53 protein-coding genes, 1 tRNA gene and 1 riboswitch (1 of these 55 only partly in view) are annotated in these 57,024 nt (G+C 67.3%); of the genes, 17 read left to right on the plus strand and 37 right to left on the minus strand.

Annotated elements, in window-relative coordinates; translation table 11 throughout:
* Positions 1–23: 23 nt before the first annotated feature.
* The 21 genes from ABD974_RS09685 to aspS all read right to left on the minus strand — a co-directional run bounded on the left by ABD974_RS09685 (position 24) and on the right by aspS (position 18,484).
* On the minus strand, positions 24–1,349 hold the full coding sequence (locus tag ABD974_RS09685) for an RHS repeat domain-containing protein (RefSeq protein ID WP_345303117.1): 1,326 nt from the start codon (positions 1,347–1,349) through the stop codon (positions 24–26).
* Between the two features lie 45 nt (positions 1,350–1,394).
* Positions 1,395–1,470, minus strand: a tRNA-Lys gene (locus tag ABD974_RS09690).
* 96 nt (positions 1,471–1,566) lie between these two features.
* Positions 1,567–2,256 carry a 7-cyano-7-deazaguanine synthase QueC gene (queC, locus tag ABD974_RS09695; RefSeq protein WP_345303118.1) on the minus strand — a complete coding sequence of 230 codons (690 nt, stop codon included), beginning with the start codon at positions 2,254–2,256 and terminating at the stop codon, positions 1,567–1,569.
* Positions 2,257–2,308: 52 nt separating this feature from the next.
* Positions 2,309–2,989 carry a 7-carboxy-7-deazaguanine synthase QueE gene (queE, locus tag ABD974_RS09700; protein WP_345303119.1) on the minus strand — a complete coding sequence of 227 codons (681 nt, stop codon included), beginning with the start codon at positions 2,987–2,989 and terminating at the stop codon, positions 2,309–2,311.
* A gap of 102 nt (positions 2,990–3,091) precedes the next feature.
* Entirely contained in the window at positions 3,092–3,859 is a 768-nt protein-coding gene (gene ybgF / locus ABD974_RS09705) for a tol-pal system protein YbgF (protein ID WP_345303492.1), read from the minus strand.
* Between the two features lie 191 nt (positions 3,860–4,050).
* Entirely contained in the window at positions 4,051–4,596 is a 546-nt protein-coding gene (gene pal / locus ABD974_RS09710) for a peptidoglycan-associated lipoprotein Pal (RefSeq protein ID WP_345303120.1), read from the minus strand.
* Positions 4,597–4,680: 84 nt separating this feature from the next.
* Entirely contained in the window at positions 4,681–6,021 is a 1,341-nt protein-coding gene (gene tolB, locus ABD974_RS09715) for a Tol-Pal system beta propeller repeat protein TolB (protein WP_345303121.1), read from the minus strand.
* Positions 6,022–6,105: 84 nt separating this feature from the next.
* Entirely contained in the window at positions 6,106–7,038 is a 933-nt protein-coding gene (gene tolA, locus ABD974_RS09720; RefSeq protein WP_345303122.1) for a cell envelope integrity protein TolA, read from the minus strand.
* Positions 7,039–7,479, minus strand: a complete 441-nt coding sequence (gene tolR / locus ABD974_RS09725) for a protein TolR (RefSeq protein WP_345303123.1) — start codon at positions 7,477–7,479, stop codon at positions 7,039–7,041.
* Positions 7,480–7,565: 86 nt separating this feature from the next.
* On the minus strand, positions 7,566–8,339 hold the full coding sequence (gene tolQ / locus ABD974_RS09730; protein ID WP_345303124.1) for a protein TolQ: 774 nt from the start codon (positions 8,337–8,339) through the stop codon (positions 7,566–7,568).
* A gap of 6 nt (positions 8,340–8,345) precedes the next feature.
* Positions 8,346–8,810 carry a tol-pal system-associated acyl-CoA thioesterase gene (ybgC, locus tag ABD974_RS09735; protein WP_345303125.1) on the minus strand — a complete coding sequence of 155 codons (465 nt, stop codon included), beginning with the start codon at positions 8,808–8,810 and terminating at the stop codon, positions 8,346–8,348.
* On the minus strand, positions 8,800–9,840 hold the full coding sequence (ruvB, locus tag ABD974_RS09740) for a Holliday junction branch migration DNA helicase RuvB (RefSeq protein WP_345303126.1): 1,041 nt from the start codon (positions 9,838–9,840) through the stop codon (positions 8,800–8,802). The genes ybgC and ruvB overlap by 11 nt, the downstream gene beginning before the upstream one ends.
* A 110-nt stretch (positions 9,841–9,950) precedes the next feature.
* Positions 9,951–11,879, minus strand: a complete 1,929-nt coding sequence (locus ABD974_RS09745) for a potassium transporter Kup (RefSeq protein WP_345303127.1) — start codon at positions 11,877–11,879, stop codon at positions 9,951–9,953.
* Positions 11,880–11,925: 46 nt separating this feature from the next.
* Positions 11,926–12,513 (minus strand): Holliday junction branch migration protein RuvA, encoded by a 588-nt coding sequence (gene ruvA, locus ABD974_RS09750; protein ID WP_345303493.1) that lies wholly within the window; start codon positions 12,511–12,513, stop codon positions 11,926–11,928.
* A gap of 209 nt (positions 12,514–12,722) precedes the next feature.
* Entirely contained in the window at positions 12,723–13,310 is a 588-nt protein-coding gene (locus ABD974_RS09755; protein WP_345303128.1) for an LURP-one-related/scramblase family protein, read from the minus strand.
* Positions 13,311–13,353: 43 nt separating this feature from the next.
* Positions 13,354–13,896 (minus strand): crossover junction endodeoxyribonuclease RuvC, encoded by a 543-nt coding sequence (gene ruvC / locus ABD974_RS09760; protein WP_345303129.1) that lies wholly within the window; start codon positions 13,894–13,896, stop codon positions 13,354–13,356.
* Between the two features lie 23 nt (positions 13,897–13,919).
* Positions 13,920–14,651: a YebC/PmpR family DNA-binding transcriptional regulator gene (locus ABD974_RS09765; RefSeq protein WP_345303130.1), complete on the minus strand. Its 732-nt coding sequence runs from the start codon at positions 14,649–14,651 to the stop codon at positions 13,920–13,922.
* Positions 14,652–14,731: 80 nt separating this feature from the next.
* The gene (locus ABD974_RS09770; RefSeq protein WP_345303131.1) at positions 14,732–15,391 is read right to left on the minus strand and encodes an esterase/lipase family protein; all 660 of its coding nucleotides are present in this window, start codon (positions 15,389–15,391) and stop codon (positions 14,732–14,734) included.
* 80 nt (positions 15,392–15,471) lie between these two features.
* Positions 15,472–16,053 carry an SGNH/GDSL hydrolase family protein gene (locus ABD974_RS09775; RefSeq protein ID WP_345303132.1) on the minus strand — a complete coding sequence of 194 codons (582 nt, stop codon included), beginning with the start codon at positions 16,051–16,053 and terminating at the stop codon, positions 15,472–15,474.
* A gap of 24 nt (positions 16,054–16,077) precedes the next feature.
* Positions 16,078–16,608 carry a GNAT family N-acetyltransferase gene (locus tag ABD974_RS09780; RefSeq protein ID WP_345303133.1) on the minus strand — a complete coding sequence of 177 codons (531 nt, stop codon included), beginning with the start codon at positions 16,606–16,608 and terminating at the stop codon, positions 16,078–16,080.
* A 109-nt stretch (positions 16,609–16,717) separates the two neighbouring features.
* Complete coding sequence (gene aspS, locus ABD974_RS09785) at positions 16,718–18,484, minus strand: aspartate--tRNA ligase (RefSeq protein ID WP_345303134.1); 1,767 nt, start codon at positions 18,482–18,484, stop codon at positions 16,718–16,720.
* A 143-nt stretch (positions 18,485–18,627) separates the two neighbouring features.
* On the opposite strand from aspS, the gene ABD974_RS09790 reads away from it, so the two are divergent.
* A complete protein-coding gene (locus ABD974_RS09790) occupies positions 18,628–19,809 on the plus strand; it encodes a DUF3011 domain-containing protein (RefSeq protein WP_345303135.1) in 1,182 nt (393 codons plus the stop codon).
* A 40-nt stretch (positions 19,810–19,849) separates the two neighbouring features.
* Entirely contained in the window at positions 19,850–20,512 is a 663-nt protein-coding gene (locus ABD974_RS09795; protein WP_345303136.1) for a DUF3011 domain-containing protein, read from the plus strand.
* 152 nt (positions 20,513–20,664) lie between these two features.
* On the opposite strand, the gene ABD974_RS09800 is transcribed toward ABD974_RS09795, so the two are convergent.
* On the minus strand, positions 20,665–21,333 hold the full coding sequence (locus ABD974_RS09800) for a hypothetical protein (protein ID WP_345303137.1): 669 nt from the start codon (positions 21,331–21,333) through the stop codon (positions 20,665–20,667).
* A 40-nt stretch (positions 21,334–21,373) separates the two neighbouring features.
* Positions 21,374–21,691 (minus strand): FmdB family zinc ribbon protein, encoded by a 318-nt coding sequence (locus ABD974_RS09805; protein ID WP_345303138.1) that lies wholly within the window; start codon positions 21,689–21,691, stop codon positions 21,374–21,376.
* Positions 21,692–21,948: 257 nt separating this feature from the next.
* Between ABD974_RS09805 and ABD974_RS09810 the strand changes: the two genes are divergently transcribed.
* From ABD974_RS09810 to ABD974_RS09820, 3 genes are all read left to right on the plus strand, one after another.
* Positions 21,949–24,264: a glycogen debranching protein gene (locus ABD974_RS09810; protein WP_345303139.1), complete on the plus strand. Its 2,316-nt coding sequence runs from the start codon at positions 21,949–21,951 to the stop codon at positions 24,262–24,264.
* A gap of 88 nt (positions 24,265–24,352) precedes the next feature.
* Complete coding sequence (locus ABD974_RS09815) at positions 24,353–24,646, plus strand: hypothetical protein (protein WP_345303140.1); 294 nt, start codon at positions 24,353–24,355, stop codon at positions 24,644–24,646.
* Positions 24,647–24,871: 225 nt separating this feature from the next.
* A complete protein-coding gene (locus ABD974_RS09820) occupies positions 24,872–25,444 on the plus strand; it encodes a hemerythrin domain-containing protein (RefSeq protein ID WP_345303141.1) in 573 nt (190 codons plus the stop codon).
* Between the two features lie 16 nt (positions 25,445–25,460).
* On the opposite strand, the gene ABD974_RS09825 is transcribed toward ABD974_RS09820, so the two are convergent.
* Entirely contained in the window at positions 25,461–27,338 is a 1,878-nt protein-coding gene (locus ABD974_RS09825) for an ABC-F family ATP-binding cassette domain-containing protein (protein WP_345303142.1), read from the minus strand.
* A gap of 184 nt (positions 27,339–27,522) precedes the next feature.
* Here ABD974_RS09825 and ABD974_RS09830 point away from each other — a divergent pair, with 184 nt between their 5' ends.
* Positions 27,523–29,952 carry a TonB-dependent receptor plug domain-containing protein gene (locus tag ABD974_RS09830; RefSeq protein ID WP_345303143.1) on the plus strand — a complete coding sequence of 810 codons (2,430 nt, stop codon included), beginning with the start codon at positions 27,523–27,525 and terminating at the stop codon, positions 29,950–29,952.
* A 155-nt stretch (positions 29,953–30,107) separates the two neighbouring features.
* Positions 30,108–31,754: a cation:proton antiporter domain-containing protein gene (locus ABD974_RS09835; protein ID WP_345303144.1), complete on the plus strand. Its 1,647-nt coding sequence runs from the start codon at positions 30,108–30,110 to the stop codon at positions 31,752–31,754.
* A 23-nt stretch (positions 31,755–31,777) separates the two neighbouring features.
* Here ABD974_RS09835 and ABD974_RS09840 read toward each other — a convergent pair whose 3' ends face one another.
* A complete protein-coding gene (locus ABD974_RS09840; protein ID WP_345303145.1) occupies positions 31,778–32,212 on the minus strand; it encodes a hypothetical protein in 435 nt (144 codons plus the stop codon).
* 138 nt (positions 32,213–32,350) lie between these two features.
* Here ABD974_RS09840 and ABD974_RS09845 point away from each other — a divergent pair, with 138 nt between their 5' ends.
* Entirely contained in the window at positions 32,351–33,013 is a 663-nt protein-coding gene (locus ABD974_RS09845) for a YceH family protein (protein ID WP_345303146.1), read from the plus strand.
* Between the two features lie 16 nt (positions 33,014–33,029).
* On the opposite strand, the gene clpB is transcribed toward ABD974_RS09845, so the two are convergent.
* The 6 genes from clpB to rluD form a co-directional block, all read right to left on the minus strand.
* Positions 33,030–35,615, minus strand: a complete 2,586-nt coding sequence (gene clpB, locus ABD974_RS09850; protein ID WP_345303147.1) for an ATP-dependent chaperone ClpB — start codon at positions 35,613–35,615, stop codon at positions 33,030–33,032.
* A gap of 129 nt (positions 35,616–35,744) precedes the next feature.
* Positions 35,745–36,710, minus strand: a complete 966-nt coding sequence (locus ABD974_RS09855; RefSeq protein ID WP_345303148.1) for a tetratricopeptide repeat protein — start codon at positions 36,708–36,710, stop codon at positions 35,745–35,747.
* A 129-nt stretch (positions 36,711–36,839) separates the two neighbouring features.
* Positions 36,840–37,262, minus strand: a complete 423-nt coding sequence (locus ABD974_RS09860) for a thiol-disulfide oxidoreductase DCC family protein (protein WP_345303149.1) — start codon at positions 37,260–37,262, stop codon at positions 36,840–36,842.
* A complete protein-coding gene (locus tag ABD974_RS09865) occupies positions 37,259–37,792 on the minus strand; it encodes a DUF4166 domain-containing protein (protein WP_345303150.1) in 534 nt (177 codons plus the stop codon). The genes ABD974_RS09860 and ABD974_RS09865 overlap by 4 nt, the downstream gene beginning before the upstream one ends.
* A complete protein-coding gene (gene pgeF / locus ABD974_RS09870) occupies positions 37,789–38,547 on the minus strand; it encodes a peptidoglycan editing factor PgeF (RefSeq protein ID WP_345303151.1) in 759 nt (252 codons plus the stop codon). The genes ABD974_RS09865 and pgeF overlap by 4 nt, the downstream gene beginning before the upstream one ends.
* Positions 38,544–39,542 (minus strand): 23S rRNA pseudouridine(1911/1915/1917) synthase RluD, encoded by a 999-nt coding sequence (gene rluD / locus ABD974_RS09875; RefSeq protein ID WP_345303152.1) that lies wholly within the window; start codon positions 39,540–39,542, stop codon positions 38,544–38,546. Before rluD ends, pgeF begins: the two co-directional genes overlap by 4 nt.
* Before the next feature lie 99 nt (positions 39,543–39,641).
* Between rluD and ABD974_RS09880 the strand changes: the two genes are divergently transcribed.
* Together ABD974_RS09880 and ABD974_RS09885 are read left to right on the plus strand one after the other, a co-directional pair.
* Positions 39,642–40,532 carry an outer membrane protein assembly factor BamD gene (locus ABD974_RS09880; protein ID WP_345303153.1) on the plus strand — a complete coding sequence of 297 codons (891 nt, stop codon included), beginning with the start codon at positions 39,642–39,644 and terminating at the stop codon, positions 40,530–40,532.
* Positions 40,533–40,624: 92 nt separating this feature from the next.
* Positions 40,625–41,113 (plus strand): hypothetical protein, encoded by a 489-nt coding sequence (locus tag ABD974_RS09885; protein WP_345303154.1) that lies wholly within the window; start codon positions 40,625–40,627, stop codon positions 41,111–41,113.
* Here ABD974_RS09885 and ABD974_RS09890 read toward each other — a convergent pair.
* From ABD974_RS09890 to sucC, 6 genes are all read right to left on the minus strand, one after another.
* A complete protein-coding gene (locus ABD974_RS09890) occupies positions 41,091–42,725 on the minus strand; it encodes an NAD+ synthase (RefSeq protein WP_345303155.1) in 1,635 nt (544 codons plus the stop codon). The two genes, ABD974_RS09885 and ABD974_RS09890, sit on opposite strands and share 23 nt — an antisense overlap.
* Positions 42,725–43,162 carry an endonuclease domain-containing protein gene (locus ABD974_RS09895; protein WP_345303156.1) on the minus strand — a complete coding sequence of 146 codons (438 nt, stop codon included), beginning with the start codon at positions 43,160–43,162 and terminating at the stop codon, positions 42,725–42,727. Before ABD974_RS09895 ends, ABD974_RS09890 begins: the two co-directional genes overlap by 1 nt.
* Positions 43,163–43,409: 247 nt before the next feature.
* Positions 43,410–44,417: a ribonucleotide-diphosphate reductase subunit beta gene (locus tag ABD974_RS09900; RefSeq protein WP_345303157.1), complete on the minus strand. Its 1,008-nt coding sequence runs from the start codon at positions 44,415–44,417 to the stop codon at positions 43,410–43,412.
* A 114-nt stretch (positions 44,418–44,531) separates the two neighbouring features.
* Complete coding sequence (locus tag ABD974_RS09905) at positions 44,532–46,982, minus strand: ribonucleoside-diphosphate reductase subunit alpha (protein ID WP_345303158.1); 2,451 nt, start codon at positions 46,980–46,982, stop codon at positions 44,532–44,534.
* A gap of 252 nt (positions 46,983–47,234) precedes the next feature.
* Positions 47,235–47,474: riboswitch (cobalamin riboswitch) on the minus strand.
* Between the two features lie 124 nt (positions 47,475–47,598).
* Positions 47,599–48,474: a succinate--CoA ligase subunit alpha gene (gene sucD / locus ABD974_RS09910; RefSeq protein WP_345303159.1), complete on the minus strand. Its 876-nt coding sequence runs from the start codon at positions 48,472–48,474 to the stop codon at positions 47,599–47,601.
* Between the two features lie 132 nt (positions 48,475–48,606).
* Positions 48,607–49,773, minus strand: a complete 1,167-nt coding sequence (gene sucC / locus ABD974_RS09915; RefSeq protein ID WP_345303160.1) for an ADP-forming succinate--CoA ligase subunit beta — start codon at positions 49,771–49,773, stop codon at positions 48,607–48,609.
* 207 nt (positions 49,774–49,980) lie between these two features.
* Between sucC and ABD974_RS09920 the strand changes: the two genes are divergently transcribed.
* The 7 genes from ABD974_RS09920 to pilB form a co-directional block, all read left to right on the plus strand.
* Complete coding sequence (locus tag ABD974_RS09920; RefSeq protein ID WP_345303161.1) at positions 49,981–51,582, plus strand: sensor histidine kinase; 1,602 nt, start codon at positions 49,981–49,983, stop codon at positions 51,580–51,582.
* An 85-nt stretch (positions 51,583–51,667) separates the two neighbouring features.
* Positions 51,668–53,101: a sigma-54-dependent transcriptional regulator gene (locus ABD974_RS09925; RefSeq protein ID WP_345303162.1), complete on the plus strand. Its 1,434-nt coding sequence runs from the start codon at positions 51,668–51,670 to the stop codon at positions 53,099–53,101.
* A 126-nt stretch (positions 53,102–53,227) separates the two neighbouring features.
* Entirely contained in the window at positions 53,228–54,013 is a 786-nt protein-coding gene (tfpZ, locus tag ABD974_RS09930) for a TfpX/TfpZ family type IV pilin accessory protein (protein WP_345303163.1), read from the plus strand.
* Between the two features lie 289 nt (positions 54,014–54,302).
* On the plus strand, positions 54,303–54,725 hold the full coding sequence (locus ABD974_RS09935; RefSeq protein WP_345303164.1) for a pilin: 423 nt from the start codon (positions 54,303–54,305) through the stop codon (positions 54,723–54,725).
* A gap of 143 nt (positions 54,726–54,868) precedes the next feature.
* A complete protein-coding gene (locus ABD974_RS09940; RefSeq protein ID WP_425562679.1) occupies positions 54,869–55,303 on the plus strand; it encodes a pilin in 435 nt (144 codons plus the stop codon).
* Between the two features lie 215 nt (positions 55,304–55,518).
* Positions 55,519–55,941 (plus strand): pilin, encoded by a 423-nt coding sequence (locus tag ABD974_RS09945; RefSeq protein ID WP_345303166.1) that lies wholly within the window; start codon positions 55,519–55,521, stop codon positions 55,939–55,941.
* A 258-nt stretch (positions 55,942–56,199) separates the two neighbouring features.
* A protein-coding gene (pilB, locus tag ABD974_RS09950; protein WP_425562671.1) for a type IV-A pilus assembly ATPase PilB crosses the window boundary here: on the plus strand, positions 56,200–57,024 show its start. It continues 936 nt past the right edge of the window; 825 of the gene's 1,761 nt are visible here — the first part of the coding sequence; the start codon lies at positions 56,200–56,202; its stop codon lies off the right edge, out of view.

The raw sequence follows: 57,024 nt of genomic DNA on the forward strand, positions 1-57,024 counted from the left end.
GGGGAGCTCCTTCGGTGGGAACTCTACTTCCAAATGGATCGAATTAACGAGGACGCTTCACCATTCCCTCCGGCACTGGTTTTCCTTGGCCCTGTTGGCGCCGGCTTGAATTCCTCATCGCCACGTTCCGGCGAAACTTCAACTGTGCTGTTACAGTTCCCGGTCGGACAAACGCTGCGATACCCCGTCGGATCCGTCCCCGACAGCGGGTTGTTGAGGATGTAACTGTAAGGATTCAGGCTCTGCGAGTTCAATGGGAACTGGATGAACGGGTCCACGCCCATGAACCTTCCCAGATGGTAGTCGTACGCACGACCGTTCATGTGGATCAGCTCGAGCTGGTTCAGGTGCTCGTGCTGGGTGAAGCCCTTCGGCGTCACCGCGGTGCTGGCGATCTTCGCCGGGGTCAGGTCGTTCCAGCTGCCGTCTCTTGGCTTGCCGAACGCGTCGTAGCCGCGCGTTTCGGTCACCGTGCCGCTGCTGTTCGCCACCGCGTCCACGCTGCCGAGGCGGTCCTTCAGCAGGTACTCGACCGTTCTCGTCGCGCCGTTCCTGCTGATGACCGCGTAGTCGCCCACGTACACCTTCGTCTCACCGGTGTCGGTGCGGTGTTCGTAACCCGGCAGATAGACTCTCGATCCGTCCGCGCCCCAGCTTCGCGTGCGCTGGCCGTCGCTGCCGTAACGGAACCAGTCGGTCTGCGCGCCGCGCGTCGCCCTGGTCGGCAGGTTCTGGTGGTCGTACGCGATCGACAGACCCGCGTTGTCGCCGGTCAGGTTGCCGTTCGCGTCGTAGCAGTAGGTGCGCGTTCCGCCTGCGGCCAGTTGTACCGACTTCACCGCGTTCGCGCCGCCGCCGCAGCTGCCGCCGCTGTAGACGTACGCGTTCGCCGTGTCGCTGCTGAAGTCGCTCTTCTTCGTCAGGTTGCCCACCGCATCGAAGCCGTAGCTCACCGTCCCGCTGGCCGCGCCGCTGCGGATCGATTGCACCAACCGGTGCAGTTGATCGTAGCTGTAGTCCTCGCGGCTCTGCCCGGCATTCAGCGTCTGCCGCGTCAGGTTGCCGAACACCGCACCGAGAAACGGCTCATCCGCGACGAGATTCAACGCGGCGGCGAGCACGACGCAAGCACGCCTGCGGCAGACGCGAACGTAGCGGCGCCGTGTTCTCCCGATGCGAAATGGTGGGCCGTGAAGGGCGAAGCGGCGCGCCTGGGAGGCATCGCCTTGCGCGAGGGCAGGCAATCCTTCGCTTGTCGATGCCTGCCGTAGCAGGAAGTGGTGGGCCGTGAAGGATTCGAACCGCGCCAGGACGCGCTCGTCCTGCGACGACATCAAGGCCGTCGCCACGGCTGACGCCAGCGAATGACCGGTGCGTTGAAACCTTGGGAAAAGTGGTGGGCCGTGAAGGATTCGAACCTTCGACCAAAAGATTAAAAGTCTTCTGCTCTACCGACTGAGCTAACGGCCCGCGAAACCGGCCTGACGGCCGCCCGACGTTGCGCCGGGGCGCGCATTTTAGCCGAAACCGCCCCGAATGGGTCGATCCGGCGGAATCGTCGGGGTGTCAGGCCGGGACGTAGCGCGTCGGATCGGCCACCCCGGCATGGGCGAAGCCCTCGGCGCGGAGGCGGCAGGCGTCGCAGTGGCCACAGGCGCGGCCGTCGGCGTCGGCCTGATAGCAGGAGACGGTCTGGGCGAAATCGACGCCCAGGCGCAGGCCTTCGCGGACGATGTCGGCCTTGGTCATCCGCATCAGCGGGGCATGGATGCGGAACCCTGCGCCTTCGACGCCGGCCTTGGTGGCCAGGTTGGCCAGGGCTTCGAAGCCGGCGATGAACTCGGGCCGGCAGTCGGGATAGCCGGAATAGTCGACCGCGTTCACGCCGCAGAACAGGTCGGTGGCGCCCAGCACTTCGGCCCAGCCCAGCGCGACCGACAGCATGATGGTGTTGCGCGCCGGGACGTAGGTGACCGGAATATCGGCGCCGATCACATGACCGTCGGTGTCGACCGGGACCTGGATGGCCTCGTCGGTCAGTGCGGAGCCGCCGAGGCTGCGCAGGTCGACATGCACGGTCTTGTGCACGGCGGCGCCCAGCGCGGTTGCGACGCGCGCGGCGGCATCGAGCTCGGAAGTATGGCGCTGGCCGTAGCGCACGCTGAGCGCATGCGGCGCGAAGCCCTGTTCGCGGGCGATGGCCAGCACGACGGCGGAATCCATGCCTCCGGAGACGAGAACGACGGCGGGTTTCATGCGTTGCGATTCCTCAACTGACTTGTGCCTCAACAGTACTCGGCCGGCGCGCTCAGCGGCCCGGCTCGTCGTTCCACAGGATCTTGTGCAACTGCATCTGGAACTTCACCGGCAGGCGGTCCTGCACGATCCAGTCGGCAAGCGCGCGCGCGGACAGTTCGCTCTTGCTCGGCGAGAACAGCACGTCGCAGCGTTCGTGCAGGCGGTGCTCGGCGACGACGGCACGCGACCATTCGTAATCTTCGCGGTTGCAGATCACGAACTTCACCTGATCGTGCGCGGTCAGCAGCGGCAGATTCTCCCAGCGATTGCGCGCGACCTCGGCCGAACCGGGCGTCTTGATGTCGAGCACGCGCGAAACGCGCGGATCGACCTCTGCGATATCGATCGCACCCGAGGTTTCCAGCGAAACGACATGACCGGCATCGCAGAGCCGGCGCAGCAGGTCGAGGCAACGCTTCTGCGACAGCGGCTCGCCGCCGGTGACGCACACGTGACACACGCCGTGACCCGCGACCTCGGCCAGCAGATCGTCGATGGTCCGCCATTCGCCGCCGAAGAACGAATAGGTGGTGTCGCAGTATTGGCAGCGCAACGGGCAGCCGGTGAGGCGCACGAAGACCGTGGGCCAACCGGCGTCGCGCGCTTCGCCCTGCAGCGACAGGAAGACTTCGGTGATCTTCAGGCGATCCGCCATCGCGGCGGTCGCCGCGGCAGCGGGGTCGGCGTTCATCCGGGCATTTTAGCGGGTGACCGCACCGGTGGAGCGGCCTTGAGGTCGCTGGGCTTTTTCCGGACAAGCAGCGGCTTCAAGGCCGCTCTGCCGGGCGCGCGCTTACCGGACCCGCGACAGCTGGATCGCGCGGAGGCGATCGTCGGCGGTGCGCGCGGCCTCGGTGCCGGGATAGCGGGCGACGACCCGCGACAGCGTGGCTTCGGCGGCGTCGAGCTGGCGCAGGCCGTACTGGCACAGCCCCACCTTCAGCAGCGCGCCGGCGGCCTTGTCGTGGGTCGGATACTGGTTCAGCAGCGCCTGGAACTGCTCCAGCGCCAATGCGTAATTCTGGGTGACGTAATAACTCTCGCCGAGCCAATACATCGCGTTGGGCGCGAACACGCCGCTGGGATAACTGTCGAGAAAGGTCTGGAACGCACGCGCGGATTCGGCGTAGCGGCCCGCCTTCAGGGCATCGAAGGCGGCGCTGTAGGCGCCACGTTCGTCCATGCCCTTGCCGAGCGTGGACGCATCGCCGTAGACGCGCGGGGAGGCCTCCTGCACGGCCGGCGCGGCGGCGCCTGTCGGGGCGGGGATCGTGGCGTTTGGAGAGGCGGTCGGTGTGGCCGGCATCGACGGCAAGGATGGGGCCGACACCGACTGTGCGGCCGCCTTTTCCAGACGGTTGAGGCGATCGTCGAAATCGAGGGCCTGGTTGCGCCCGCTCTGCTTCTCCAGCTCGAGCTGCTGCTGAAGCTCTTCTATCTGCGCGCGCAGCGCCTGCACTTCGGTCTTCAGTTCGCCGACCTGATTGAGCAGATCGAGATTGCCCGAACGCATCGCGGTGAGCTGCTGCTCGAGCGCGGTGAGACGATCGGCGGTGCTCATGCGCTGCGCCGACGCCGGTGCGGCGAACGCGAGCGCCAAGATGAGGCAGGCGGAGAACGGCAAACGTCTGATGTGCACGACGGACGACCTGTTGCGGAGGGTGTTGCGATGGCCGCGGACCCGCGCGACGGCAGGTCCGTGGTGGACGGTTGAGCGGCGGGACGTCGCGGACGACGCCCCGCCCGCGGGCGTCACTTCGCGGTGTAGACGATCTCGACGCGACGGTTGCGGCCCCAGCAATCTTCATTGGAGTCGGTGCAGGTCGGACGCTCTTCGCCGTAGCTGACGACGGTGATCTGGCTGCCATCGCCACCGTTGGCCTGCACGGACGACGACACCGCATTGCCGCGGCGCTCGCCGAGGCCGAGGTTGTACTCGCGGCTGCCGCGCTCGTCGGCGTTGCCTTCCAGGGTCATGCGCGCGCTGGGACGATCGCGCAGATATTTGGCATGGCAGGCGACGATGTTCTGGAACTCGGGCTTCAGCGCGTCCTGGTCCAGATCGAAATAGACCACGCGCTGGCGCAGGCAGGCGTCGGTATCGAGATCGCCGGGGCCGTAGAGACCGCTGCCCATCGACGGGCCTGCGTTGTTGCCGATGCCGGACGACGTGGTGGACCCCGGATTGGAGGTGGTCGGGGTGGCGTCGGTGTTCGGATCTTCCTTCACTTTCTTGGAGCAGGCTGCGGCAGTCACGCAGAGGATCGCGGTGAGCAGCACTCGGGAGGTCGTGTTCATGGTGGTCCTCGTCTTTGTCGCAGGTGGAGTCGGGGGAACGAACGGAGCGGATCGATCAGCGGAAACGATCGGTGGAAACCGGGCTCAACGCGGCAGGCGATAGGGGCCCCATGCGGGCTCGCGCACATCGCCATTGGCCAGCACCAGACGCTGGCGCACACGGGCGTCGGCGGAGACCGCGTAGAGCACGCCACGACCACCTTCGCGGGCCGCGTAGAGCACCATGCTCGCGTTCGGCGCGAAACTCGGGGATTCGTCCAGCGAACCCGGCGAGAGCATGGACCAGCGCGGCGAACCGAGGCTGCGGTCGAGCATCGCGATACGGTACACGCTGCCGCTGCCCTGCGCCACGGCCACTTTCTTGCCGTCGGCGGACACCGTCGGCTTGGCGTTGTAACTGCCCTGGAAGGTGACGCGGCTGGCCGAACCGCCGCCCGCGGGCACCTGGTAGATCTGCGGGCGACCGCCGCGATCGGACGTGAAATACAGGCTGCTGCCGTCCGCGCTCCAGGTCGGTTCGGTGTCGATGCCGAACTGGTTGGTGATCTGGGTCAGCGCGCGACTGCCGAGATCCATCACGTAGATTTCGGGATTGCCGCTCTTCGACAGCGACATCGCCAGCCTGCGCCCGTCGGGCGAGAAGCTCGGCGCGCCGTTGATGCCCTTGAAGCTTGACACGGTTTCGCGCGCACCGGTGGCGATGTCCTGGATCACGATCGAGGAATTGCCGCGCTCGAAGCTGACATATGCGAGCTTGCGGCCGTCCGGACTCCAGGCCGGCGACAGCAACGGCTTGTCCGAACGCACGATGGTTTGCGGGCTGTAGCCGTCGGCGTCGGCGATCATCAGCGCGTACTGCGCGCCCTTGCCCACGCCGGTCTGCACGATGTAGGCGATGCGGGTCCAGAACGCACCGCGCACGCCGGTGATCTTTTCGTAGATGGCATCGGCGATCTGGTGGGCGACATCGCGCATCGCGTTGGTGCGCGCGGTGAGCGCGAAGGCGAGCAACCGATTCTTGGCGATGTCGAAGAGTTCGTATTCGACGCGATAGCCGCCGTCGCCGGCATCGATCACGCGGCCGACGACGACGTAGTTCTGTTTGGTCTGCTGGAAATAACCGAAATCGATCTCGCTGCCGCGGGTCGGGCGCTGGGCGCCGAGGTCGGCCGGCGGCATCGGCCGGAACTGGCCCGAACGCGCGAGATCGGCGCGGATGACGTCGGCGATATCGGTCTGGGGCGCGGCGCCCGCACCCTGATAGGGCATCGGGACCACCGCGATCGGCAGGGCCGAAGCGTTGCCGCCGACGATGTCGATCTCCAGTCCGCGCTGCTGGGCGAAGGCGACCAGCGGCAGCAACAGGAGCGACAGGACGAGACTCTGGAACAGGCGCTGCGGCGAGGGGAACGGCAGTCGGGTCATCAGCGGTCCGGGCAACTCACGGGAGCCGACAGCTTGGCCGCGAAAGCGGTCAGAAAGATGAACGAACCCGGACTCGCGGGCCGCTCAATTCTCCTGCGGCACGAAATTCAGGATGATCTCGCGCTCGAACACGGTTTCGAACCCCTCGTAGGGCAGCGGCTGGGCCTTCAGCACCGCCGCCTCGACGGAGCGGCGGCCGGCTTCGTCGTAGGGACAGGACGGGTCGGCCTGGGCGTTGAGCACGCGGCCGCCGGCGCTCTGGCGGATCACGACCTTGCAGCGTTGGCCGAGCGGCACGTTGTCGGGACGGATGAAGTTCGGCAGGATCGCGGCCTGCAACGCGGCGGCATAGCGCGCCCTGAGATTCGGGTCCGCACCGCGATTGCCCGGCGGCGGCGAAGCCGCAGCGGCGTTCGCCGAAGCCCGGCGCGCGCGCTCGTCGGCCAACTGGCGCAAACGCTCTTCGGCCAGGGCGGCCTCGCGCTGGGCCTGCTCGCGCTGCCGACGGATGTCCGCCAGCTGCTGATCGCGCTGCCGCTGCATCTCGCTCTGCCGCTGCTCGGCCTGTTCCTGGCGTCGACGCGCATCGGTGAGATCGACCTGCGCCTGGCGCCGGCGCGCTTCCTGCTCGCGCTGCGCGGCCGCTTCGGCGGCGGCATCGGGCTTCACTTCCTGCTGATCGACCGTGTCCGGATCGGGCAACTGCTCCTGCGGCCGCAACTGCTGCTCCGGCGGCGTTTCCTCCAGCGGTTCCGGCAACGGTTCTTCCTCGGGCAACGGCGGCTCCGGCGGCGGGGGCTCGGGCGTTTCGAGCGGCTCGGGCGGGCGCCGCAGCGCGCTGCGCATGCCGGCCGACAATGCGTTCGGATCGATCACGTCGGCCACGATCGGTTCGCCCGCCGCCACCGACGGCGGCGGCTGCCAGAGCGTGGCCACCAGCAGCAACAGCAGCGGCACCAGATGCACCAGCAGCGCAAGCAGGGACGCCTGCACGATGTCGACGCGGTTTTCGCGCATCTAGCGGCGTTCCTCCGGCAGGCTGACCAGGCTCACCTTGTCGATGCCGGCATCCTTGATCAGATCGATGCCGGACATCACCGTCTGGTAGCTGGCGTCGCGCGCACCGTTGACCAGCACGGTCGTTTCGCCGTTGCGGCTGCGCACGGCGCGCAGCTCGGCGACCATGTCGGCAGCGGTCATCTCGCGGTTCTTGCCACGCTGCAGCATCAGCGCATAGCGACCATCGGCGTAGATGCTGACGATGATCGGATCCTTCGGCGCCTCGAGCGATTTCGCGCGAGACTGCGGCAGCTTGATGTCGGTGCCCAGATTCATCAGCGGCGCGGTGACCATGAAGATGATCAACAGCACCAGCATCACGTCGATGTAGGGCACGACGTTGATCTCGGCCTTCAGTTTGCGCTTGCGGATGCGGCGACCGGCGGCGGTATGGGCCATGCGGACTTACCTCGGTGATGCGATGCGGGCAACGCGCGGGCGCGGCCCATGGATGCCTTGCGAACGCAAGATACGCTCGCGCGGGGTCAGGCCTCGTCGATGTGCGCCTGGCGCTGCAGGATCGACGAGAATTCTTCGGTGAAGGTGTCGTAGCGGACCGCGAGGCGTTCGACCCGGGTGGCGAAGCGGTTGTAGGCCCAGACCGCGGGAATCGCGGCGAACAGACCCATCGCGGTCGCGAGCAGCGCTTCGGAAATGTGCGGGCCGATCACGCCCATCGTCATTTCCTTGGCGTCGGCAAGGTCGTAGAACGCGAACATGATGCCCCAGACGGTGCCGAACAGGCCGACGTAGGGACTGATCGAGCCGACGTTGGCGAGGAATTCGAGATTGTGTTCGAGGCTGTCCAGCTCGCGCGACGCGGTGGCGCGCATGGAGCGCTGCGCGCCTTCGAGCTGCGAGCGTGCGTCCATGCCGCGGCGCTGGCGCACGCGGTTGAACTCGCGCAGGCCGCTCTCGAAAATCGCTTCCAGTCCGCCGATCTGCTGCTTGCGCGCGCTGGCCTCGGCGAAGAGGCGGCCGAGATCGCCGCCGGCCCAGAACCGCTCTTCGAAGCCGTCGGCTTCGCGCTGCGCGCGGTCGAGCTGGCTTTTCTTGCGGAAGATGATCAGCCAGGACATCAACGAGGCGATCAACAGCAGCGCCATCACCGACAGCACCGGCCAGGTCGCCTCGCTCAGCATCTTGTAGAGCATGCCGAGCGTGCTCTTCTGGGCGACGGCCGCGGCGGGCAGATCGAGCACTTCGGCCGGAAGCGGTTCCGCGGCCGCGGCCAGCAGGGTCATCGCAAGATCGATCATCCAACATCACTCCACGTTCGATTCGTCGTGCCGACGCTCGGCAGGCGTCGACTGCAATTGTTTCAACATCGGATACAGCGTCGGCGGGATCGCCTTGGGCTTGAAGTCGCCAGCGGCCAGCGCCGCGACCCGCACTTCGGCATCCAGCAGGCGCACGCCGTCGCGTTCGATGGTCTGCGCGATGACGAGACTGGCCCGTCGGCACTCGCGCAGGACCACGCCGACCTGCAGCGCGTCGTCCAGTCGCGCCGGCAGGCGGAAGTCGAGCGTCATCGCGCGCACCGCGAACACCAGATCGTGTTCGATGCGCAGAAGTTCCTGTCCGTATCCGTGGGCCCGCAACCATTCGGTGCGGGCGCGTTCGAGAAAGGCCAGATACTGCGCGTGGTAGACGACACCGCCTGCGTCGGTATCTTCCCAATAGACCCGTGTCGGCCAGCTGAACCCTTCGGTTCGGATCTCAGGCGCCATCGACACCCTCCACGAACAGGTCGCGGGCCGCGGTCCGGGGCTTCAGGCCCAGGTGCAGATAGGCCTTGCGGGTCGCCATGCGGCCGCGCGCGGTGCGCACGAGGAAGCCCTGCTGGATGAGATAGGGTTCGATCACGTCTTCGAGCGTGCCCCGCTCTTCCGACAGCGCCGCCGCCATCGATTCGACGCCGACGGGGCCGCCGTCGAAATTCTCGATGATGAGATTGAGCAGCCGCCGGTCCAGCTCGTCGAAACCTTCCGGATCGACCTTCAGCATCTTCATCGCGGCGTCGGCGACCTCGCGGTCGATGTGGCCCTCGGCGCGCACCTGGGCGAAGTCGCGGACCCGGCGCAGCAGGCGGTTGGCGATGCGCGGCGTACCGCGCGAACGGCGCGCGATCTCCCCGGCGCCCTCGGCCTCGCAGGCGATGCCGAGGATCTGCGCCGAACGGCGCACGATCCGGGTGAGCTCCTCGGCGCTGTAGAACTCCAGCCGCTGGACGATGCCGAAGCGGTCGCGCAGCGGCGCGGTGAGCAGGCCGGCGCGGGTGGTGGCGCCGATCAGCGTGAACGGCGGCAGATCGAGCTTGATCGAACGCGCCGCGGGGCCTTCGCCGATCATGATGTCGATCTGGAAGTCCTCCATCGCCGGATACAGCACTTCCTCGACCACGGGCGAGAGGCGGTGGATCTCGTCGACGAACAGCACGTCGTGCGGCTGCAGATTGGTGAGCAGCGCCGCGAGATCGCCGGCCTTCTCGATCACCGGCCCCGAGGTCACGCGCAGGTTCACGCCGAGTTCGTTGGCGATGACATGGCTGAGGGTGGTCTTGCCCAGTCCGGGCGGACCGAAGATCAGCACGTGGTCGAGGGCCTCGCCGCGACGCTTTGCGGCCTCGATGTAGATCGACATCTGCTCGCGCACCGGCACCTGGCCGAGATATTCGTCCAGCCGCTTCGGGCGGATGCTGGCGTCGGCGATGTCGTCTTCGCGGGTGGCGCCGCTGGCGATGATGCGGTCTGTGGTCATGCGGTCATTATGCCCGCCCTTCCGGTAGAGCGGGCTTCAGCCCGCTGTCGATCCTGCTGAAAGGGTCAGCGGGCTGAAGCCCGCTCTACCGGAATATCGCCCCGGCGGGATCAGATCTGCACCTGCGCGCCCAGTTCCACCAGCCGGTTGCCCGGGATCCGGAAGAAGCCGGTCGCCGAGGCGGCATTGCGATGCATCACCGCGAACAGTTTGTCGCGCCAGACCGGCATGCCGCGATGGGCGCTGGCGACGATGGTTTCGCGGCTGGCGAAATAGGTGGTGTCCATCGGGTCGAAATGGATGCCGCCCTTGTCGCAGCTGCGCATCAGCGCCAGCGGCACGTCGGGGGTTTCCATGAAGCCGAAGCGGATCACGACGCGGTAGAAATCGTTGCCGATGGATTCGATCTTCAGCCGCTTGTCCTTCGGGGCGTACGGCACGTTCAGGGTGTCGACGGTGAGGAAGACGTTGCGCTCGTGCAGCACCTTGTTGTGCTTGAGATTGTGCATCAGCGCATGCGGCACCACGGTCTTGTCGGCGGTGAGGAACACGGCGGTACCGGGCACGCGCACCGGCGGCGCCAGCATCAGCCCGGGCAGGAAGGTCTCGAGCTGGATGCCGTCCTTGCGGATCTCGGCATGCAGCAGCTCGCGGCCGCGGCGCCAGGTGCGCATCATGGTGAACGCGGTGATGCCGATGAACAGCGGCACCCAGGCGCCGACGCCGGTCAGCAGTTTGGCGCCGTTGGCGAACAGGAAGGCGCAGTCGATGAACAGGAACAGGCCGCACAGTGGCAGCACCCAGCGACGCGTGTCCGGCCAGCGGGTGTAGGCGACGATCGCCAGCAGCAGCGTATCGATCAGCATCGTGCCGGTGACCGACAGGCCGTAGGCCGTGGCCAGCGCGGTGGAGCTGCGGAAGCTGAAGACCAGCAGGATGACCGCGCCGAACAGCATCCAGTTGATCGAAGGCACGTAGATCTGGCCGATGGTGTCCTTCGAGGTGTAGCGGATCGCCAGCCGCGGCACGTAACCGAGCTGGATCGCCTGCCGGGTCACCGAGAACGCGCCGGTGATCACCGCCTGCGAGGCGACCGCCGCGGCGATGGTGGCCAGCACCAGCATCGGGATCTGCGCCCAGGCGGGAATCGACATGTAGAACGGGTTGGCCACCGCGGCCGGATTGACCAGCAGCAGCGCGCCCTGGCCGAAGTAATTCAGCACCAGGGCGGGCAACACGAAGCCGAACCAGCCCCAGCGGATGGGCGCCTTGCCGAAGTGGCCGAGGTCGGCGTACAGCGCCTCGCCGCCGGTGACGGTGAGCACCACCGCGCCGAGGATCAGCACCGCGTGCCAATTGTGGGTGGCGAAGAAATGCCAGGCCCAGTAGGGATTCATCGCCTTCAGCACGATCGGATTCTGGACGATGTTCCACAGGCCGAACGCCGCGATCACCACGAACCAGCTGATCATGATCGGACCGAAGGCCTTGCCGACCTTGGCGGTGCCGAAGCGCTGGAACGCGAACAGACCAGTCAGGATGACCACGCTGATCGGCAGCACCCAGTTCTTGAACACCGGCGAGATGACTTCCAGGCCCTCGACCGCGCCGAGCACGGTGATCGGCGGGGTGATCATGCCGTCGCCGAAGAACAGCGCCGCGCCGAAGATGCCGAGGATGCCGACCGTGTAGCTCATGCGCGAGCCCGTCTTCAGGCTGCGCTGCGCCAGCGCTGTCAGGGCCATGATGCCGCCCTCGCCTTCGTTGTCGGCGCGCATGATCACGATCACGTACTTCAGGGTGACCACCAGCAGCAGCGACCAGAACCCGAGCGAGAGCAGGCCCTTCACCGTTTCCGCATCGGGGGTGAGGCCGAAATGCGGATGGAACATTTCCTTGATGGTGTACAGCGGGCTGGTGCCGATGTCGCCGAACACCACGCCGACCGCACCCGCGACCAGCGCGGCCATGCCCGCCTTGCCATGACCGCCGTGCGCGCCATGCGCCGGCGAAGAACCGTTGGAGGAAGCTGTGCTCATCGGAAGAAAGCCGGATGGCCCTCGAAGCGTGGATGTCGGTGGGGGATCAGCGCAGCGCGGACTGCAGCGCCTTGCGGATGATGGTGGCGGCATCGTCGCCGGCAGCGGTGGCGTCGCGCGCCATGCGTGCGGCTTCGGCCGGCTTGTAGCCGAGCTGCTGCAATGCGCTGGTCGCTTCGGACTGCGCATCGGCAGGCATGCCGGCGATCGGCGCGCTGGTCCCGGTCGCGAAATCCGCTGCGCGATCGCGCAGTTCCACGACCATGCGCTCGGCGGTCTTCTTGCCGATGCCGGGAATGCGGGTGAGCGCGGTCACGTCGCCGGTCTGGATCAGCCGCGCGAACTCGTCGACGCTGGCGCCCGACAGCACCGCCAGCGCGATCTTCGCGCCGATGCCGCTGACCTTCTGCACGTCGCGGAACAGGCGGCGTTCGCCATCGCGCAGGAAGCCGTACAGCGACACGCTGTCCTCCTTCTGCGCGTAATGCGTGAACAGCACGATTTCGCGGCCGACCTCAGGCAGGTCGTAGAACGTGCTCATCGGCGCTTCCAGTTCGTAGCCGACGCCGTGCACGTCCACCACGATCCATGGCGGCTGCTTGTGGATGAGCGTGCCCTTCAGGCGGCCGATCACATCAACCTCCCACTCACGGTCGAAAGCGGCAGCCATCCTTGGCGCGACACACAGGCTTCCGGAGCGCCCTGCCCGGCCATCCCTGGCCGGGCGTTCAGCGGCGCGCGAGGCAGTGCCTCGCGAGCGCGCCGCTTCACCCAAGGCGGCTGCTTGTGGATCAGGATGCCTTTCAAACGTCCGATCATGATCGTCTCCGCGTGGCGCCGGGATTACTCTTTCAGCACCATGTCGATGCACATCACCGCGGCCATGATCAGGATGCGGACATCGTCGTCCGCCGGCACCCGATCGCCGATCGACAGCACGTAATTGTCGGCGCTGGTGAACAGTTCCCTGCCCAGCCCGTTCCATTTCTTGCTCACCACCGCGAGCTCCTTCTCGCCGCGGAGGAACTTGAACTCCCAACTGGTCCATTTGCCCTTGAGGACGCAGACCTCGTTGTCGCGCGCGTCGAGAACGCGGAACGCACCACCGATCGAGAACAGCTTCTGCTTGAAGCCGCCGACCAGGCGGCCACTGCCGTCCAGCACTTCGACCTTGGACAGGAACAGCGACACGCCGCGGCGCACCGTGAGCACCCTGCGCCCGTCGGGATCGGTCAACACCACCTCGAACGGGGTCATCCGCTTGTAATCGGTGAACCGGAAAAGCTTGGTGAAAAAGCCCAGATTCGGTTCACGGCATTCGATGAGCTTCGCGCCGCTCGCCGGATCGAACACGTCGTAATTGTTGGCGGCCTTGAAGATGCCGGCGTGTTCTTTGATCAGGAACAGGTTCTGGTTCAGTGCCGCGTGCATGGACGGATACCGTGAAGAGGAAAAGAGAATGATGTCGCGCGGATCAGCGCTTGCCCCAAGCCGCGCGTGTGCCCACGCCCAGCCGGTGCGCGGTCGCGCGCACGTGCGCGTGCGTGATCGCGACCGCCAGGGCATCGGCGGCGTCCGCCTGCAGCTTGCCCTTCAGATTGAGCATGATGCCGACCATGTGCTGGATCTGGGCCTTGTCGGCGCCGCCGGTGCCGACCACCGCCAGCTTGACCTCCTTGGCCGCGTATTCGTGCACCGGCAGGTCGCGCTGGACCGCGGCGCAGATCGCCGCGCCGCGGGCGTGGCCGAGTTTGAGCGCCGAATCGGGGTTGCGGGCCATGAATACCTTTTCAATCGCCACTTCGTCGGGGCGATGGGTCTCGATGATATCGGTCAGCCCTTGGAGCAATCGCTTCAATCGCAGCGGAAAATCCTCGCGCCCGTCGCCGTCGCCGTCGGTCGCCAGCAGGTTCAGCGGCGCATGGAAGACATGGCTGGGGCGCCCCGCGGCGTCGACATCGATGATGCCCACGCCGGTGCGCTGCGAACCGGGATCGATGCCGAGGATGCGTGTCACTGGATTCGCTCGGCCTTCGCGCTTCAGGCGTACGCGTCTTGGCCGAGCTCGGCGTTGGAATACACGTTCTGCACGTCGTCCATGTCCTCCAGCCAGCGCAGCAGTTTGACCACCTGTTGCGCGGTCTCGCCCGACACCGGGCTGTCGTTGTCGGCGCGATAGGTGACCTCGGCGATATCGGCGACCAGGCCCGCGGCATCCATGGCCGCCTTCACCGACGGAAACGCGTCGGGCGCGGTGAGGACGTCGATCGCGCCGTCTTCGGGATACACCACGACATCGTCGGCGCCGGCGTCGATCGCGATGTCGGTAATCTTCTCTTCGTCGGCGCCGGCCGCGAAGGACAGCACGCCGAGCTTCCTGAACATGAAGGACACCGAGCCTTCGGTGCCCATGTTGCCGCCGCATTTGCTGAAAGCATGGCGCACGTCGGCCACGGTACGGACCTTGTTGTCGGTCAGGCAATCGACGATCACCGCGACCCCGCCCGGGGCGTAGCCCTCGTAGCGCACTTCCTCGTATTCGACGCCTTCGAGTTCGCCGGTGGCCTTCTTGATCGCGCGCTCGATGACGTCCTTCGACATGTTCACGCCGAGCGCCTTGTCGACGGCGGTGCGCAGGCGCGGATTGCCGTTGGGATCGCCGCCGCCGGCGCGCGCGGCGACGCCGATCTCGCGGATGATCTTGGTGAAAATCTTGCCGCGCTGCGCGTCGACCGCGTTCTTGCGCGCTTCGATGGAAGGCCCTCTACCCATGGACGTCACGCACCTGTCGGAATGCCAAGCCGCGCATTTTACCCACAATGGGCGGGTGGCACCGCGGATCGGGCGCCGGATCAGCCCGCGAATCGCCCGTGGTGCAGGAAATGCCCGGCCTGACGGGCCGCATCGACGGACATGACCAGACCGCTGTGGCTGGCGGGGACGACGCAGTGGTCGGCCAGGCCCCGCAGGCGGGTCTCGGCCACGGTCACGGTGCCGTCGGAGTCGCCGTCCATCCGGGTGAACCAGCCGCCGACCCCGCGGGCGTGGTTGCCGGCCACCACGCCGACCGCTGCCGGTCCCTGCCAGGGGGCGCAGCCGGTTTCGAGCAGGCCGCGGCTGCGGCCGAGCAGCAGCGAAAGCGGCGGGCGGCCGCCGATCGCCGTCGCCACCCCGCTGCCGCACAGGGGCGAGCCCAGGCAGACCACCCGCCGCACCGGCAGCTCGGGCGCGCGGCGCAGGGCTTCGAGGATGACCAGCCCGCCGAGGCTGTGGCCGACCAGCAGTTCGACCGGATGCCGGCGAAGATGGGCGATCAGGCGGTCGCCGGCCCGTTCGGGATCGCGCAGCACGCTGTCGTAGCCGAACAGCCGGGGCGCGAGCCCCTCGCCGCGCAGGCGCAGGGCGAAGGGCGCCAGCCAGGCCTTGGCGTTCCAGATGCCGTGGACGAGCAGCACGGGCGGCGCCTTGGCGGCGGAAGGCGCATCGCCTGGAAGATCGGAGGTCGTCGGCATGACAGGCGGGCGTCCGGTGGGGCGTTCATCGCGACATGGGCATCGCCGGTCCGGATCGCAAGCCCGGCCAGCCGCTTCCTTCAGCTCGCTGCCGAAATGATCGCGTCGGCGATGCAGGCGCCGATGCGCGCGTTGCCGGCCGGCGTGAAATGGACGCCGTCGGGCAGCAGCAGATCATCGATCGGCGTCTCGCCGCTCGGTGTCCGCAGCAGCTTCGCATGCAGATCGTGGACACGGATGCCGCAGGCGTTCGCGATCTCGATGGAGATGCGGTTGTATTCGAGCAGATCCGCCCGGTATCGCCGCGATGCCTTGGCGGCGTTGTGCCGCACCTCGTCGATGGGCGTGCTGGTGGCCCAGACGATCGTCGCGCCGCCGCGCGTCAGCGCATCGAAGATCGCGCGCAGGTTGTCCGCGTATTCGTGCGCAGAGCACACCGGATGCGACCGCCCGGGGTCGTGACGGATGTCGTGCAGACCGCAGTTGATGTGCAGCACATCGAACGTCCCCGGCGGCAGCCATGCGTCGAGGTGGGCGCGCACGGTGCGCGACGATTCGCAGTTCGCGTCGGGCGCGTACAGCGAGAATCCGGACGGCAGGCGTTCGCGAACGAACGGCTGCGCGTTCATGCGGATGGAGTCGCCGATCAGCGCGACCCTCACGGCCGGGTCTCCATCACGCCGCACTCAGCGCTGCGGCGCATCCGCAGGGCGACGGAAAATGAATTCGTGATCGTTGGTGGCGCCGACCGGGAACAGGTATTCGCCGACTTTCCCGAACCCGTAGCGACCGTAGAACCGCTGCGCACCGAAGTTCTCGCTCCACACGCCCACCCACAGCGTGCGCGGGCCATCGCGCAGCAGCCAGTCCATCGCGCACTGCATCAGCTGCGCACCCCAGCCGCCGTTGTGCGCCCGCTGCAGGATGTAGAGACGCTTGATCTCGCCGTCGCCCTCGCGGACATCGGCATGCGGCAGTCCGCAGGGGCCGACGAGGATATGCCCGATCGCCTCGTCGCCGTCTTCGAGCAGCCACGCCGCATAACGCGGATCCTCCAGCGCCTCGCGCTGGGTCTCGGCGATGTAGCTGGTGCGCAGGAAATACGCGAGATCCTCGGGCGGATACAGGTGCCCGAAGGTCTCGGTGAAATTGCGCCGCGCGATGTCGGCGACGCGCTCGGCGTCGGCGGGGGTGGCGCGGCGGATGGCGTAGGTCATCGCAAACCTCTCGATCTGCGGATGGGTGAAGCGGTCTGATCAGACCGCCCACCAACATCCCGTCAATTCATTTTCACCGGCCGTGGGCACGGCCCGACTGTCGCCGCACTCAAGACGCTGCCTGGGCCGGCCGCACCTGCACATGCACCTCGGCCAGCTGCGCGTCCGGGATCGGCGACGGCGCGCCGGTCATCAGGCACTGCGCGGTGGTGGTCTTCGGGAATGCGATCACGTCGCGGATCGATTCGGTGCCGGCCATCAGCGCGGCGATGCGGTCGATGCCGAAGGCGATGCCGCCGTGCGGCGGCGCGCCGTAGCGCAGCGCGTCGAGCAGGAAGCCGAACTTCAGCTCGGCTTCGTCCTTGCCGATGCCCAGCAATTCGAACACCGCCGACTGCATCGACGAGCGGTGGATGCGGATCGAACCGCCGCCGATCTCGTTGCCGTTGAGCACCATGTCGTAGCCGCGCGACACCGCGGTCTTCGCGTTCGCGCGCAGATCGGCCTCGTCGTCGACCGCTGGCGCGGTGAAGGGATGATGCAGGGCGACGTAGCGCTGCGCTTCATCGTCCCACTCGAACATCGGGAAGTCGGTGACCCACAGCGGCTTCCAGCCGGCGTCGACCAGATCCAGGTCCCTGCCGAGCTTCAGGCGCACGGCGCCCATGAAATCGCTGGCGGTCTTGTACGACGCGGCGCCGAAGAAGATCGCATCGCCGCTCTGCGCGCCCGTGGCCTGCACGATGGCGGCGAGCGTGGCGTCGTCGAGGAACTTGGCGATCGGCGAATTGATGCCGTCGCGGCCCTTCGCGGCGTCGTCGATCTTCATCCAGGCCACGCCCTTGGCGCCGTACTTCGCGGCGTGCGCGCCGAGGTCGTCGATCTGCTTGCGCGACAGCGCCGCGCCGCCCGGTGCGCGCAGCGCGATCACGCGGCCGTCCTCGTGGTTCGCCCAGTCGGTGAACACCTTGAACCCGCAGGTCTTCACCAGATCGGCGATGTCGGTGAACTCCATCGCGATCCGAAGGTCGGGCTTGTCCGAACCGTAGCGGCGCATGGCTTCGGCGTAGGTCATGCGCGGGAATTCGCCCAGCTCCACATCCATCACTTCGCGGAAGACCTCGCGGATCATCGACTCGGTGGCGTCCTGCACGTCGCGCTCGCCCACCCACGCGAATTCCATGTCGAGCTGGGTGAATTCGAGCTGGCGGTCGGCGCGCAGCGCTTCGTCGCGGAAGCAGCGCGCGATCTGGTAGTAACGGTCGAAACCGGCCACCATCAGGATCTGCTTGAACAGCTGCGGCGACTGCGGCAGCGCGTAGAACTCGCCCGGATGCATGCGCGCCGGCACCAGGAAGTCGCGCGCGCCTTCCGGCGTGGCCTTGGTGAGGATCGGGGTTTCGATGTCCTGGAAGCCGCGCGCGTCCAGCCAGCGGCGCAGCGCCTGCACCAGGCGGATGCGGGTGCGCATCATCTGCTGCATCTCGGGGCGGCGCAGATCGAGATAGCGGTATTTCAGGCGCACGTCTTCGCCGGCGTTCTCGTGGGCATGGAACGGCAGCGGCTCGGCCTTGTTCAGCACGTCGATGGCAGTCGGCACGATCTCGACCTTGCCGCTGCGGATCTTGTCGTTGGCGGCATAGCGCGCGCGCACCGTACCGGTGACGCGCACGCAGTCCTCATGGCCGAGTTCGCCGGCGGCCTTGAACAGCTCCGGCTGATCGCTCTCGATGAGTACCTGCACGATGCCCTCGTGGTCGCGCAGATCGACAAAGGCCTGATGGCTCTGGACGCGGGCTTTGTTGACCCAGCCGCACAGGGTCACGGTCTGGCCGATCAGCGCCTCGTCGACGAGGCCGCAGAAGTGGGTACGCATGGGGGAACTCCGGGTGTAGGATTCCGGCGTCTGCCGGAGACCGCGCATTTTAGCGGTTGCGGCGGCCGGGCGCGGCCTGTCGTCGTCACCGCGCCCGATCGTCCGCCCGCGACGCACCGACACCCGCCCCACAGGAGCACCCGATGGAACGCCAGTCCCCCCTGTTGTCGCGAACTTTGCTGTCGCGAGCCCCGTCGTCGCAGGCACGTCCGCGAGGATTCGCCGCCACACTGCTGCTCTTCGCGCTGGGCGGCGGCATCGCGCTGATGCCCGCACTGGGCATGGCGCAGGCGGCGCCGGGCGGCGTGGAAACCAAGGCCTATGCGCCGGAACGGCTGTGGGAACTGCCGGTCGAAGACCAGCGGCGGGTGATCGGTCTCGAATACGGCGAACAGTCCGACGGCCGCACCATCCCCGACGACCAGATGCGCTTCTATCTGGACCAGGTGCGGTTCTCGCGCTGGACCTTCAGCCAGATCCGCACCGATATCGCCCAGTCGCTGGCCGGCAACGGCCTCAGCGACCCCGCCTCCCCGCACACCCTGCGCTGCGAGAGCACCGACGGCCGCCAGAAGACCTGTCGCCCGACCTGGCAGGGCATGTCGAAACTGGTCCGGCAGTTGTCGAACACCGCCTGCATCCAGGGCCAGACCTGGTCGTCCACGCCCGGCCAGATCTGGGTCAGCGGCGGCTGCCGCGCGGAGTTCACCGAGGAAATCGACACCACCGCCGGCGGCATCCGCTGCGAAAGCCAGGAAGGCCGCAGCCAGACCTGCCCGGTGCCGTGGCGCGGCACCGCGAAGCTGATCCGGCAGTTGTCGGGCACCCGCTGCGTCGCCGGCCAGAACTGGTCGAGCGGCAACGGCCAGGTGCGGGTCAGCGGTGGCTGTCGCGGCCTGTTCGTCGCCAGCGGCGACGGCCCCATCGGCAGCGGCGAAATCCGCTGCGAAAGTACCGACGGCAAGTACAAGGAGTGCGGCAGCAATCTGTACGGCACCCCCGAACTGGTCAGCCAGTTGTCGGGCACCAACTGCACCCTCGACCGCAACTTCGGTCTGCGCAACGGCAAGCTGTGGGTGAACCTGGGCTGCCGCGGCATCTTCAGCGTGAAGGATGGCTCCACCGAGGGCTATCGCGTCACCTGCGAGAGCTACAACGGCAAGTACAACGAATGCAAGTGGGACCATACCCGTGGCCCGCCGCGCCTGCTGCAGAAACTGTCGCGCCGCCCCTGTTTCCAGGGGTCGAGCTGGGGCTACAACCGCCGCGGCAACCTGTGGGTGAACACCGGCTGCAGCGCCGTGTTCGCGCCGAACAACCGCTGATCGCCACGCACGCCCGCTCCAGAGAAAAGGATCACCCGCCATGCCCAGCCTCCGCCTGCTCGCCAGCCTGCTTCTCGCCTTCGCCGCCTGCGCCAACGCACCCGCGGCACAGGCGCAACTGTTCGACAAGGACAGCGTCCGCTGCGAAAGCAAGGAGGGCCGACGCGAAACCTGCGACGTGTCCTGGCCCGGCCAAAGCCGGCTGGTCCGGCAGATGTCGGCCACCGACTGCGTGAAGGGCCGCAACTGGGGCGCCACCGCCGGCAAGGTCTGGGTCTCCGGCGGCTGTCGCGGCGAGTTCGGCCCGCAGTACGCGGGCGAAGAGGTCCGCTGCGAAAGCAGCGACGGCCGCTACAAGGCATGCGGCCGCAACCTTTACGGACAGGCCGATCTGATCCGTCAATTGTCGGACACCCCCTGCCGCCAGGGCAGCAGTTGGGGCCTGCGCGACGGCGCGATCTGGGTGGACAAGGGCTGTCGCGGCGTGTTCCGCGTCGGCGACAGCGGCGGCCGCTACAGCACCACCTGCGCCAGCGAGAACGGCCGTCGCCAGAGCTGCGCCTGGGACAAGGCCCGCGGCACGCCGGTGCTGCTGGAAACGCTGTCGAACTCGCCCTGCGTGCAGGGCCGCAGTTGGGGCTACGACAAGAAGCAGGGCCTGTGGGTGGACGAGGGCTGCCGGGCGCGCTTCGGCCTGCGCTGATGGCCTGACCCTTGTACCGGTAGAGCGGCCTTCAGGCCGCTGCTTCAGCGGTAGAGCGGGCTTCAGCCCGCTTTCGTTTGGTTTTATCAAGAGCAGCGGCCTGAAGGCCGCTCTACCGAAGGGGAGCAATACGCCTCAGGGAGCGATACGGCTCAGGGCGTGGTTCCCCACGGCGGCGGCGGCAGCGGCACGACCGGGTTCGCCAGATCGAATTCGACCCGGAACAGACGCCCGTTCGGACGCGACAGTTCATAGACGAAGCGGTCCTGCGACAGTTCGACCGCCCAGGTGTTCGCCACCGAAGCCGGCAGCCCATTGGCCTTGAAGCTGGCGATGGACTCGGCATCGACCGGGAATTCGATGCGGATCAGCCCCTTGTTGGTCAGCCGACCGCCGCTGCTGTCGCCGCCGTACATCGTGACCGCATCGGGGCTGCCGTCTTCGTGGCGGTGGTCGTGCTTCAGCTGCAACCCTGCCGGCACCCGCAGGAACACCCAGGTCCGCGAATGATCCTCGCCGACATGGAACGGGATCCGCACCTCGTCGTCGCCGCAATCGCGCACGTGCATCACCAGAGGCTTGCCGGCGAACGGCGAATCCGGAGTCGCGGGAGTATCCACCAGCACCCGGCCGGCGTAGGCGTTGCCGCAGTGCCGGTTGATCGCGGTCATGAAGGCGTGGGTCAGCAGACTGGTGCTGACCCCGGGCGCCGGCGCGGCGGGTGCGGGCCTCGCGGCCGGGGGCGTGGACGGAGACTGCGCGGGCGACGAGGCGCTGGCCGCAAGCAGGGCGAGAAACAGAACGGAGCGGGAAGTCTTCATCGGGCCACCCTAGCCGCAGACCGAAGCCTGCGGCAAGCGCTCAGCCGGCCGGCTTGGCGTCGCTGGCCGGCTTGGCCGCGGGCGCGGCCTCGGTCTTGGCGGGGGCGCTCGCGGCGGGGGCGGCATCGGCCTTGGGCGCGTCGCCCTTCTCGGTGAGATTGCGTTTTTTGTCGCCGTCCTTCTTGAAGTCGGTCTCGTACCAGCCGCTGCCCGACAGGCGGAAGGCGGGGGCGGTCAATTGCCGCCGGATCTTCGGCGCCCCGCACTCGGGGCATTCGGTCGGATCGGGGTCGGACATCTTCTGCAGACGGTCGAACGCATGGCCGCAGGCGTCGCATTCGAAAGCGTAAATGGGCATGGGAACCGGGAATGAGCGCGAGTGGGCGCCATTCTGGGGCCCGGCGCGAAAGTTTCAAGGCCGCAGGACGCCGAAGGACACAACTGCGGCGATCGGGCCGCATTCCTGCGGCATCCGCGCTGAATACGATTCCAGACCGACCCGCCGCGGCCATGTGCGTTCGCACATCGGGCGATAGTGCGCACCGCACGGAAGTCGCGGTGCGCCGCAGAGCGATGTCGCGACCGCATTCCGCCACCCACGAGAAGGAATGGACGATGTCACACTGGATTCGCACCGCGGGCGCCCTGCTGCTCGCCCTGTTGCTGACGTGGACGCCCGGCCGGGCCGACGCCGCGATCAACGCCTACGACCTCGGCGCACGCTACGACGCCAGCATGGCCAACCTCCGCTTCCGCGTGTACTCGTCGCGGGCGACGCGGATCGAAGTATGGCTGTATTCGGCGCCGACCGGCGCCCACGAGGTCGCGCGCTACACGCTGACCAAGAACGCGACCACCCAGAACTGGGAGGTCAATATCCCGGTCACCACCATCAAGAACACCCACGGCATCACCGGTACCGTTTATTACGGCTATCGCGCCTGGGGCCCGAACTGGCCCTACAACAGCGGCTGGACCAAGGGCAGCGGCGTCGGCTTCATCACCGATGTCGACGCCAGCGGCAACCGCTTCAATCCGAACAAGCTCCTGATCGATCCGTACGCGCGCGAGATCAGCCAGGATCCCAACACCGCGACCTGCACCGACGGCACCATCTATGCGTCCGGCGCCACGCACCGCAACAAGGACAGCGGCCTCTGCGCCAGCAAGAGCATCGCGCTGGGCACCATCACCACGTCCACCGGCACCAAACCGACGCGCGCGCTGAAGGACGACATCGTCTATGAAGTGCACGTGCGCGGCCTGACCATGAACGACACGTCGATTCCGCTGGCCAAGCGCGGCACCTACGCCGGCGCGGCGCTGAAGGCGGCGCATCTGGCCTCGCTTGGCGTCACCGCCGTCGAATTCCTGCCGGTGCAGGAAACCCAGAACGACCAGAACGACATCGACCCCAATTCCGCCAACGGCGACAACTATTGGGGCTACATGACGCTCAATTATTTCTCGCCGGATCGCCGCTATTCGTCCGACAAGACCCCGGGCGGTCCGACCAGCGAATGGCGCGCGATGGTCAAGGCCTTCCACGATGTCGGCATCAAGGTCTATGTCGACGTGGTCTACAACCACACCGGCGAAGGCGGGGCGTGGGGCGGCAGCGACGGCCTGACCGTCTACAACATCACCTCCTGGCGCGGCCTCGACAATCCGACCTATTACTCGCTGACCAGCGATTACAAGTATTCCTGGGACAACACCGGCGTCGGCGGCAACTACAACACCCGCAACCCGATCGCGCAGAACCTCATCATCGACTCGCTGGCCTACTGGCGCGATGCGCTGGGCGTCGACGGCTTCCGCTTCGACCTGGCCTCGGTGCTCGGCAACACCTGCCAGCACGGCTGCTTCAACTTCGACAAGATGGACGCGAACAACGCGCTCAACCGCATCGTCAACGAACTCCCGCCGCGGCCGGCGGCCGGCGGCAGCGGCCTCGACCTGATCGCCGAACCGTGGGCCATCGGCGGCAATTCCTATCAGGTCGGCGGCTTCCCCACGGGCTGGGCCGAGTGGAACGGCATGTACCGCGACGCGCTGCGCAAGAAGCAGAACCAGATGGGCATCGAAGTGGTGACCATGGGCACGCTGGCCTCGCGCTTCGCCGGTTCGTCCGACCTTTATGGCGACGACGGCCGCAAGCCGTGGCATTCGGTCAATTTCATGGTCGCCCACGACGGCTTCACCCTGAACGACCTCTACAGCTACAACAGCAAGCAGAACAACCAGGCCTGGCCGTACGGCCCGTCCGACGGCGGCGACGACAACAACCACAGCTGGAACCAGGGCGGCATCGTAGTCGACCAGCGCCGCGCCGCGCGCACCGGCATGGGCTTCATGATGCTCAGCGCCGGCGTGCCGATGTTCAACGGCGGCGACGAAGCGCTGCGCACCCAGTTCGGCAACAACAACGTCTACAACCTCGATTCCCCGGCGAACTGGCTGTACTGGACCCGCAGCACGGTCGAAGCCGACTTCGAGACCTTCACCCGGCGCATGATCGCCTTCCGCAAGGCGCATCCGGCGCTGCGTCCGCTGAACTTCTATTCCGGCATCGACAACAACGGCAACGTGATGGAGCAGTTGCGCTGGTTCAAGCCGGACGGCGGCGTGGCCGACGCCGCGTATTTCAACAGCAGCACCAACCACGCCATCGCCTGGCGCATCGACGGCAGCGAATTCGGCGACACCGCCAGCGCGATTTACGTGGCGTACAACGGCTGGTCGGGCAACGTGAACTTCACCCTGCCGTGGCCGGGCACCGGCAAGCAGTGGTACCGCGTCACCGACACCGCGACCTGGAACGAAGGCCCGAACACGGTCGCGCTGCCGGGTTCGGAAGCCTTCATCGGCGGGGAGTGGACGGTGTATGGCCTGCAGGCGCGGTCGTTGTTGGTGTTGATCGCGAAGTGATGCGATATCTGCGGACGCGGCCGAGGCCGCGTCCGCAGACACAACGCAGGTCCGGGGGTGGCGCTTCGGACAGGCATCCCGAAGACGCATGGCGATGCCGCGCGAAACGCGGAGCACGAAACGCCAGCGCATCGATTCAAACGCGGAAACCAATCGGGCACGTCAATCAAAGCGACGCAAAATGCCCATGAAACAGCGCGAAAATGCGGGATTCCCGCTGCGCGCGGATGAATTCCGGCCCAATCTGCCCCAGCGCGTCACCGGATGGCGGGATCGCCATCGCGGCACCCCTCTCATCCGCGCCTCAGGCATCGCGGAACCCGCCGATCGATCGCGAAAGCGACGCGAACACGGACGCGACGACCGCAGCGCGTCGCAGTGAAATTGCTGACGTACCGCCTCCCCGCATCGATGTGCGACGACACCCACAAAAATGCGCCCGGCGTTGGCATTTCTTTTGCTGCGCATCCTCGTGGGGGGAATCGTGTCGAGGGTGACGCGTCTTCCGGGAGGTCGCAGGCAGGCATGCCGTTCATCGATGCCGGTACCGGGACCAGATCGTCGGAACGCTTTTCAACGGGGCGCAAGGCGCCCACGGATCAGGATCATGTTTTCGCCGAACATCCACGACATCGATGAGAAAAAAAGCCGCCTGCAGGGAATGTCCGGCGCGGGCGCAACGGGCCATCCTGACTACGACCCCGCACTGATCAAACACCTGATGTCGGACCACGCGGCGCTGCGCGACCTGCTGATCCGTCTGGACGATCACGCACGGCACCGCCAGTTCGCGAAGATTCCCGGTACGCTCGCGCGGTTGCGGGACGGCCTGATGCGCCACATCGAGGAGGAGAACGAACACTTCTACGCTTACCTGTTCAGGTCCGCGGCGAACGATGGCGACGCCTTGGAAGACCTGGAGCGTACCTGCGCCAAGATGGCGGGCATGGCGCGGCTCGCCCTGCTGTTCACGCGGCACTACACCGAGATCGGCGTGACCTTGCTGAACCGGGACGCGTTCTCGCGCGACCTGGAGGTGATCAGCTCGCTGCTGGCCGAGCGGATCGAACTGGAGGAGACGTCGCTGTACGCGCTGTACCGGCCCCAGGACCGCACGAGGGGCAACAGAGTGCTGCGGAACGACGGATCATCGCTCTGCGGGGTCTGCCTGAAGGGATAGGCCGGCGCAGCCGCGCTCATTCGTACAGCGCGAGCAGTTCCGCCTCGGCCGCTTCGAGTTGCGCGCGCAGCGTCTGCTGTTCGCGACCCAGATCGGCGGCGCGCTTGCCGCCGTCGGTCCACGCCGCGGGGTCGGCCAGTTCGGTTTCGATCTGCGCCAGCCGCGCCTCCAGTTCGCCCACGCGCGCCTCGGCCTTGGCCAGTTTGTGCGGATTGATCTTCTTCGCCGGCGCAGCGGGCGCCGGCGGCGGCGCCGGCTTCGATTCCACGACGGCCACCGCGGGCTTCGCCGCTTTCGCTTCGCTCTTCTTCTGCTCGCCGCCCGAGCGCGTGCGCAGCCAGGCCGCATATTCGTCGAGATCGCCGTCGAAGGGTTCGACCACGCCGTCCGCCACGCGCACGAAGGTGTCGCAAACCAAGCCGATCAGATGCCGATCGTGCGAGACCATCACGATCGCGCCGTCGAAGTCGCTGAGCGCTTCGGCAAGCGCCTCGCGCATGTCGAGGTCGAGATGGTTGGTCGGCTCGTCGAGCAGCAGCACGTTCGGCTGCCGCCACGCGATCAGCGCCAGCGCCAGTCGCGCCTTCTCGCCGCCGGAAAAACCGTCGATGCTCTCGAACGCGCGGTCGCCGGGGAAATACCATTTGCCGAGGAAGTCGCGGAACGCCTGCGTCGACGAATCCGGCGACAGTTCGCGCAGATGATCGATCGGCGATGCGCCTTCGACCAGCGACTCCACCGTGTGCTGCGCGAAGTAGCCGATGCGCAGGTCCGGATGCGCGTAGCGCTCGCCGGCCAGCAGCGGCAGTTCGCCGACGAGCGTTTTCACCAGCGTCGACTTGCCGGCGCCGTTCGGGCCGAGCAGGCCGATGCGGTCGCCGGCTTCCAGGCCGAAGCCGACGTTGTGCAGAATGGTCGCGTCGGCGCCATACCCGCAATCCGCATCGTTCAGGCGCATCAGCGCGAACGGCATCTTCGCCGGCGCCGGGAAATCGATGCGGAATTCGCGCTCGGCGCGCACCGCTTCGGTGCCGGACAGCTTCTCCAGGCGCTTCATGCGCGACTGCGCCTGCTTGGCCTTGCTGGCCTTGGCCTTGAAGCGGTCGATGAACTTCTGCAGATGCGCGCGCTCGGCCTGTTCCTTCTCGAACGCGATGTTCTGCTGGCGCAGATGTTCGGCGCGCTGGCGCTCGAACTGGGTGTAGTTGCCGGCGTAGAGCTTGGCCTTGCCGTCATGCAGATGCAGCGTGTGGGTGGTGACGTTGTCGAGGAATTCGCGATCGTGCGAGATCACCAGCAGGGTGCCGGGATAGCGCCGCAGCCATTCCTCCATCCACACCACCGCGTCGAGATCGAGATGGTTGGTCGGTTCGTCCAGCAGCAGCAGGTCGCTGGGGGTCATCAGCGCGCGCGCCACGTTCAGGCGCACCCGCCAGCCGCCGGAGAAGTCCGACACCGGCTTCGGATGGGTGTCGGCCGGAAAGCCGAGACCGTGCAGCAGTTTGCCGGCGCGGGCCGCGGCGTCGTAGCCGTTCAGTTCTTCGAGCCGGTGGTGGGCCTCGGCCACCGCCTCCCAGTCTTCGGCCGCGAAGGCGTTGGCCTCGGCCTGCACCGCCGCATGCACCTCGACATCGCCCGACAGCACGAAGTCCAGCGCCGGGTCGGGCAGCGACGGCGTTTCCTGGGCCACGCTGGCGATCCGCGCCTTGCCCGGCAGGTCCAGATCGCCCTTGTCCGGCTCCAGCTCGCGCATCAGCGCGGCGAACAGCGACGATTTGCCGGTGCCGTTGCGACCGACCACGCCCACCCGCCAGCCGGCGTGGAGGGCCAGGTCGACGTCGGAGAACAGCAGGCGCTCGCCCCGGCGGAGGGCGAAATTGCGGAAAGCGATCATGGGCTGGGGACACTCCGGGGGACGCGGCAGGCGCCACGCCGGGCCGCGATTCTACGCCGGGGGCGGACTCCGGTCAGCACCGAAAAACCTCGACTCCATCTCTTCATGCAGATGATTAGTTTGACCCCCTCCCGCGCCCGTGTTACATCCCGGGGATGCCCGATTTTTCCACAAGGAGTGCACCATGAAGCGACACCCGCTCACGTTCGGCCTGCTGATCGCGTTGGCCAGCGTGCCCGCTTTCGCCCAGTCCCCGGACGAAACCCAGGAACAGGAGGCCCAGGGCGACAGCCTCGAAACCGTCGTCGTCACCGGCACGCGCACCTCCACGCGCACCGTGGCCTCGTCGCCTTCGCCGATCGACGTCATCACCCCCGCGGCCCTCGAAGCCACCGGCACCACCGAACTGGCGACGGCGCTGTCCCGCGCCCTGCCCTCGCTGAACTTCCCGCGCCCGGCCATCACCGACGGCACCGACGCCGTGCGTCCGGCGCAGCTGCGGGGCCTCGCCCCCGACCAGGTGCTGGTGCTGGTGAACGGCAAGCGCCGCCACACCACCGCGCTGATCAACCTCAACGGCAGCCAGGGCCGCGGCTCCTCGCCGGTGGACCTCAACGCCATCCCGATTTCCGCGATCCAGCGCGTCGAAGTGCTGCGCGACGGCGCCTCGGCGCAGTACGGCTCCGACGCCATCGCCGGCGTGGTCAACATCGTGCTCAAGGGCAGCGACAGCGGCGGCAGCATCGCCCTCACCGGCGGTCAGTACAGCGCCGGCGACGGCCGCACCGCGCAGTTGTCGGGCGATGTCGGCATCAAGCTCGGCGAGAACGGCGCGCTGCATCTCGCCGCCGAAGCCCGCGACCAGGATCAGACCGATCGCGCCCGCCCCTACGTGCTGGCGCCCGGCGTCACCGTGCGCCCGAGCACCGCACCGCCGCCGGGCGTGGTGGTGCAGCGCTACGGCGATCCGGAAGTCCGCCAGTACGCGTTCTCGGCCAACGCCGACCTGCAGATCAACGACGCACTCAGCTTCTACGGCTTCGCCAACGCCAGCCGTCGCGACGCGCTGTCGAACGGTTTTTTCCGCACCGCGCTCGACACCCGCAACATCCAGGCGATCTACCCCGACGGTTTCCTGCCGCAGATCCGCAACATCGCCGAAGACCGCGCCTTCGTCGTCGGCCTGCGCGGCATGACCGTGCTCGAATGGGATGTCGACCTCAGCTACAACTACGGCCGCAACGACCTCAGCTTCGGCGTCGAAAACAGCCTCAACCGCAGCCTCGGCCCGACCTCGCCCACCCAGTTCGACGCCGGCGCGCTGCAGATCACCCAGCACGTGCTGAACCTCGACGTCACCCGCGGCTTCAACGTGGATTGGCTGGCCTCGGCGCTCAACGTCGCCTGGGGCCTGGAATGGCGCGGCGAAGGCTTCCAGCAGGGCGCGGGCGAACTGTCGTCGTACGTCAACGGCGGCGTGCTGCTGCCCGGCGGCACCCCGGCGCCGTCGGGCTCGCAGGTGTTCCCGGGCTTCCGCCCTGACGATGCCGGCGATTTCGACCGCGAGAGCTTCGCCGCCTACCTCGATCTCGAAGCCAACGTCACCGACAAGTTCAACCTCGGCCTCGCGGTGCGCAGCGAGGAATACAGCGATTTCGGCAGCACCACCTCGGGCAAGGTCTCGGCGCGCTACGACTTCAGCGACGCGGTGGCCCTGCGCGGCACCGTCTCCACCGGCTTCCGCGCGCCGTCGCTGCAGCAGCAGTTCTTCCGCTCGACCGCCACCAATTTCATCGGCGGCGTGCCGTTCGACATCCGCACCTTCCGCGTCAACGATCCGGCCGCGGTCGCGCTCGGCGCCGAACCGCTGAAGGCCGAGGAATCGAAGAACCTCAGCCTGGGCCTGGTGCTCAAGCCGGTCGACAATCTCTACGTCACCATCGACGCCTACCGCATCGACATCGACGACCGGATCATGCTGTCGGAGAACCTCACCTCGACCGCGGTGCGCAACTTCCTCAACGCCACCGTCGATCCGGCGCTGGGCGGCGGCCGCTACTTCACCAACGCCATCGACACCAGCACCAAGGGCGTGGACATCATCGCGACCTACCGCTGGCTGCTCGGCAACGGCAGCCTCGATCTCACCGCCGGTTACAACTACAACAAGACCACGGTGGAACGCATCGCGCCGAATCCGGCCGCGCTGACCGCGATCGATCCGACCGCAGTGCGTATCGGCCGCGTCGAAGTGGGCCGCCTCACCGTCGGCGCGCCGCGCGACAAATTCCAGTTCGGCGGCCTGTACACGCTGGGCAACTGGAAGTTCGGCGCGAACGCCACCCGCTACGGCGAGTTCAGCGTGCTGTTCGGCAACAATCCGGCAGACACCTCGCGCGATCAGACCTTCGATCCGCAGTGGACGCTGGACCTCTCGGGCAGCTACAGCCTCGGCAACTGGGATTTCACCCTCGGCGCCGACAACGTGCTGGACGAGTATCCGGACGAAGTGCTGTTCGCCAACTCCACCAACGGCCAGCTGCCTTACAGCGCGTCGTCGCCGAACGGCTTCAACGGCGCCTACCTGTACGGACGGATCGGCTACAAGTGGTGATCCGCAGGCGCTGAACGCGGGCGCCCGCGTCCGCGGCACACCGGAAGCCCCCGCTCGTCGGGGGCTTTCCGTTTTCGGACGACGTGTCTTCGTCGCCGCCAGCGAACATGAACGCACGGACAGGGAGTCGTCGCGCGTTCATTTATAGTGCGGTCATGCCGCACCACACCTCTCTCATCGCGATGCTCTGCATCGGCTTCGTGCTGGCCTTCATCTTCGGCCTGCTCGCACATCGCCTGCGCTTCTCGCCGATCGTCGGCTATCTGCTCGCGGGCGTCCTCGTGGGTCCGTACACGCCGGGGTTCGTCGGCGACGAAACCCTCGCGCCCCAACTCGCGGAAATCGGCGTGATCCTGCTGATGTTCGGCGTCGGCCTGCACTTCTCCATGCGCGATCTGATGGACGTGCGCCGGATCGCGGTGCCGGGTGCGATCGTGCAGATGGCCGCGGCCACCGCGATGGGCTGGTTCCTCGGCACGCGTCTGGGCTGGTCGGACGCGGAAAGCCTGATCTTCGGCCTGTCGCTGTCGGTGGCGAGCACCGTGGTGCTGCTGCGCGCCCTGGAGACCGCGCGACTGCTGGACAGCGAACGCGGCCGCATCGCGATCGGCTGGCTCATCGTCGAGGATCTGGCGATGGTGCTCGCGCTGGTGCTCGTGCCCGCATTCGCCGCGAACGGTGGCGCCGACACCGGCGGCCTCGGCACCGCGCTGCTCACGACCCTGCTGAAGGTCGGTGGTTTCGTCGCGCTGATGCTGCTCGTCGGCCGGCGCGTGCTGCCCTGGCTGCTGGAGCGCGTCGCCGGCACCGGTTCGCGTGAACTGTTCACGCTGTTCGTGCTCGCCTGCGCCATGGGCATCGCCTTCGGCGCGGCGGAGCTGTTCGGCGTCTCGTTCGCGCTCGGCGCGTTCTTCGCCGGCATGCTGCTCAACGAATCGCCTTTCGGGCACAAGGCCGCGGAAGATTCGCTGCCGCTGCGCGACGCCTTCGCGGTGCTGTTCTTCGTGTCGGTGGGCATGCTGTTCGACCCGATGATCCTGGTTCGGCATCCGCTGATGGTGCTGGAGACGCTGGGCATCATCGTGATCGGCAAATCGCTGGCCGCCTGGGCGGTGGTGCGGATGCTCGGCAAGAGCAACGACATCGCGCTGACCATCGCCGCCAGCCTCGCCCAGATCGGCGAGTTCTCCTTCATCCTGATCGGACTGGGCGCTTCGCTCGGACTGATGTCGGACGAATCGCGCGATCTCATCCTCGCCGGCGCAATCCTCTCGATCCTGATCAATCCGCCGCTGTTCGCGCTGATGACCCGGCGCACCCGCAAGCCGGACACCGTGCAGACGACGGCGACGCGCCCGCCGCAGGGTCACGTCCTGCTGATCGGCTACGGCCGTGTCGGCGTGAAGCTGGCCGAAGTGCTGCAGCGCGCGAACGTGCCGTTCATGGTGATCGACACCGATGGCGACAAGGTGATCAACGCCCGTGCTGCGGGATATACCGCGATCCGTGGCAACGCCGCCGACGACGACGTGCTGGCCGAAGCGATGCCCGGCGAAGCCGCGCTCGCGGTGCTGACCATCCCGGACCCGCTGGAAGCCGGCAAGGTCGCGCAACGGCTCAAGCTCGGCACGACCTCCATTCCGGTGCTCGCGCGCGCGCACAGCGACGAGGCGGTGAAACATCTGCTGCAGCGCGGGGCGGACGCCGCGCTGCTGGCCGAACATGCGCTGGCGCATTCGCTCGGCGAAATGATCACCGCGATGCCGCAATACCGCAGCGGTCCGCTGCGGTCGGCGAACTGAGCCCGGAGATCCGAGCCCGACGATCAGCGCGCGCTGATCGTGAACTTGCTGAAGGCGACGCCGAGCGACCAGCCCTTGCCCTTTCCGGCCAGCGCCAGCGACACCTTGCCATTGGTCATCGCCTGGCCCGAAGCGCTTTTCTCGGCCGCGGCGTGCGCTTCGGCGGTCGCATAGCTGCCGAGCACGTCGCGGATATCGTCGACGTTGGCGAACTCGCCGAAGCCGTTCTGGATCTTGTATTTGCCGAAGGTCAGGCCGCCGCCCTTGGTCTCGATGCGGACCGACATGCGCTGACCGTTGCTGCACTGGATGTCGCCGGTGCCGCTGGCGGTCTTGTAGAACGCGGACCAGCCCGAGATGTTGTAGGTCATCTTGCAGGTGAGATCGCCTGCCATCGCCGTCGGTGCGGCGATCAAGGCCAAGCTCAACGCCAGGCCACGGAAGAGGTGAGCGCGCATCGGAAACTCCTGGGAAGTGAACCGACCGGAAGCGTGCGCCTGCGACCATGAATCCGGGGCAAGCCACAGGGCCTTCGCCGCGATCGTGCAGGATATCGCTAGAATCGTGCGATTCGCCGCAGAAGGTCCGCAGACACCATGGACAACGCCCAAGACAGCCCCGCCCCGCCGCAGCTCACGCCCGCCGAGGCCCGGATCCTCGGCAGTCTCGTCGAGAAGGCCGCGACCACCCCGGATGTCTATCCGCTGACGCTCAACAACATCGTGCTGGCCTGCAACCAGAAGACCGCGCGCGAGCCGGTCACCAATCTCAGTCCCGGAGAGATCGGCCACGCCCTGCGCCAACTCGAACCGCGCGGCCTCGTGAAGTCCGAATACGGCGCGCGCAGCGAGCGCTATCACCATCGCCTCGACAAGATCTACGACCTCACGCCGGCGCAGTCCTGCCTGATCGCGCTGCTGCTGCTGCGCGGCCCGCAGACGCTGCACGAACTGTTGGCGCGCAGCGAACGCCAGCATCGTTTCGCCGGCATCGACGACGTGAAGCACGCGCTGGACCGCCTCGCCGAACGCGACGCGCCGCTGGTGCGCCGGCTGCCGCGCGGCGCCGGCCAGCGCGAAGACCGCTACGCGCATCTGCTGTGCGGCGAACCGGCGATGCCGGAGCGCGGCCCGGAACCTGCGGAAGCACGTACGCGCGACGACGGCGCCTTCGATGCCCTGCTCGCACGGATCGAAGCGCTGGAAGAACGCGTGGCGGCGCTGGAAGTCGCGACCGGCAGCGACGCCGGCAGCGACTGATCCTGTCCAAGGGCGATCAGTCCTTGCCGAACACCAGTCGCCCGCCCTCGGCGTCGACGCGCACGGTGTCGCCGTTGCCGTAATCGCCGGCGAGGATCTTTTGCGCCAGCGGGTTTTCCAGCTGCTGCTGGATCGCACGCTTCAGCGGCCGCGCGCCGTAGACCGGATCGAAACCGATGTTGCCGAGGAAGTCGAGCGCCTTCTCGGCGAGGACGAGGCGGATGCCGCGCTCGGCCAGCCGCTTGTCCAGCCCGCGCAGCTGGATCTTCGCGATCTCGCGGATCTGCGCCTTGTCCAGCGGGTGGAACACCACGATGTCGTCGAGGCGATTGATGAACTCGGGACGGAAGTGCGCCTGCACCACGCCCATCACCGCCGCCTTCATCTTGGTGTAGCCCTCGGGGGTGTCGTTGTCCGACAGCTCCTGGATCATCTGCGAACCGAGATTCGAGGTCATCACGATCACGGTATTGCGGAAATCCACGGTGCGGCCCTGGCCGTCGGTGAGGCGACCGTCGTCCAGCACCTGCAGCAGGATGTTGAACACGTCCGGATGCGCCTTCTCGACTTCGTCGAGCAGGATCACGCTGTACGGGCGGCGGCGCACCGCTTCGGTGAGATAACCGCCTTCCTCGTAACCGACGTAGCCCGGAGGCGCGCCGACCAGGCGGCTGACCGCGTGCTTCTCCATGAATTCGCTCATGTCGATGCGCACCATCGCATCGGTCGAGTCGAACAGGAATTCGGCCAGGGCCTTGCACAGCTCGGTCTTGCCCACGCCGGTGGGGCCGAGGAACAGGAACGAGCCGCTGGGGCGGTTCGGATCGCTCAGGCCCGCGCGCGAGCGGCGCACGGCGTCGGACACGACCTTGATCGCTTCTTCCTGGCCGACCACGCGGCCGTGCAGCGCGCTTTCCATCTTCAGCAGTTTGTCGCGCTCGCCTTCGAGCATCTTCGACACCGGGATGCCGGTCCAGCGCGACACGACCTCCGCGATCTCCTCGTCGGTGACCTTGTCCTGCAACAGCTGGAATCCCTGGATTTCCGCGGCCTGCGCCGCCTGCAGCTGCTTGTCCAGCTCCGGCATGCGGCCGTACTGGATCTCGCTCATCTTCGCGTAGTCCTGGCGGCGCTGCGCGGCTTCGAGTTCCAGCTTCGCGGCTTCGATCTGTTCCTTGACCTTGGTGGTGCCCTGCACCGCGGCCTTCTCGGCCTTCCAGATTTCCTCGAGATCGTTGAAGGCGCGCTCCAGCGCGGCGATCTCGGTTTCGAGATCGGCCAGCCGCTGCTTCGAGGCGTCGTCCTTCTCCTTCTTCAGCGCTTCGCGCTGGATCTTGAGCTGGATCAGCCGGCGCTCCTTGCGGTCGAGCTCTTCGGGCTTGCTGTCGATTTCCATGCGGATGCGCGACGCGGCTTCGTCCATCAGATCGATGGCCTTGTCGGGCAACTGGCGGTCGGCGATGTAGCGGTGCGAAAGCGTGGCCGCGGCGACGATCGCCGGGTCGGTGATCTCGACGCCATGATGCACGGCGTATTTTTCCTTCAGCCCGCGCAGGATGGCGATGGTGTCCTCGACGCTGGGCTCGCCGACGAACACCTTCTGGAACCGACGTTCCAGCGCGGCGTCCTTCTCGACGTATTTGCGGTACTCATCGAGCGTGGTCGCGCCGATGCAGTGCAGCTCGCCGCGCGCGAGCGCGGGCTTGAGCATGTTGCCGGCGTCCATCGATCCTTCGGCCTTGCCCGCGCCGACCATCGTATGCAGTTCGTCGATGAACAGGATGATCTGGCCTTCGTTCTTGGCCAGATCGTTGAGCACCGCCTTCAGCCGCTCCTCGAATTCGCCGCGGAACTTGGCGCCGGCGATCAGCGCGCCCATGTCGAGCGAGAGCACGCGCTTGCCGCGCAGCCCTTCGGGCACCTCGCCATTCACGATGCGCTGGGCCAGGCCTTCGACGATCGCGGTCTTGCCCACGCCGGGTTCGCCGATCAGCACCGGATTGTTCTTGGTGCGCCGCTGCAGCACCTGGATGGTGCGGCGGATTTCCTCGTCGCGGCCGATCACCGGATCGAGCTTGCCCGATTCGGCGCGCGCGGTGAGGTCGATGGTGTATTTCTCCAGCGCCTGCCGCTGTTCCTCGGCGTTCTCGCTCTGGACCTTCTCGCCGCCGCGCATCGCGTCGATCGCGGCTTCGAGTTTGCGCTTGTCGGCGCCGGCGGCCTTCAGCGCGCGCCCGGTGTCGCCGCCGTCGTCGAGCGCGGCGAGCACGAACAGTTCGCTGGCGATGAAGGCATCGCCGCGCTGCTGCGCAAGCTTGTCGGTGACGTTGAGCAGGCGCGCGAGATCGTTGCCGACGTTGACGCTGCCGGCCTGTCCGGAGACCTTCGGCAGCTTCTCCAGCGCTTCGCCGAGGCGCTCGCGCAGCGCCGGCACGTTGACGCCGGACTGGGCCAGCAGCGGCCGCGTGCCGCCGCCCTGCTGATCGAGCAGCGCGACCAGCAGATGCACCGGCTCGATGACGTTGTGGTCGCGGCCCACGGCCAGCGACTGTGCGTCGGCGATGGCCTGCTGGAACCGCGAGGTGAGTTTGTCCATGCGCATGGGCGGGACTCCGGGAGTGGGGGCGGCCGTGCCGCGATGCCCTGAACATAGGGGCCGTACCCGCAATTCCAAGTCCCGCCGCGCGTGCGGACCTTGACCGCAATCAAAGTCCGCGCATCGACCCGCGATTCACAGCGCGGCCAGCGCGTCCTTCGCGTCCTTGAACTTCGGATCGAGCTTCAGCGCCGCCTGCAGCTCGGCCTTCGCTTCCTCCTTGCGTCCGGCGTGCGCCAGCACCTGTCCCAGGCGATAGCGCGCGTTCTTCGGCTCCGGATCGTCCTTGCCGCGCGGCATGGCGAGATATTTGCGCAGGGCGGCTTCGCCCTCGGCCAGATACTGCCCGGACACCGCCGCCAGCCGGCCGAGCTGGTACTGCGCATTGTTCGATTTCGGATCTTCCGCGATCCATCGCTTGATCCCCGCATACGCGTCCGGCCAGCGTTTCGTTTCCTGATACGCCACCAACAGCGCGGCGCGGACCTGCGGATCGTTCGGCTTGAGGGCATAGGCATCCTCGTAGGCCTTCACCACCTGCGCCGGCTTCTTCTCGTGCTGCGCGATGCGCGCCTGCGCGAGCAGGCCGCGCACGCGATCGTATTTCGCGATGGCGGTCGCCTGCGCCCGCGCCTTGTCGATGCCGCCACCGATCGCGCCCGGTGCCTGCAGATAGAACTCGATCAGCGCGTTGCGCGCGTCGATCAGCGTCGGGTCGAGCTTCACCGCGCGCTCGAACGCATCGCGCAGATCCGGCGCCATCGTCATCTTCGACAGCATGCCGACTTCGCCGATGCGGTTGCCCAGCGCATTGCCGAGCCAGAGGAACGCCTGGGCATCGTTGGGCGACAGTGCGGTGGCCCGTTCGCCGGCTTCCACCGCTTTTTCGGAACGCCTCGCGTAGACGCGGGCACGAGTGAGCGCGACCCAGGCGCTGCCGTTCTTCGGCTCCGCCTTCACCAGCGCTTCGGCGGCCGCCAATGCGGTCGGCGCGCGCGCTTCCAGCAGCGACTGGACTTCGGCCAGGGATGCGGCGGACGCGGGGACCGCACTCAGGAGCAGGGCAGCACACAGCAGGCAGGGGGCGAACGGTCGAAGCATGCGCGGAAGTCCATGGAGGGAAGGCCCGGACGATAACAAGGCGATCCGCGGTGCAACGAGGCGGCGGCAGCCATGCGCGCGGTCCCGTGCAGCGCCGTTCAGCCCGGCCGGCCGGAACCTGCCGAGCCGTCAGAGAAAGCGATGCATGTGCGCCGGGTCCGGCACCATGCAGGCGTCGTGGCGGCCGAACCAGCGATAGCGATTGCGCGCGAGCCAGCGGTACAGCGGATCGCGCACGCGGCGCGGCAGCAACGCCGACACCCCGGCCAGACGCCACGCGCCACCCAGCCCGGTCAGTACGCGACGCATCGCGTCGGTGTCGGTGGACACGCGCGGCGATGGGTCGCGGTCGTATTCGACCAGCAGGAACGACACGGGGTCGTCGGGATCGAGGCCGTTGTCCGCGAGCAGCCGGCGGCCGGCGTCGCCCTGCATCGCGGCGAAGCGGTAGCGCTGCCGGCGATCGTGCCGCAGCAGGAAACGCACCCAGCCGTTGCACAGCACGCAGACGCCGTCGAAGACGATGATGGCGCGGGGATCGACGTCGCTCATGGCACCGCCAGCCAGCCGCGATAGTGGACCAGCAGACCCACGCCCGGCAGTTCGGCGCGCACGTCGAAACGATAGCGCCCGTCCGCCGAGGATTCCCGCGCGACCACTCCTGCGAACCAGCGCGCAGGCAGCGGACATCCGAAGCAGCGCGCGGCCGACACCCGCCACTGCAGGCACGCAGCATCTGCCGCAAGCGCGTACTCCAGCACGACCGGGCCGAGACGTTCGCGCAGACGGCCCTGCCCCAACCACAGGCGCGAGGGCATCGCATGCGCGCGACCGTAGCGCCGGACCCAGCGCTCGCCGTCGGCGTCGCAGCGGATCTCCACGCGGACGGGGTGACCGCCCGCCGGCGGCAGTCGGGTCAGGCGCGCACACAGCCGCGCGAGGAGGCCACGGCCGCGCTCGACCTCGGCCTCGCCCTGCCAGTGCCCGGGGCCCGCGTGCAGCGCCCGGACCTCTGCAGGCAATCGCGCGAAGCCGTCGCCGAGCACGCAACGGAACAGCGGCGGCGCGACCGGATCGGTCACCCGTCGATCCAGACGAGCGTCGCGATCCGCCCGGTGCGGGCGTCGCGACGGTGCGAGAAGAAGCGCTGCGGGTCGGAAATGGTGCACAGGCCGCCGCCGAAGACGCGGGTCACGCCGACCCGGGCGAGCCGCCGCCGCGCCAGTGCGTACAGATCGACGCGCCAGTGCCCGGGCCGGGTGGCGACGAAGGCGGCGGCCGCGGCGGCATCGCGATCGACGAAGGCGCGGAACACCTCTTCGCCGATCTCATAAGCCTGCGGTCCCGCCGCGGGGCCGAGCCAGGCGATCAGGCGATCGGCCGGCGTCCGCATCGCGGCGACCGTAGCTTCAAGCACCCCGGCCGCCAGTCCGCGCCAGCCCGCATGGGCCGCACCGACCTCATCGCCGGCCGCCGACGCGAACACCACCGGCAGGCAATCGGCGGTCAGGATGGCGAGCACGGTGCCGGGCGTCGAGGTGACCGCCGCATCGGCGACGGGCTCGTCATCGGCTGCGGCACCATCGCAACGCACCACGTCCACGCCGTGCACCTGCTTCAACCAGTGCGGCGCGGACGGCAGACCGGCCAGCGCGATCAGGGCCTCGCGGTTGCGCTCGACCATGACCGGGTCGTCGCCATCGCTGGCGTGGCGATTGCCGAGATTGAAGGTGTCGAACGGTGCCTGCGACACCCCCGCGCCATGGCGCAGGGTGGTGAACGCCTGCACGCCCGGCGGCGCGGGCCAATCGGCGTGCAGCCGCGGGTCGGATGTCACCGCGCGCGCTCCTCGGCCTCGCGGGTGTCCTCGCGCAGCGTGCCGACCAGCGCCTGCATGTCGGCCGGCATCGGCGTGGAGCAGCGGACCGGTTCGCCGCTGATCGGATGGGCGAATTCGAGGGTTTCGGCGTGCAGCGCCTGACGCTTGAAGCCGCGCAGCGATTCGACCAGGGCGTCGGTGGCGCCCTTCGGCAGCTTCAGCGGACCGCCGTAGAGCGGATCGCCGATGATGGGATGCTTGATGTGCGCCATGTGCACGCGGATCTGGTGGGTACGACCGGTTTCGAGCCGGCATTCCAGCAGGGTGTGGGCGCGGAAACGCTCGCGCAGGCGGTAGTGGGTGACCGCATCGCGACCGTCCTCGCGCACCGCCTGACGCAGGCGGTCGCGCGGGTGGCGGTCGATCGGCGCATTCACCGTCCCGCCGGACACCAGCGAGCCGACCACCACGGCGAGATACTGGCGATGCACCTCGCGCGCCGACAACTGCTCGACCAGCGACGTGTGCGCCGGCAGGGTCCGGGCCACGACCATCACCCCGGACGTGTCCTTGTCCAGGCGATGCACGATGCCCGCCCGCGGCAGGGTGGCCAGGCCGGGGTCGCGATGCAGCAGCGCGTTGACCAGGGTGCCCGCGGGATTGCCCGCGCCCGGGTGCACCACCAGCCCGGCCGGCTTGTCCAGCACGAAGACATCGGCGTCCTCGTACAGGATGTCGAGCGCGATGTCCTCGGGTTCGGAACGGGTCTGAATCTCCAGCGCCGCGGTCAGCACCACGCGCTCGCCGCCGCGCACCGGGTCGCGCGGCCGCGCCTGGCGACCGTCGAGCAGGGCATCGCCGGACTTGATCCATTCGGCCAGGCGCGAGCGCGAATATTCCGGGAACAGCTCGGCCAGCACCGCATCGAACCGGCGCCCGGAGGCCTGATCGGGCACGGTCACCGTGCGCGGGGCGGTGTCCGGCGAGGACGGGGGCGACGCGTTGGACGGCATCCGGGGGCTCCTGGGGGGCGGCGCGGTTTCGCGCGGTTAAGGGGGCTGGCTCGCCCGGGCTGGTATTATCGCCCGCTCATCCGTATCGCAGCAGCCCGCATGCTCCTTCGCCGCCCGTCGTTCTCCGCTTTCCTGCGCCCCGCCCTGCTGCCGGCCCTGTCCCTGATCCTGATCCTCGTCTTCGGCGCCACCGGCTGCGCCCGGCTCAAGGGCGCCTTCAAGGACGAGAAGGAGAACGAAGGCGTACCGGCCGCCGAGCTGTACCAGAAGGCCCAGCGCTCGATCCGCAACGGCAACTACGACTCCGCCGTACTCACCTTCAAGCGACTGATCGCGCAGTACCCGTACGGCGCGTACACCGAGCAGGCGCTGATCGAAACCGCTTATTCGCAGTACAAGATGGGCGCCAACGAGGACGCAATCGCGACCATCGACCGCTTCCTGCGCACCTATCCCACGCACCGCCACGCGGCCTATCTCTACTATCTGCGCGGTCTGGTCAATTCCAGCCGCGACACCGTGTTCCTGCAGCGGGTGTGGCGCCTCGACGCCAGCCGCCGCGATCTGGCCACGCCGCAGCAGGCCTACAACGACTTCAAGATCGTCACCGATCGCTATCCGAACTCGCGCTACGCCGCCGATGCGGTCCTGCGCATGAAGCAGTTGCGCGATCTGTTCGCCCGCCACGAAATCGAAACCGCGATGTACTACCTGCGCCGCACCGCCTGGGTGGCCGCGATCGAACGCGCCGAGTACATGCGCGACACCTATCCCGACAGCGCCTACGACAACGACGGCATCGCGGTCATGGCCGAGGCCTACACCCGCCTGGGCAACACCGCCCTCGCCGACGGCGCCCGCGCGCAGTTGCAGCAGCGGGCACCGCAGCACCCGTGGCTGGCCAACCCGGACAAATGGCCGGACTATCCTTCGAACTTCCGCAAGCTCAACCCGTTCGCGAGCGAGAAAGGCGCGATCGACAACGACTGACTCCGCCGGTCGTTCAACAAAACAGCCGCCGAAAGGCGGCTTTTTTGTGCCGATGCCGATGAGCCTCATATCCGGTACGCGGACTCCAGGCATTGAACCGTTTGCTCGACGACATCGCCCACCAGCCACTGGCTGAAGCCGGACGATTCGAATTCGAGGAAGCCCTCGGGCCAGTTCACGTCGATACGCCATCGCCATGGGCCGAAATGGTCTTCGTCGTCCGCGATCTCGCGCAGCGGCGCGCGTTCGATGCGATCGATCGCGAACGCGCTCATGCCCGCACTGCAGGCGACGTAATCCAGCGCGAAGCGCAGGCCGAAGACCTCATGGAACTGCAGGATCGCCTGGGCGACGCGAAAACGGAATCGATCATCGTCGTCCCGGATCCATTCGAGGATGAAGTCGATATCGAGGACAAGCTCGGCGGTTCCGCGCCCGTCGGCCACGATGCGAAAACCGTGCACATGGACGTCGTGCCACTGGATGGCATCGAAATCGGCGGTATGCCAGCGCATGAGGCGGTTCGACGGTGGGCCGGACGACGGGCGCGGACCCGCCCTACGCCACGTAACCGTTGGTGATCGGATAGCGCCGCTCGCGGCCGAACGCGCGGCGCGAGACCTTCGGCCCTGGCGCGGCCTGATGCCGCTTCCATTCGGCGATGCGCACCAGCTTCAGCACGCGATCGACGGTGGCGGCATCGAAACCGGCGCGCACGATCTCGTCGCGCGACTGTTCCTGGTCCACGTGCCGCAGCAGTATCGCGTCCAGCACGTCGTACGGCGGCAGCGAATCCTCGTCCTTCTGGTTCTCGCGCAGTTCGGCGGTCGGCGGCCGCGCGATCACCGCAGGGGGAATGACCGGCGCACCGCCGACGGTGTTGCGCCAGCGGCACAGCGCGAACACCTCGGTCTTGTACAGGTCCTTGATCGGCGCGTAGCCCCCGCACATGTCGCCGTAGATCGTGGCGTAGCCGACCGCGTACTCGCTCTTGTTGCCGGTGGTCAGCAACAGACCGCCGAGCTTGTTCGACAGCGCCATCAGCAGCGCACCGCGGGTGCGCGACTGCAGGTTCTCCTCGGTCACATCCACCGCCGTGCCCGCGAAGGCGTCCGCCAGCGCATCGAGATAGCCCTGGAACGGTTTCTCGATCGGCACGGTGAGCATCTTCACGCCCAGCGCCCGGCACTGCTCATCGGCGAGATCGTTCGACAGCCCGGCGGTATAGCGCGACGGCATGCGCACGGCGGTGACGTTCTCCGCACCCAGCGCATCCACCGCCAGCGCCAGCACCATCGACGAATCGATGCCGCCGGACAGTCCCAGCCACGTCTTGCGAAACCCGTTCTTGCCGCAGTAATCGCGGATCCCGCGGACGATCGCGCGCCACGCCAGCGCATCGCGGCTTTCGTCGCCTTCGTCCACCCACTGCACCGGCAGGAAGCTGCGCGTCTCGTCCAGGTAATCGACCACCAGCCACTGATCCGTGAACGCGGCCGCCGCGGGATGCACGCTGCCGTCGCCGTCGGCCACCACCGAGGCGCCATCGAACACCAGCGCATCCTGGCCGCCGACGACGTTGAGATAGGCGATGGCCGCACCGGTCTCGCGCGCCCGCTCCGCCAGCAGCGCATCGCGCTGCGCGTGCTTGTCGCGCTCGAACGGCGAAGCGTTCGGCACCAGCACGATCCGCGCGCCGCCGCGCACGGTGCTGGCGATCGGCTCGGCGAACCACAGGTCTTCGCAGATGATCAGACCGACCGGCACGCCCTTGACCTCGAACACGCAGTCCTCGCGGTCCGGGTCGACATCGAAATAGCGGCGTTCGTCGAAGACCGCGTAATTCGGCAGCTCGCGCTTGCGATAGGTGCGCTCGACCTTGCCGTCGCGCAGCACGCTGGCGGCGTTGTAGACGACGCTGCCCGCGGCCTGCGGCCAGCCGACGACCGCGACGATGCCCTCGACGCCGGCGGCGACCGTCTCGATCGCCGCCGCGCAGTCGCGCAGGAACCCCGGGCGCAGCAGCAGGTCTTCCGGCGGATAGCCGGACAGCGCCAGCTCCGGAAACAGCACGATGTCGGCGCCGTATTCGTCGCGCGCCTCGACGATCATCGCCGCGATCCGCTCGGCGTTCCGGGTCACGGCGCCGACCGGGAAATCGAATTGGGCGAGTGCGATCCGCAGTGTGGTCATCAAGGCTTTCCCCTCCAATCACTTGCAGGCGATGGCTGCAGGCGATGGTCGGCCTGCTCTTCACCTTCCCCCGCATGCGGGGGAAGGCCGGGATGGGGGCTGTCCGACAGCGCAATCCGGATCATGTCGTAAACACCCTCGCTGTTTTCAAGAACATCATTATTCCAGAAACGCAGCACACGATATCCCAGCCTCACCAGACAGGCGTCCCGAGCGCGGTCCTGGGACGATTCCGCATGCTGCCCACCGTCCACCTCGACGATCAATGCGCTTTCGAGGCATGCGAAGTCGACCACGAAGCGATCGATCGGACATTGCCGCCTGAAGCGATGACCGTCGATCTGCCGCTTTCGCAGGATGCGCCACAGGCACTGTTCGGCATCCGTCATCCCGCGGCGAAGCTTGCGGGCGAAATCTCGTTTCTGGCCTTGCCGCATGGGGCACCATCAGAAGGGGAATCCGTCAGTCAAATCCAGGGGCGAGAGGGTGTCCATCGGGGAACTCCGCGTTGCAGTATCGCGATTGCCCCCACCCCGACCCTCCCCCGCCTTGCGGGGGAGGGGGCAAGACAACGGGCTCGGGCGAACCTCTTCCCCGCCGTCAAGCAGATGCCTGAATATCCGACGTGCCGCGAGAGGCGACCTCCCTCCAAGGCGGGGGAGAGTTGGGGAAGGGGCAAGTCACTCAGAACGCATCGTCGAACGCCACCGCTCCGCTGATGCCGACCTGATAGGCCGAGACCCGGCGCTCGAAGAAGTTCGCCAGTTCCTGCACGTCCTGCAGATCGAGGAAGGGAAACGGATTCTTCGCGCCGAACTCGGGCGCCAGGCCCAGCGCGGCGAGGCGCTGGTCGGCGACGTAGCGCAGATACTGGCGCATCTCGCCCGGCGACAACCCGTTCACGCCCTGCGACAGCACGTCGTCGGCGAACGCGGCTTCGACCTCGACCGCCTCGTGCAGCATCCGGCGCACGTCGTTCGCCATGTCGGCATCGAACAGGCCCGGGTCCTCCCGGCGCGCGGTATGGATGACTTCGAACGCGAACGCCATGTGCCCGGATTCGTCGCGGAACACCCAGTTGGTGCCCGCCGCCAGGCCCGGCAACAGTCCGCGCGAACGCAGGAACCAGACGTAGGCGAAGGCGGCGAAGAAGAACAGGCCTTCGATGCAGCAGGCGAAACAGATCAGGTTGAGCAGGAACTGCCGACGCTGTTCGCGCGTCTCCAGCCGCTCCAGCGATTGCACCGAATCCATCCAGCGGAAACAGAAATCGGCCTTGGCGCGGATCGACGGGATGTTCTCCACCGCCGCGAAGGCGTCCGCGCGCCGCGCCGGGTCGGGAATGTAGGTGTCGAGCAGGGTCAGGTAGAACTGCACGTGCAGCGCTTCCTCGTACAGCTGGCGCGACAGGTACATCCGCGCCTCCGGCGCGTTGATGTGGCGATAGAGATTCAGCACCAGATTATTGGCGACGATGCTGTCGCCGGTGGCGAAGAACGCGACCAGACGTTCGATCAGATGCCGGTCCGCCGGCGCCAGTGTGTGCTGGAGGTCGTTGAGGTCGATGCCGAAATCGATCTCCTCCACCGTCCAGGTGTTGCGGATGGCATCGCGGTACATCTCGTAGAACGTCGGATAGCGCATCGGCCGCAGGGTGAGCGCGAAGCCGGGATCGAGCAGATGTTGGGTCATGGGATGCTCCTGCCCCCTCCCCCGCATGCGGGGGAGGGTTGGGGTGATGTGATGGAAGCATGCGAAAGGCCCCCATCCCGACCTTCCCCCGCATCGCGGGGGAAGGAGAAAGGCTTACTGGCAGGCCTCGCAGGCTTCCGGGTTTTCGAGCGAACAGGCCAGCGCTTCCTGGGGCGTGTAGGCCTGCGCCACCGTCGCCTTCGCGATCCGCGTCGCCGGACGCGAGCGCAGGTAGTAGGTCGTCTTCAATCCGGCCTTCCAGGCGTACATGTACATCGACGACAGCCGGCCGATGTTCGGGCTCTCCATGAACAGGTTGAGCGACTGCGACTGGTCGATGTACGGCCCGCGCGCGGCCGCCAGATCGATCAGCGCCTTCTGCGGCAGTTCCCAGGCGGTGCGATAGACCGACTTCAGCACGTCGGGAATGCCGTCGATGCCCTGCACCGAGCCCTCGGCGAGCTTGATCGCATCGCGCGTGGCTTCGGTCCACAGGCCGAGGCGTTTGAGTTCGTCGACCAGATGACGATTGATCTGCAGGAAATCGCCGGACAGGGTTTCGCGCTTGAACAGATTGCTGACCTGCGGCTCGATGCATTCGTAGCAGCCGGCGATCGACGCGATGGTCGCGGTCGGCGCGATCGCGATCAGCAGCGAATTGCGCAGGCCGTGCGCGGCGATCCGCGGCTTCAGCGCCTCCCACGCGTCGCGTTCGGCCGGTTCGGCATCCCACAGGTCGAACTGCAGGGTCCCGGCGGCGGCGCGGGTCTCGACGAACGCCGGATGCGCGCCGTGTTCTTCGGCGAGCTCGCACGAGGTCTCGATCGCATGCAGGTAAACGCGTTCGGCGATGCGCGTGGACAGGGCCAGCGCTTCGGCCGAATCGAACGACAGACGCAGCCGGAAGAACACATCCTGCAGGCCCATCACGCCCAGACCGACCGGACGCCAGCGGAGGTTCGATCGGCGCGCGGATTCGATCGGATAGAAATTCAGGTCGATCACGCGATCGAGTTGACGCACGGCCACGCGCACGGTTTCGGCGAGCTTCCCGAAGTCGAAGTGCGGCGCCCCGCGTTCGTCGACCGCGACATGCTTGGCGAGGTTGATCGAACCGAGATTGCAGACCGCGGTTTCCTCGGCGGACGTCACTTCCAGGATTTCGGTGCACAGGTTCGACAGATGCACCGTCCGCCCCGGGCCGACCTGATTGCAGGTGCGGTTCGACGCGTCCTTGAACGTCATCCAGCCGTTGCCGGTTTCGCCCAGTACTTTCATCATGCGCGCGTAGAGGTCGCGGGCCTTGAGCGTGCGCACCGCCAGCCCCTGCTGCTCGGCCTGCGCGTAGGCGCGCTCGAAGGCCTCGCCCCACAGATCGACGAATTCCGGCACCGTGTTCGGATCGAACAGAGACCAGTCGCCGTCGTTCTCGACCCGCTGCATGAACAGGTCCGGCACCCAGTTCGCGAGATTGAGGTTGTGGGTGCGGCGCATCTCGTCGCCGGTGTTGTCGCGCAGTTCGAGGAACTCCTCGATGTCCGCGTGCCAGGTCTCCAGATAGATGCAGGCCGCGCCCTTGCGCTTGCCGCCCTGGTTCACCGCCGCCACCGAGGCATCGAGGGTCTTCAGCCACGGCACGATGCCGTTGCTGCGGCCGTTGGTGGAACGGATCAGCGCACCGCGCGAACGGATCCGCGAATACGACTGGCCGATGCCGCCGGAGAACTTCGACAATTGCGCCACGTCGCCGTAGCGGGCGTAGATGTCGGCCAGCGAATCCTTCGGCGAATCGAGCAGGAAGCACGACGACAGCTGTTCGTGGCAGGTGCCGGCATTGAACAGCGTCGGCGAGCTGGGAATGTAGTCCAGCGATGACATCAGCGCGTACAGCTCCAGCGCCGCGCCCGGGCTTTCGGTCAGCGCCACCGCGATACGCATGAAGAACTGCTGCGGCGTCTCGATGACCGTGCGCCGCTGCGGGTGCTTCAGCAGGTAGCGGTCGTAGAGCGTGCGCAGGCCGAAGTACTCGAAATGACGGGTGCGGGCGATGTCGATCGCATCGTTGAACTTGCGCGCGTGGATCTCGACCACGCCGCGCACGCGGTCGTTGATCAGGCCCAGCGCGTGCCCCAGCGCGATCGACTGCGAGAACGAATGCACGCCCTGTCCGGCCACTTCCTTGTCGATGTAGCCCGACAGCAGACGCGCGGCGAGGCGCGCGTATTGCGGCTCGTCGGCGGTGAACGCGGCGGCGGTACGGATCGACAGTTCGTCCAGTTCGCGGGTGGTCGCGCCGTCGTAGATGCCGGCGATGGTCTTCAGCGCGACCCGCATCGGGTCGATGTCGTCCAGGCCATCGCAGCAGCGCTGCACGGCGCGGACGATCTTGCCGACGTCGACCGGCTCGCGGCGGCCGTCGCGCTTGGTGATGGTCATGGCGATGGCCGCATGCGGCGGCGCCAGCGCGAAATCGCGCTGCGGACCTGCGGCCGGTGCGGTCGCGGCCGCATCCGTGGTTCTGGTGGGTGGCCTGCTGGGTGTTCTGGTGGGTGTCGCGGTGGTCATCGGTCCTCTCCGTTGCGCAATGGAGAGGAAGCGAAAGCGGCGGACGCGCGCGTCCCGCTGCGGGACGGATCGGGTGCCACGACGGCGGTCGCGACCGATGCGCACGGACACCGGCCCTCGCCCCCTCGGGCGAGCCTGCGTCTGCGCGGATTGCGGATCGAAGCGATGCACCGGACACGATGCGGCGCGGGCTTCCTGCCCGTGCGCGACTTCGACCGACGCTCCCCGCGGAGACGGTGGCCAGACGGCGCCTGTCGGGCGCCGGTCGAGGCAGGTCTTCGGGCTTACAGGCGCGCGACCGGACCGGTCGCTCCTACTGCGCGTCGCTTCCCAGCCGTGCGTCCCGTTGCGGGACAAGGCCAGTGCCATTGACGCGGGTCGTTCCTGATTACCGCTGCGGGGCAGCCCCGGAATCGAGCGCGATGGCGCTCACCGGGTTCCCATTTCAGCCGACCCCGGGCGGGGTCGGCACCTTCGACGGGCACAACATAGTGGGCCGATCGCCGAGGGTCAACACAAAATGTCGGGCGCCTTGTTTCATACGCGCAAAACGAAGGCCGCCCGGAGGCGGCCTGCGTCGAACTGCGCGATCAAACGGCGCGCGCGTGACGAAGACTTACTTCGCGAGGCGCTTCGCGATGGCGGCGCCGAGGTCACCCGGCGAGCGCACGGTGGTGATGCCGGCCTTTTCCATCGCCGCGAACTTGCCTTCGGCGGTGCCCTTGCCGCCCGACGCGATCGCGCCGGCGTGGCCCATGCGCTTGCCGGCCGGGGCCGAGGCGCCGGCGATGAAGCCGACCACCGGCTTGGTGACATGCTGCGCGATGAACTCGGCGGCTTCCTCTTCGGCGCTGCCGCCGATCTCGCCGACCATGATGATGCCCTCGGTCTGCGGATCGTTCTGGAACAGCTTCAGCGCATCGATGAAGTTGGTGCCGTTGATCGGGTCGCCGCCGATGCCGATGCAGGTCGACTGGCCGAGGCCGGCGTCGGTGGTCTGCTTCACGGCTTCATAGGTCAGCGTGCCCGAGCGCGAGACGATGCCGATCTTGCCCGGCAAGTGGATGTGGCCCGGCATGATGCCGATCTTGCACTCGCCCGGGGTGATCACGCCGGGGCAGTTCGGACCGATCAGCACGGCCTCCGGATAGCCCTTCAGCGTGTTCTTCACGCGCAGCATGTCGAGCACCGGAATGCCCTCGGTGATGCAGACGATGACCCGGATGCCGGCGTCCGCGGCTTCGAGGATGGCATCGGCCGCGAACGGCGGCGGCACGTAGATCACCGACGCGTCGGCGCCCGTGGTCTTCACGGCGTCGGCGACGGTGTTGAACACCGGCAGGCCGATGTGCTCGGTGCCGCCCTTGCCCGGCGTGACGCCGCCGACCACCTGCGTGCCGTAGTCGAGCATCTGCTGCGCGTGGAAGGTGCCCTGCTGGCCGGTGAAGCCCTGGACGATGACTTTGGTGTTCTTGTTGACGAGAACGGACATGGGTTCGAAATCCTTGGGTTGTCTCCTTCCCCCGCATGCGGGGGAAGGTCGGGATGGGGGCCGTTCGTCGCCCCCACCCTAGCCCTCCCGCGCGCGCGGGGGAGGGGATTCATGAGAGGTGTTCTCTGCGGATCAGGCGGCCTTCACCGAAGCGACCGCCTTCTTCGCGCCGTCGTTGATGTCGTCGGCGGGAATGATGGCGAGGCCCGAATTCTTGAGGATGTCCTTGCCCAGTTCGACGTTGGTGCCTTCGAGGCGGACGATCACCGGCACCTTCACGTCGACTTCCTTCACCGCGGCGATGATGCCCTCGGCGATCATGTCGCAGCGGACGATGCCGCCGAAGATGTTGACGAAGATCGCCTTCACGTCGGGATCGCGCAGGATCAGCTTGAACGCCTCGGTCACGCGCTCCTTGTTGGCGCCGCCGCCGACGTCGAGGAAGTTCGCCGGCTCGCCGCCGTTGAGCTTGATCACGTCCATCGTCGCCATCGCGAGACCGGCGCCGTTGACCATGCAGCCGATGTTGCCGTCCATCGTGACGTAGTTGAGATCGTGCTGGCTCGCCAGCACCTCGGTCTCGTCTTCCTGGCGGATATCGCGCATCGCGGCCAGTTCCGGATGGCGGAAGGTGGCGTTGTCGTCGGAATTGATCTTGCCGTCGAGCACCGCGAGGTCGCCGTTGGTGAGGATGGCGAGCGGGTTCAGTTCGACCAGCGCCAGATCCTTTTCGTTGAACAGCTTGTACAGGCCGAGCATGATCTTCGTGAGCTGGCCGACCTGCCTGGCGTTGAGGCCCAGCGCGAAGCCCATGTCGCGGCACTGGTAGGCCTGCAGGCCCTGGACGTAGTTCACGTGCAGAGTCTTGATCGCGTCGGGATTCTCGACCGCGGTCTTCTCGATCTCGACGCCGCCGTCGGCAGAAGCGATGAAGGTGACCGCCTTGCTGGAACGGTCGACCAGCACCGAGAGGTACAGCTCCTGGGCGATGTCGGTGGCCTGGGTCACCAGCACGCTGTCGACCGGCAGGGCGACACCGGCGGACTGATAGGTGGCCATCTTCGTGCCGAGCATGGCCTTGGCGTATTCGCGCACCTCGTCGTAGGTCTTGGCCAGCTTGACGCCGCCGGCCTTGCCGCGGCCGCCCGCGTGGATCTGGGCTTTCACCACCCAGAAGTCGCCGCCGATGGCCTTGGCCGCATCGACGGCCTCCTCCGGAGTGCGCGCGACGCGACCGGCCGGGACTGCGATGCCGTACTCGGCAAACAACTGCTTCGCCTGATATTCGTGGAAATTCATGTGGGTTCCATGCGGGGAAGACGGCCGCACGCGGGTGCGGGGGCCGCGTCGCGATCGCCTCCGGCGGGAGCCGGATGGGCGGACGGGCGCGGACAGGCCGATATTCTCGCCGATGCGCCGGGCGCGGGCCAGCCCGGACCATGGTCGAAGCCGGCGCGGGCCGCCGGGCACGCCTATACTCGCCCGACTTCCCCACGGACCCCGGGCTTGAGCCTCTCCACCGCATCCGCCCAGCCGGCACAGGACTACCAGCGGCGCGAGCTGTATCTGTTCGCGCTGTATCGGGTGCTCGAAGCGGGGCTGCTGGCCCTGCTGGTGTTCAGCCCGCTGGCGAAGCTGGAACCGCAGGCCGGCCATGAGCATTGGGTCGCGGCGGCCGCAACGCTCTATGTGATCGCCGCACTGGCGTTGTTGTTCCAGGCGCGCAGGGCCGGCGATGTGGTCCGGCCGACGCTGATCGGCGTCGGCATCGACATCCTGGTGGCTTCGTACGTCGCGCATGCCGTGCCTTCGGCGACCTCCGGCGTGGCGCTGATGCTGCTGTTCAATGTCGGCTCGGCCTCGCTGCTGCTGTCGCTGCGGATCGGACTCGGCATCGCCGTGCTGGCTTCGGCCGGACTGGCCGCGGCCTATCTGTGGACCCTGCTGGTGGAGCAGCAGACCCCGCGGCCGATGGCGGAACTGATGATGTTCACGGTCAGCTTTCTGGCCATCGCCACCCTGACCCATCAACTGCGCTTGCAGATGCGCAAGACCGAGGCGCTGGCGGAACGCCGCGGTGCCGAAGCGGTGCGGCTGGCCGAAATCAACGAACTCATCATCCGGCGCATGCGCACCGGCGTGCTGCTGGTGGACCGCGAAGCCCACATCCGTCTGGCGAACGAGGCGGCCATGCTGTTGCTCGGCGAGAGCGCCGCCGGTACCCGCCGGCTGGTCGAGGCCGCGCCCGAACTCGCGCTGCGGCTCAGCGAGTGGCTGCGCAACGGTCTGCCCAACGACACGCCGCTGCGGCTGGGCAACGACCAGTTCGAGGTGGTACCGCGATTCGCGCGCCTGCTCGCCAACAGCGACAACACCCTGATCTTCCTCGACGACACCTCGCTGGTCTCGCGCCGCGCCGAATCGCTCACGCTCGCCGCGATGGGCCGTTTTTCGGCGAGCCTGGCCCATGAGATCCGCAACCCGCTGGCGGCGATCAGCTATGCGGCGCAGTTGCTTGAGGAATCGCGCGACCTGCCCGACGGCGACCGTCGCATGGTGCAGATCATCCACCAACAGTGCATGCGCACGAACAGCATCGTCGAAAGCGTGCTGGGCCTGGCGCGGCGCGAGCGCGCGACCGCCGAACATCTCGAACTGGTCGGATTTCTGCGCGGCTTCATCGATGAATTCCGGCAGACCGTGCCCGACGAGACCGACAACATCACGCTCGCCGCGCCGCAGCCGCTGGTGCCGGCGCTGATCGACCCCAAGCATCTGCACCAGATTCTCACCGCGATGGTGCAGAACGCGCGGCGCCATGGTCATCTGCCGGGCGAGCCGGCGCGCATCACCCTGCACGCCTACCGCCTGGACGATACCCCGGTGATCGATGTCATCGATCGCGGCCCCGGCATCCCGGACGCGGTGGTGCCGCAGCTGTTCCGCCCGTTCTTCACCACCTCCGAGCACGGCACCGGACTGGGCCTCTACATCGCCCGGGAGCTGTGTCGCGCCAACGGCGCCTCGCTGGATCACGTGCCCGTGCCCGGCGGCGGTTGCTGCTTCAGGATCACCATGCCGAGCCAACACACGCTGCTGCCGGCCTGATCGTCGTCGCCTATCGCTGCGCCGATCAAGCATTGCGGCTGTTGCGCCTGCCGCAAATGGGCTAAAGTTGACGCAGGAGGGCAATATGGCCGAGCAACGCAGTGCGCTGATCGTCGACGACGAGCACGATATCCGCGAGCTTCTGGTGGTGACACTGGGGCGGATGGGCTTGCGCACGGACACCGCACCCAATCTGGCCGTGGCCCGCGAGATGCTCAGCACGGTCGCTTACGATCTGTGCCTGACCGACATGCGGCTGCCGGACGGTTCGGGCCTGGAGCTTGTCGCCGAAATCGCCACCCGCTTCCCGACCACCCCGGTCGCGGTCATCACCGCCTACGGCAACGTCGAAGCCGCGGTGGAGGCCCTGAAGAGCGGCGCCTTCGACTTCGTGACCAAGCCGGTCGACCTGACCGTGCTGCGCGGCCTGGTCCGTCAGGCGCTCGACCTGAACACCCGTCGCCAGGCCAACCCGGAAGGCTCGACCCTGCTGCTCGGCGATTCGTCGGCCATGGTCGGACTGCGCGACACGATCGCCAAGGTCGCCCGCAGCCAGGCGCCGGTGCACATCCGCGGCGAATCCGGCACCGGCAAGGAGCTGGTCGCCCGCACCATCCACGCCCAGGGCTCGCGCGCGGCGGGTCCGTTCATCCCGGTGAACTGCGGCGCGATTCCCTCGGAGCTGATGGAAAGCGAGTTCTTCGGCCACAAGAAAGGCAGTTTCACCGGCGCGCATACCGACAAGCTCGGCCTGTTCCAGGTGGCGGACGGCGGCACCCTGTTCCTGGACGAAGTGGCGGAGCTGCCGCTGTCGATGCAGGTCAAGCTGCTGCGCGCGATCCAGGAAAAGACCGTCCGCCCGGTCGGCGCGAACGCAGAAGTCGCGGTGGATGTCCGTGTTCTCTCCGCGACCCACAAGGATCTCGACCAGCTCGTCGCCGACGGCAAGTTCCGTCACGACCTGTTCTATCGCATCAACGTGATCGAGCTGGACGTCCCGCCGCTGCGCGAACGTCTCGGCGACCTGCCGCTGCTGTCCGACGCCATCCTCAAGCGCCTCGCCTACGCCATGAAGCGTCGTGCGCCGAGCCTGTCTCCGGAAGCGGTCGCCGCGCTGGAGGTTTACCCGTTCCCAGGCAATGTCCGCGAACTGGAAAACATTCTCGAACGCGCCCTGGCGATGGCCGACGGCGAGATCATCGACGCCCGCGACCTGCGCTTGCCGAACGCACCGCAGGCATCCTTCGCGCCGCCCGCAGCGGCCGTGGCCGCCGTACCGCCGCCGATCGCCGGCATGATCGGCATGCCCCCGCCGCCGGCCGCCGCCGCGGACCCGCGTGCAGGCAATCCGCGCGACACCAGCACCAGCGCCCTGCCTTCCTACATCGAAGAGATCGAGCGCAACGCGATCCAGCAGGCGCTGCAGGAACACCGCTACAACAAGACCAAAACCGCCGCCGCGCTGGGTATCACCTTCCGCGCGCTGCGCTACAAGCTGAAGAAACTCGGCATCGAGTAAGCGGTGCCGCCGGTCCGGTCCTCGTCCGTGGCCGGCCCGCTCTGGCGGCTCGTCCACGCGAGCTTGCGCCCGCAGGGGCGTTGCGCATAATCGCCGACCAGGTCCATCCCGCACGTACCCGCCGCCATGACCCGCTGGAAAGCCGCTGCGATCCATTTCGCGATCAGTCTCGTCGTGCTGACGCTCATCGTGGGCTTCGTGGTCTGGCGCTGGTACCCACCCGAACTGTTCGCCATGGCTCGCGCGGGGGTGCTGCTCTCGCTGCTGGGGGGCGTGGATCTCGTCCTCGGTCCGCTGCTGACCCTGCTGGTCTACAAGACGGGCAAACCCTCGTTGAAATTCGATCTTTCCGTGATCGCCCTGCTGCAGATCGCCGCCATGGCCTTCGGCCTCCACACCGCATGGATGTCCCGGCCGGCGTATGTGGTCGCGATTTCGGATCGCTTCCGGCTGGTGTTCGCGAACGAGATCGATCCGGCCAGCGCGAAAAAGGCGCCGGCCGAATACCGGCATCCGCCGGCGCTGGGCCCGACCATCGTGGCCGCGCCGTTGCCCAGCGACCCGAAACGCCGATTGGAAATGATGCTGCTGTCCTTCTCCGGTCTCGACATCTCGCAGCAACCGGCGCATTTCGTTGCTTACCCGCCGGCCGATACCGCATTCCTCCGTCAAGCCGTCCCGGCCGACACCGTGCTGGAACTGGCACCGGCCAGGCAGCGTTCCGCCTGGCGGCAGGTCTTCGCACGCCATCCCGGCGTCGGTTCGCTGGCGATCCTGCCGCTGCAGTCTTCCCGCGGCAGCGCGAGCGTCGTCCTGCAGGCATCGGACGGCCGGATCCTCGGCTATTCGCATCTGGACCCGTGGCCGGTCGTGAATGCGCTCGTGGCGCGCAAGCGCCGGACATCGCGCTGACCCGATCACGGCATCGGCATCCGATCCTTCGCGCGGTTCAAGACTGACAGCGATGGGCACCCCGTCCGACACATGACGCATCGCGTCACTTTTTGCCGCTCGCGATACGTGATGCATGCCTCATCAGCAAGGAAGCTTCCGCGACGCGTGTCCGGTGACGAAACTTGGCATGGGATATGCGTACTTCTGTCATGCACGTGCTCTGTCGCACGGGCGCCCACGGAACCGGAGAAACTCTGGCCACGGGGCACGTGAAGGAAACCGCCACACCACTCCCGAGGGAACACCCATGAAGAAGCAGCAAGGTTTCACCCTGATCGAACTGATGATCGTCGTCGCGATCATCGCCATCCTCGCCGCCATCGCGCTGCCGGCCTACCAGAACTACGTCGCCAAGTCGCAGGCCACCTCCGGCCTCGCCGACATCCGCGGCGGCGTGACCGCCTTCGAAGAAGGCATCCAGAGCGGTGAGCGCGGCGCCGTCGCCGCCACCAATGCCGACGTCGGCTTGTCCGCCACCACCCCGCGCTGCAGCGCCATCACCGTCGCCGGCAACTGGAACGCGGCCAACGGCCAGTCGATCCAGTGCACCCTGATCGGCAACCCGAGCATCAACGGCCAGACCGTCACCCTGACCCGCGACGCCCAGGGCCAGTGGCCGTGCACCACCAGCATCGCCAACGTCAACCACCAGCCGAACGGTTGCCCGTAATCGCTGATGTGAGTCGATGACGATTCGAGAGGGGTGCTTCGGCACCCCTCTTTCGTTCCGGCAGACGCATCCCGGCATCCCAGATGGCACCGAAACTCCGTCAGAACCGAGCCCGCACCACGAGGATCCAGGACATGAGCGCCATGCACCGACTCAACCGAGGCTTCACGCTCATCGAACTCATGATCGTCGTCGCGATCATCGCGATCCTCGCGACCATCGCCCTGCCCGCCTACTTCAATTACATCGCGAAATCCCAGGCCACCGCCGGGCTGACCGACATCCGCGGCGGCGTCGTCGTCTTCGAGGAGCGGATCCAGAACGTCGAGGGCAATGCCGTGGGCGCGCCGGCCGGCCCGGCCGACATCGGCCTGGCGCCGAACACCGACCGCTGCAGCACGATCACCGTCGGCGGCAACTGGAACGCCGCCTCCGGGCAGATCATCCGCTGCACGCTGGCGGGCAGTCCCGACATCTTCGGTCAGACTGTGACGCTGACGCGCACCCTGCAGGGGCAATGGCCCTGCAGCACCAGCATCGCCAACGCCAATCACCGACCCAACGGCTGCGGACCTTAACCGGACCACTGCACGTACGGAACATGCCCGCAGTCGCAATTCATGAACGGGCATCGCCGACTCCATCTGCGAACGGGAAACTTGGCACGGCTCCTGCAATGCATTCCTACCGGACAGGTCGCTCCGCCCGCGTCGCCGATCCGTCCGGTCGCCACGCGCCGACAACGATCCAGACAGAAGCTCCGTTCCACCACTCCACTCCCGAGGGAATACCCATGAAGAAGCAGCAAGGTTTCACCCTGATCGAACTGATGATCGTCGTCGCGATCATCGCCATCCTCGCCGCCATCGCGCTGCCGGCCTACCAGAACTACGTCGCCAAGTCGCAGGCCACCTCCGGCCTCGCCGACATCCGCGGCGGCGTGACCGCCTTCGAAGAAGGCATCCAGAGCGGTGAGCGCGGCGCCGTCGCCGCCACCAATGCCGACGTCGGCCTGTCCGCCACCACCCCGCGCTGCAGCGCCATCACCGTCGCCGGCAACTGGAACGCGGCCAACGGCCAGTCGATCCAGTGCACCCTGATCGGCAACCCGAGCATCAACGGCCAGACCATCACCCTGACCCGCAACGCCCAGGGCCAGTGGCCGTGCACCACCAGCATCGCCAACGTCAACCACCAGCCGAACGGTTGCCCGTAATCGCTGATGTAGACAACCGGTGTTTCGGAAGGGGCGCTCAGGCGCCCCTTCTCCGTTCAGGCCCGACCCGTCGCCGACAACCTCTGGCGACCGCGCCGGGCCACTTTTTTTTCCGCCGCCCGCGGATCAGAATCGATCCCGGTCCGGCAGCGCACGCTGCGCGCCATTCGCTGGCGGCCCGATCCAGGCCACGGGCCTGGCCGAACCGGTACCATTGTCCGAAACTTCATGCCGTTTCGATGTTATCGTCGGGAGTGCATGATCCACTTGGGGTCTGCGGGGCGAGGGGCTGCTGACTTGAACGTTGCTCACACTTCCAACCTGATCGGGATCACCGGCATCGCCCGGCGTCTGGTGCTGGACGGCGCTCTCGACGAAACCGCCGCCCGCCAGGCGCTGGATGCGGCGACCCGCGAGAAGAAGCCGATCGCCAGTTACCTGCGCGAGCAGAAGCTGGTGACGCCCTCGCAACTGGCCGCCGCCAATTCGATCGAGTTCGGCATGCCGCTGTTCGACCCCGCGGTCATGGACCCGAGCCAGAGCGCGATCCGGCTGGTGAAGGACGAACTGCTGCAGAAGCATCACGTGCTGCCGCTGTTCAAACGCGGCGGCCGGCTGTTCGTCGGCGTCTCCGACCCCACGAATACCGCCGCGCTGGACGAGATCAAGTTCCACACGAACCTGCTGGTGGAACCGATCCTCGTCGACGAGGAGACGATCCAGCGCACGATGCAGGTGTGGCTGGACTCCAACGATTCGCTCGGCGGCATGGAAGATGCCGAAGGGCTGGACAGCCTGGACGTGTCGGGGGGCGAGGACGAAGGCGGCGACGGCGGCATCGACGCCAAGACCGACGACACCCCGGTGGTGAAATTCGTCAACAAGGTCCTGGTCGACGCGATCAAGCGCGGCGCCTCGGATATCCACTTCGAGCCCTACGAAACCGACTATCGCGTGCGCCTGCGCATCGACGGCATCCTCAAGCAGGTCGCCAAGGCGCCGGTGAAGCTCAGCCAGCGCATCGCCGCGCGCCTGAAGGTGATGTCGCAGCTCGACATCGCCGAGAAGCGCGTGCCGCAGGAC

The sequence above is a fragment of the Lysobacter hankyongensis genome, from assembly GCF_039543145.1.
Lineage (GTDB): Bacteria > Pseudomonadota > Gammaproteobacteria > Xanthomonadales > Xanthomonadaceae > Lysobacter_I > Lysobacter_I hankyongensis.

What these genes read in the sequence shown, in the direction of transcription:
- ABD974_RS09945 (WP_345303166.1), top strand. Translation starts at nt 55,519, where the DNA reads ATGAAGAAGCAGCAAGGTTTCACCCTGATCGAACTGATGATCGTCGTC.
- ABD974_RS09905 (WP_345303158.1), bottom strand. Translation starts at nt 46,982, where the DNA reads ATGACCACCGCGACACCCACCAGAACACCCAGCAGGCCACCCACCAGA.
- ABD974_RS09860 (WP_345303149.1), bottom strand. Translation starts at nt 37,262, where the DNA reads ATGAGCGACGTCGATCCCCGCGCCATCATCGTCTTCGACGGCGTCTGC.
- tolR (WP_345303123.1), bottom strand. Translation starts at nt 7,479, where the DNA reads ATGGCCCATACCGCCGCCGGTCGCCGCATCCGCAAGCGCAAACTGAAG.
- ABD974_RS09765 (WP_345303130.1), bottom strand. Translation starts at nt 14,651, where the DNA reads ATGGGTAGAGGGCCTTCCATCGAAGCGCGCAAGAACGCGGTCGACGCG.
- ABD974_RS09925 (WP_345303162.1), top strand. Translation starts at nt 51,668, where the DNA reads ATGGCCGAGCAACGCAGTGCGCTGATCGTCGACGACGAGCACGATATC.
- ABD974_RS09820 (WP_345303141.1), top strand. Translation starts at nt 24,872, where the DNA reads ATGTTTTCGCCGAACATCCACGACATCGATGAGAAAAAAAGCCGCCTG.
- rluD (WP_345303152.1), bottom strand. Translation starts at nt 39,542, where the DNA reads ATGCCGTCCAACGCGTCGCCCCCGTCCTCGCCGGACACCGCCCCGCGC.
- ABD974_RS09800 (WP_345303137.1), bottom strand. Translation starts at nt 21,333, where the DNA reads ATGAAGACTTCCCGCTCCGTTCTGTTTCTCGCCCTGCTTGCGGCCAGC.
- sucD (WP_345303159.1), bottom strand. Translation starts at nt 48,474, where the DNA reads ATGTCCGTTCTCGTCAACAAGAACACCAAAGTCATCGTCCAGGGCTTC.
- tolB (WP_345303121.1), bottom strand. Translation starts at nt 6,021, where the DNA reads ATGACCCGACTGCCGTTCCCCTCGCCGCAGCGCCTGTTCCAGAGTCTC.
- ABD974_RS09770 (WP_345303131.1), bottom strand. Translation starts at nt 15,391, where the DNA reads ATGCCGACGACCTCCGATCTTCCAGGCGATGCGCCTTCCGCCGCCAAG.
- ABD974_RS09855 (WP_345303148.1), bottom strand. Translation starts at nt 36,710, where the DNA reads ATGCTTCGACCGTTCGCCCCCTGCCTGCTGTGTGCTGCCCTGCTCCTG.
- ABD974_RS09780 (WP_345303133.1), bottom strand. Translation starts at nt 16,608, where the DNA reads ATGACCTACGCCATCCGCCGCGCCACCCCCGCCGACGCCGAGCGCGTC.
- ABD974_RS09830 (WP_345303143.1), top strand. Translation starts at nt 27,523, where the DNA reads ATGAAGCGACACCCGCTCACGTTCGGCCTGCTGATCGCGTTGGCCAGC.
- queC (WP_345303118.1), bottom strand. Translation starts at nt 2,256, where the DNA reads ATGAAACCCGCCGTCGTTCTCGTCTCCGGAGGCATGGATTCCGCCGTC.
- clpB (WP_345303147.1), bottom strand. Translation starts at nt 35,615, where the DNA reads ATGCGCATGGACAAACTCACCTCGCGGTTCCAGCAGGCCATCGCCGAC.
- ABD974_RS09825 (WP_345303142.1), bottom strand. Translation starts at nt 27,338, where the DNA reads ATGATCGCTTTCCGCAATTTCGCCCTCCGCCGGGGCGAGCGCCTGCTG.
- queE (WP_345303119.1), bottom strand. Translation starts at nt 2,989, where the DNA reads ATGAACGCCGACCCCGCTGCCGCGGCGACCGCCGCGATGGCGGATCGC.
- ABD974_RS09890 (WP_345303155.1), bottom strand. Translation starts at nt 42,725, where the DNA reads ATGACCACACTGCGGATCGCACTCGCCCAATTCGATTTCCCGGTCGGC.
- aspS (WP_345303134.1), bottom strand. Translation starts at nt 18,484, where the DNA reads ATGCGTACCCACTTCTGCGGCCTCGTCGACGAGGCGCTGATCGGCCAG.
- ybgC (WP_345303125.1), bottom strand. Translation starts at nt 8,810, where the DNA reads ATGGCGCCTGAGATCCGAACCGAAGGGTTCAGCTGGCCGACACGGGTC.
- ABD974_RS09940 (WP_425562679.1), top strand. Translation starts at nt 54,869, where the DNA reads ATGCACCGACTCAACCGAGGCTTCACGCTCATCGAACTCATGATCGTC.
- ABD974_RS09745 (WP_345303127.1), bottom strand. Translation starts at nt 11,879, where the DNA reads ATGAGCACAGCTTCCTCCAACGGTTCTTCGCCGGCGCATGGCGCGCAC.
- ybgF (WP_345303492.1), bottom strand. Translation starts at nt 3,859, where the DNA reads ATGAGCACCGCCGATCGTCTCACCGCGCTCGAGCAGCAGCTCACCGCG.
- ABD974_RS09845 (WP_345303146.1), top strand. Translation starts at nt 32,351, where the DNA reads ATGGACAACGCCCAAGACAGCCCCGCCCCGCCGCAGCTCACGCCCGCC.
- ABD974_RS09840 (WP_345303145.1), bottom strand. Translation starts at nt 32,212, where the DNA reads ATGCGCGCTCACCTCTTCCGTGGCCTGGCGTTGAGCTTGGCCTTGATC.
- ABD974_RS09900 (WP_345303157.1), bottom strand. Translation starts at nt 44,417, where the DNA reads ATGACCCAACATCTGCTCGATCCCGGCTTCGCGCTCACCCTGCGGCCG.
- tolA (WP_345303122.1), bottom strand. Translation starts at nt 7,038, where the DNA reads ATGCGCGAAAACCGCGTCGACATCGTGCAGGCGTCCCTGCTTGCGCTG.
- ABD974_RS09805 (WP_345303138.1), bottom strand. Translation starts at nt 21,691, where the DNA reads ATGCCCATTTACGCTTTCGAATGCGACGCCTGCGGCCATGCGTTCGAC.
- tolQ (WP_345303124.1), bottom strand. Translation starts at nt 8,339, where the DNA reads ATGATCGATCTTGCGATGACCCTGCTGGCCGCGGCCGCGGAACCGCTT.
- ABD974_RS09810 (WP_345303139.1), top strand. Translation starts at nt 21,949, where the DNA reads ATGTCACACTGGATTCGCACCGCGGGCGCCCTGCTGCTCGCCCTGTTG.
- ABD974_RS09835 (WP_345303144.1), top strand. Translation starts at nt 30,108, where the DNA reads ATGCCGCACCACACCTCTCTCATCGCGATGCTCTGCATCGGCTTCGTG.
- ABD974_RS09815 (WP_345303140.1), top strand. Translation starts at nt 24,353, where the DNA reads ATGGCGATGCCGCGCGAAACGCGGAGCACGAAACGCCAGCGCATCGAT.
- ABD974_RS09935 (WP_345303164.1), top strand. Translation starts at nt 54,303, where the DNA reads ATGAAGAAGCAGCAAGGTTTCACCCTGATCGAACTGATGATCGTCGTC.
- tfpZ (WP_345303163.1), top strand. Translation starts at nt 53,228, where the DNA reads ATGACCCGCTGGAAAGCCGCTGCGATCCATTTCGCGATCAGTCTCGTC.
- sucC (WP_345303160.1), bottom strand. Translation starts at nt 49,773, where the DNA reads ATGAATTTCCACGAATATCAGGCGAAGCAGTTGTTTGCCGAGTACGGC.
- ABD974_RS09795 (WP_345303136.1), top strand. Translation starts at nt 19,850, where the DNA reads ATGCCCAGCCTCCGCCTGCTCGCCAGCCTGCTTCTCGCCTTCGCCGCC.
- ABD974_RS09895 (WP_345303156.1), bottom strand. Translation starts at nt 43,162, where the DNA reads ATGCGGCAAGGCCAGAAACGAGATTTCGCCCGCAAGCTTCGCCGCGGG.
- ruvB (WP_345303126.1), bottom strand. Translation starts at nt 9,840, where the DNA reads ATGACCACAGACCGCATCATCGCCAGCGGCGCCACCCGCGAAGACGAC.
- ABD974_RS09880 (WP_345303153.1), top strand. Translation starts at nt 39,642, where the DNA reads ATGCTCCTTCGCCGCCCGTCGTTCTCCGCTTTCCTGCGCCCCGCCCTG.
- ABD974_RS09790 (WP_345303135.1), top strand. Translation starts at nt 18,628, where the DNA reads ATGGAACGCCAGTCCCCCCTGTTGTCGCGAACTTTGCTGTCGCGAGCC.
- ABD974_RS09755 (WP_345303128.1), bottom strand. Translation starts at nt 13,310, where the DNA reads ATGCACGCGGCACTGAACCAGAACCTGTTCCTGATCAAAGAACACGCC.
- pal (WP_345303120.1), bottom strand. Translation starts at nt 4,596, where the DNA reads ATGAACACGACCTCCCGAGTGCTGCTCACCGCGATCCTCTGCGTGACT.